Origin of the sequence: Thermomonas hydrothermalis, assembly GCF_900129205.1 — a bacterium.
GTDB lineage: Bacteria > Pseudomonadota > Gammaproteobacteria > Xanthomonadales > Xanthomonadaceae > Thermomonas > Thermomonas hydrothermalis.
In genome coordinates this window covers 84,222-137,589 of the sequence record NZ_FQUK01000001.1, presented here as the reverse complement: position 1 = coordinate 137,589, position 53,368 = coordinate 84,222, and the positions used below count along the sequence as shown (strand labels likewise).

Below are 53,368 nucleotides of genomic sequence, written 5' to 3'. Positions count from 1 at the left end.
GGATTTCCGCCACCAGCCGTGGGTCGGTCTTGGGCGTGCGCCGGCGTTTGGGCGCGCAGGATCGAGCGGCCAAGGCGGCGGGATTGCCGCCCTGTTCGCGAAGGGCCTGCTTCCACCGGTAGAGCGTGCGCCGGGACACGTCGAAGGCGTCTTGGGTGGCTTTGAGGCCGTGTGTGTCCCAGAAGCGCAGGATGTGCAGCCTTCGTTGAGCGTCTTTGGGGGTCATTGCCCAAAGATGACCCAAGGCGGCTATTCGATAGAACCCCCGGATTCGGTACCCGGCATGGTGCACTTGCATGGCGCTCCTCCTGCTTCGAAGGAGTGCCAAAGGTGTTTGAACTTATGCATGCACCCGGCCCGCCGCACCGACTCAGAACGAGCCACCCAGCATCAGGTAGAACGCCACGTTGCTGCCGCCACTCTGGCCTGCGGTGGCGGTAATGGTCGAGGTCAGATCCAACCCGCCCAGCACCTTGTTGCGCAGCCCCACCGCCAGGGTGCCGTAGGTACGGTCGAAGGCAAGCCCCGGCACCGCATACGGCAGCGTCGTCGTCATGGAGCGCGACTGCGCCCACACCTGCGCCGGCGGATCCTTGAACTCATGGTCGCCAGTCAACCGCACGAACGGCTGCACGTGGTCATTGATGGTGTAGCTGGCCTGCCAGCCGAGGCTGCCGAGCAGCGAATCGCCCTTCTGCTTGGCATAGCTCAGGGCACTGGACTCGGTGCTGTCCTCGTCATAGCCATCGACCCGGATGGTCTGCGACAGCAGGCTCAGCACCGGCCCGTGCTCCCACTTGCCATGCTTGAAGGTCCAGCCGGCGCTGGCCCCCACGCTCAGGTTGGTGCCGTCTGGCGAGCCGTGATGCACACGCACCGCCTGGCCGAGATTGACCTGACGATCAACCTTGTAGCTGAGCTTGGTCCAGCTGACCTGACCGTTGACCCACAGGCCATCGTTCGTCCAGCCGACGAAGCCACCGAGGCTGGTATCAGACTGACGGAAGCTGCCGCGATCAAAGCCGAAATCGATGTCCTGCCGGCCATACCCGGCAAAGGCACCGTACATCAGCCGGCCGCTGCGCCAGCCCACACCGAACGACCCGGTGCCCCCGGTGCCGTCGAACCCGAACGACTTGACGAAGCGCTGCTGGTCGGCGCGGATGTCCGCCCACCAGCGCATGCCATCGCCATCCTGACGCGCCAGACCGGCCACCGCGCTATCCACGCCGACCGCGCGGGCGCGACCGATGACCCCAGCCGAATGCGGCAGCACCGCGATCGAACGCGGCCCCTCGATCATCGCAATCGCCAGATCCCCGAGCGCCTTGTGCGCTGCCGAGGTGGGGTGCACGCCATCGGCGAACAGATAGGTATTGGCACCATTGGGCACCGTCGAGGCTGGGCTGCAGAACAGCGAGGAGTCCCCCGCCGGCGGCGGCTGGGTCAAGCAGGCCTTGCCGGTGACATTGGTCAGGCCATACGCATTGGGATTGGCCACCACTTCCCGCAAAAAGTGGAAGGTATCCACCGGGATCACGTGCAGGTTGGCCGTGGCCAGACCGCCATACAGACCGTTGTTGTAGGCGGTGGTCAGCGCCGTGCCGAGCGCGATGCCCTGCGCGCCACCGGCAGCAGCGGACGGGGTCAGGCCAATGTCGGGAATCGCCGGCACCAGGATGTAGCGGGCACCGGCGCTGGTCAGCGTACCGATCAGCCCCACCTGCGCGGTCACCGCCGGGGTGATGATGGCCTGCGCCGCGCTATTGCCGGCCGCCTCGGCCTGCGCCGTAGTTCCGCCGCCGAGCAGCGTGCCGACATAGGCGGTCTGATAGGCCTGGGTGGCGGCGAAAATGTCGTTCGCACCACCCAAGACCGTATACAGCGCGTTGGGATCGACCTTGTTGCCAGCCGCCAGATAGGCGTTGTACTGGCTTCTCAGCGAGGGGATATACCCCAGGCCGCCGCTGGTGTCGGTGGTGATGCGCGCCCCACCCACGGCCCAGTTGCTGCCGCTGGCCGGCGTCGGGGTGGTGGTGGTATTCCCGGTCCAGGCCGCATTGGCATTGCCACCGTAATAGCTGGCCAGGTAATGCGCCCAGACATAGCCGGGATTGGTGGTGAACTGACCGATGATGGCACCGTTCGGGCCAATCATGCTGATCAGCATCGGCCGAAAATAGCCGCCATCGGTCAGGCTGTCCCCAAAGAACACGGTCTGCGAGAACGGCGATTTCGGCGCGCTCTGGGCAAAGGCCGGGAGTGTGGCCAGGGCCAGGGCGGCAGTGAGCAGGGTCCGGCGGAATGTGCGTTTCATAGGCTTCCTCGACAGGTGAAGGAACAACAGCAGCAATCGCGCTCGCCAGTCCAGCCACGGCAATGCCAGCGGCCATACGATGGCGAATGTCTCATGTTTTCATGAAATCATAACGCTCTCACGCTGCAGCGCATCACAGTTTTAATGAGCGCATGGGCGATTGCCTGCCAGCGCCGGGCCCGAACAGGCTGGCGCCCCGACGTGGGCAGGCACATCCCAGACACGCGCAGTGAAGACGTGCTTAACCCAGAGGATTCCAGTTTTGACCAACATCCCTACCGACACCGACGCCCACGGCACCCCCAAGCCCTTCACGACCACCCCGGGCCAGCGCAAAGTGCGCAGCTTCGTGCTGCGTCAGGGCCGTTTCACACCGGCGCAGCAACGCGCACTGCAATCGTTGTGGCCACGCTATGGCCTGGACTACCAGGGCCAACCTCGCGATCTGGACACCGTGTTCGGCCGCCGCGCGCCGCGCATCCTCGAGATCGGTTTCGGCAATGGCGAGGCACTGCACCACTCCGCCCGACATGCCCCCGACTGCGATCATCTCGGCATCGAAGTGCACGCGCCCGGTGTTGGGCGGCTGCTCAATGCCCTGGCCGCTGATGACATTCACAACGTGCGTGTCTATCACCACGATGCCGTGGAAGTGCTGGAGCACGAGATCACCGACGGTGCGCTCGACGAGATCCGCATCTATTTCCCGGACCCCTGGCATAAGAAACGCCATCACAAACGCCGGCTGGTGAACCCGGCCTTCGCCGCCCTGCTGGTGCGCAAGCTGGCCGTGGGCGGGCGCCTGCATCTGGCCACCGACTGGCAGGACTACGCCGAGCAGATGTGGGACGTGCTGGACGCCACCCCGGGGCTGGTCAACCGCGCCGGCCCGCGCGGCCATGTCCCGCGTCCACCCTGGCGGCCGCAGACCCACTTCGAGGCACGCGGCCTGCGCCTGGGCCATGGCGTGTGGGATCTGTTGTACGACAGGCAGGCAGACTGAACGGGGCTTGCGTCGGTCACATGACCGGCTGACACCTCCAACACTGGCGTTGTGCAAACCTGCCTGAGGCCGATCGTAAAACGCGCTACCCTCCCCCCATCATTCATCGCTTCTGCAGACCGCGCCCGGAATGGACACCAGCCTCGCCCTCACCAACGACATGCTCTGGGTGCTGGGGCTGGTGGCGTTCGCGATGGTGATGTTCCTGTTCGAGCGCATCCGCGCCGACGTGGTCTCGCTGGTGGTGCTGGTGGTGCTGGGGCTGACCGGGCTGGTGGCCCCGGAAGACCTGTTTGGCGGGTTTTCCTCGGACGCGGTGATGAACGTGATCGCCACCATGATCCTGGGGGCCGGGCTGGACCGCACCGGCGCCCTCAACCGGCTGGCCGGCTGGCTGCTGCGGCGCGCCCAGGGCATCGAAAAACGCCTGGTACTGCTGGCTTCGCTGACCGCCGGACTGACTTCGGCAATCGTCCCCAACACCTCCGCCACCGCGCTGTTTCTGCCGGTCGCCTCGCGCCTGACCGCGCGCACCGGCATCAGTCTGTCGCGCCTGCTGATTCCGATATCGGCTGCGATCATCATGGGCGGCAGCCTGACCATGGTCGGCAACTCGCCGCTGATCCTGCTCAACGACCTGTTGCTGTCGGCCAATGCCAGCCTGCCGTCCGGCGCTGCCTCACTGACCGCACTGAAAATCTTTGCGCCGCTTCCGATCGGCCTGGCCTTGCTGGCCGCCTCATTGGCTTATTTCTACCACTTCAGCGAACGCGTCCTGCGGGAAAGCGGCGACGAAGCGGTCACCCCGGCCCGCACCCAGAGCTACTTCGCCCGTGCCTACGGCATTGAGGGCGACCTGTTTGAGCTCACCGTGACCGCCGACAGCCCGCTGGTGGGAATGAGCGTGGGCGATGCCGAGGCGCTGGTGGACATGCCGCTCCTCCTGGCCCTGCGCACCGGTGAAGAATCGCGGCTGGCGCCGCCCGCCGACAGCCGGATTTGGGTTGGCAGCGTGCTGGGCGTCATGGGGCGACGCGAAGCGATCCTCGACTTTGCGCAGAAAAACTTCCTGCGCATGAGTGCGCGCCTGCGGGTGTTCGCCGATCTGTTCAACCCGGCGCGCGCCGGGATTTCCGAGGCGGTGATCCCGCCCACATCCAACTTCATCGGCAAAACCCAGGCGCAGTTGCGCCTGCGCAAGCAGTACGGCCTGAGTCTGCTGGCGATCAACCGCGATGGCCAGGTGCTGCGCGATGACATTCGCAACCTGCCGTTGCAGGCCGGCGACATGCTGGTGTTGCACAGCATCTGGACCGATCTGGCGGACGCCGCGCGCAGCCGCGACTTCGTGGTGGTGACCGATTACCCCAAGGACGAGCAGCGTCCGCACAAGTTCCGCCTGGCCATGGCGATCTTTGCGGTTGCGATGCTGCTGGCGCTGTCCTCGCGGCTACCGACCTCGATCGCACTGATGACCGGCGTGGCCGGCATGCTGGTGACCGGCGTACTCAAGGTCGATGAAGCCTACGCCGCAATCAGTTGGCGCACGGTGTTTCTGATCGCCTGCCTGATTCCACTCGGCTGGGCGATGGACTCCAGCGGCGCGGCTGCCTGGCTTGCTGGTCACACCATCGAGCGGTTGCCGCAGGGGCTGCCGCCGTGGCTGGTCGAAACCGCGCTGGCACTGCTGACGACCGCGTTTTCGATGGTGATCGGCCATGTCGGCGCCACCATCGTGCTGGTGCCGATCGCGATCAATCTGGCGCTGGCGATGAACGGTAACCCGACCGCATTCGCCCTGATCGTAGCGCTGTCGGCATCCAACAATTTCGTCACCGCCGCCAACCCGTCGATTTCGATGATCGCAGGCCCAGCCGGCTACACCGTGCGCGACATGTGGCGTTCGGGCGGGCCGCTGAGCGCCATCTACGTCGTCATCATCGTTGCGATGGTCAACCTGCTTTACTGATCAAGCCCCCACATCCGGGGCCTACCGCTGCCCAGGCGCGTGGTTTGCGCCGCATCGACAAGGGTTTTCACGCCTCATCCGTGCCTTGGAGGGCATCCGGGCGCTCCAGCACCACCTGCCCATCACGGCAACGTACCGCCACCGCCTGCAGCGCCTGCCCGCGACAGGGGCCGGCCACGCACTCGCCACGCTCCAACTCGAAGGCGGCACCATGCACCGCACACACCAGCAGCCCCGTCTTGCTGCGCAAGAACTTGCCCGGCGCATAGTCCAGCCGGCGCCCGGCATGTGGACAGACATTGCGCCATGCGCGCACCTCGTCATGGCCGGCGCGATAGAGAATCAGCGACTCGGGCTCGCCGCCCAGCACGACTTCGCATTCACGCAACTCATCCACCGGCACTGCCTCGAGCATGGCCAGTACACCGTGTGTGTTTAACGAACTGCTCACACCTGCCCCGTCGCTTCTGTCGATACTGGGCATAGTGTGTCATGCCTCTGTCATGTTCAGGATCTCACGCTCCATGTCACTGTTTCGACATCCCATCTTCCTCCGTCTGCGCACCCTGCTGCCTGGCGCGCCGCGCCGCCCGCGCAATCCCGTGCTGCGCAGCCTGCTGGGTGTCCTGGGCGTCACCCTGTTGATCGGGCTGGTGGCAGTGGGTCTGGTGGTTGGACTCGCCATGCTGCTGGGTGGCCTGGTGCTGCGCTTGCTGATGCGCCGTGATCGCAACGTGCGCGTGCGTCGGCAGCCGCTGGAAGGCAGCTACCGGGTGGTCGGCAAGCCGCAGCTTGCACGCTGATGGATCTGATTCCCGCCGCGGCACCGCCGCGCATCCCGGTATGTCACCGCGATGGCCGCCCACTGGGCGAGTTCCCGGTGCGGCGCATCTACTGCGTGGGCCGCAACTTCGCCGACCATGCGCGCGAAATGGGCGCCACTGCGCCGGCCTCGAAGGCCGAGCGCGGTGATCCTGTGTTCTTCATGAAGCCCGCTGACGCCATCGTCACCGATGGCGTGGTGCCCTACCCGCCCGGCACGCAGGACCTGCACCACGAAGTGGAACTGGTGGTGGCACTGGGCCAGGATGCCCCTGCCGGCGTGCTGCCGGTCGAGGCGGCCAGCGCCCTGGTCTTTGGCTACGGCGTCGGGCTGGACCTGACCCGCCGCGACCTGCAGGCCGCTGCCAAGGCCAAGGGCCTGCCGTGGGACACCGGCAAGGGCTTCGACCACTCCGCGCCGGTCTCGGCGCTGCTGCCGGCGACGGACATCGGCGCACTGGCGGCGCTACCAATCACATTGGACGTCAACGGCCAGCGCCGTCAGGCTTCGACCTTGGATCAGCTGATCTGGGACGTGCCGGAGATTCTGCATGAGCTGTCGAAGCTCTATGCGCTGCGCGCGGGCGACCTGGTGTTCATGGGCACACCGGCCGGCGTGGCTGCACTGCTGCCCGGCGATACCTTCGACGCCCGGATCGGCGATGTCCTGCGCCTGCAAGGGCGGATCACCCCGCGCAACGGGTAAGCTTCCGACTTCACATCCACAGTGGAGGGCAGTCGATGGGCATGATGGGCGAGTTCAAGGAATTTGCGATGCGTGGCAACGTGATCGACCTCGCCGTGGGCGTGGTGATCGGCGGCGCGTTCGGCAAGATCGTATCGGCGCTGGTGGACAAGGTGATCATGCCGCCCATCGGCCTGCTGGTTGGTGGCGTGGATTTCTCCAAGCTGGCCATCACCCTCAAGGCCGCCAGCGTGGACGCGGCTGGCAAGGAAGTCCCGGCGGTAGTGCTGGCCTATGGCGAGTTCCTCAACGCGGTGGTCCAGTTCGTGATCGTGGCATTTGCCATCTTTCTGCTGGTCAAAGTCATCAACCGCATGCACCGCAAGCCGGAGCCCGCCCCGGCTGCGCCAGCGCCCACCCCGGAAGACATCCTGCTGCTGCGCGAAATCCGCGATGCGCTGAAAAAAAGCGCCTGACCACTCCAAGCGGCACCGACCACGGCTGACCAATCCGCCGAACAATCACTGATCGCGATTGATTTTGCGGACATGGCGTCCTGCCCTGCGCCGACCTCGACATGGACTGCCATGGCGAGGATCGACGCAGGTTGGTGTTCCCTGAAAGAAACAACTTTTGGCACGGGCCGAGCAGATGGTCCGCGTCTAGACTGCGGGAATCCGTTTGCTTCCCGGAGCGCTGACCATGCGTACCTCGCTGCTGACCGCCGCCCTGGTGCTGGCGTTCGCGTTGCCCGCACAGGCGGCCACGCCCGCCACCCGCATTCCCGACACTGCCCTGGCCCGCGCTGCGCGTCTGCAGGCCCAGGCGCTGCAGGATGACACCGGCTGGCGGGTGGTGCAGTCACTCACCACCGAGGTCGGCCCGCGGCTGGCCGGCAGCGAGGCCGATGCCCGCGCCGTGGCATGGGCCCAGGCTACGTTCAAGGCTCTGGGCTTCGACAAGATCTGGATCGAGCCGGTGACCTTCCCCAAGTGGGAGCGACGCAGCGAATCTGCCGAAGTGCTGGGTGCGCATGCACAGCCACTCCGCATCACCGCACTGGGCGGCAGCCCAGGCGGCACGGTCGAAGGCGAAGTGGTGCGTTTCGACTCGCTGGAAGCCTTGCAACAGGTGCCCCCCGGCGCGCTGGCGGGCAAGATCGCTTTCGTCGATGTGGCGATGCCACGCAGCCGCAATGGCGAAGGGTATGGCCGTGTCGGCGCCAAGGTACGCGGCGCCGGCCCGTCGGCTGCCGCACGGGCCGGAGCAATCGGCTACCTGATGCGTTCGGCCGGGACCGATTCGCACCGCAATCCGCATACCGGCATCAGCCGCTTCCAGCCGGGCCTGACCCCGATCCCGATGGCCGCCCTGGCGCTGCCAGATGCCGACCAGCTCGCCCGTCTGACCACACTCGGCCCGACCCGGGTGCGGCTGGCGCTGGACTGCGGCTGGAACGGCGAATACACCTCGTACAACGTGATCGGCGAAGTCACCGGGCGCAGCCGCCCGAACGACGTAGTGCTACTTGGCGCGCATCTGGATTCCTGGGATCTGGGCACTGGCGCCATCGACGACGGCGCTGGCGTGGCCATCACCATGGCCGCGGCCCATCTGATCGCACGCCTGCCCAAGGAACAGCGGCCGGCGCGTACGGTCCGGGTGGTGGCGTTTGCCAATGAAGAACAGGGCCTATGGGGCGGTCGTGCCTATGTCGAGGCCCACCGGGCCGAGCTCCCCCGGCACCAGATCGGCGCAGAAAGCGACCTGGGCGCCGACCGCATTTATGCCATCAGCGCCAATGTGCCGGCGTATGCCGAGGCGGCGATGACGCAGATCGCACAGGCGCTGGCACCGCTGGGCATCCGCCGCGAACCGCCCACGGAAGGGTGCGGGTCCGACCTGTCGCCGATCCACACCGCCGGGATGGCCTGTGCTGAGCTGGCCCAGGATGCCAGCCGCTACTTCGACTACCACCACACCCCGGACGACACGCTGGACAAGATCGATCCGCAGGCACTGGCACAAAACGTGGCGGCCTACGTCACCTTCACCTACCTGGCCGCCGATGCCGAAGGGGGGTTTGGCAGCACCATCGTCGCACCAGCAGCGGACAAGTGAGCCGACTGGCCGTCACTGCCGGCTGGCCCACTGCGCCAGCAGAACGGCCGTCGCAGCGGCCACGTTGAGGCTTTCCACCGCACCAGTGCCAGGGATCGACAGGCGGAGATCGCAGGCGGCTGCCAGCGCCGGTGACATCCCCTCGCCTTCGGCGCCGAGCACATAGACCAAGCGCGGCGGTAGCGTGGCGCGGAACAGATCATCCCCACCACGCACCAGCGTGGCTGCCAGCCGGAAACCAGCCGCGTGCAACTGTGCGATGGTCTCATCGTCCTGCCCAAGCCGCACCAGCGGCACGGCCTCTGCACCGCCTTCGGCCACCCGCGCCGCCGCCCCCGACAGCGCCAGCGAACTGTGTCGCGGCAGCAGCAACGCGCTGACGCCAAAATGCGCGGCGCTGCGCAGGATGGCACCCAGATTGTGGGGATTGCCCACACCATCCAGCCACAACGCACACTGCCGACCACCGGGCAGGTCGCGCAACCACTGCGACAGCTCCGGCACCGGCGCCCGCAGCACATCGGCCACCACGCCTTCGTGATGGCCGCTTGCGGCAAGCCGGTGGAGATCGTCCGCTGTCACCACGCGATAACCGATGCGATGCGCCACGCACCACTTCAGCAGCGGCTGCAGCTGTGGAATGCGCTCGGGCAGCAGGTACAGCTTGCGCAGCGCCTGTGGCCGCCGGGCAAATACCGCCAGCACCGCGTTCAGACCATAGAGCCGCACCTCATCCTGCCGATGCCCGCGCGCCGGGCGTACTGGCGCCCCCCTGATTTGCCGGTCAGCCATGCCTACCTTCCTGTGGCGTTTGCGCCTCCAGTGTATCCAGCACCCGCCCCAGCGCCTGTGGCGAGCGTGTGTAGCGCGCCAGCGCCGCGTAGAACGCCGGCACCACGAACAGCGACAGGAACGTGGAAAACGAGACGCCGGAGATGACCACGATCCCGATCGTCGCCCGACTGGCAGACCCCGGTCCAGCAAACACCACCAGTGGCACGGCTCCCGCCACAGTCGCAATGGACGTCATCAGGATCGGCCGCAGCCGCACCGAGGCTGCCTCGACGATGGCATCGTGGATGCTGCGACCCTCATCGCGCAGCTGATTGGCAAACTCCACGATCAGGATGCCGTTCTTGGCTGCCAGTCCCACCAGCATGACGATGCCGATCTGGGAGAACAGATTGACCGTGCCATGTGTCAGCCATAGCCCGAGTAGCGCTCCCAGGACACCGAGCGGCACCGTCAGCATGATCACCAGCGGATGCAGAAAGCTTTCAAACTGCGCTGCCAGCGCCAGATAAACGATCAAAAGCGCCAGCGCAAACGTCACCAGCACCTCGCCACCGGACTGCTGCAGCTCGCGCGACTCGCCCTTCCAGCTGATCTGGGCGGAATCAGGCAACACCTCGCGGGCGGTGCGCTGGGCCCAGGCCACCGCCTCGCCCAGCGGGTAGTCCGGCGCCAGCCGGGCACTCAGCGTGATCGAACGCAGCCGGTTGAAACGGTTGAGACTGCCGGGTTCGGCAACCTCCTGCAGCGTCACCAGATTCGACAGCGGCACCAGAGCGCCATTGCGTGCCCGCACCTGCAAAGTTTCCAGCGCCGCCACCGAGTCACGCCCCTTACGGTCGGCCTGCAACATCACGTCGTACTCCTCGCCGTTATCGACGAAGGTAGTCGCGCGGATGCCACCCATCATCGTCTGCAAGGCATTGCCGATCGCCGCCACCGGCACGCCAAGATCGGCGGCACGCGCCTTGTCCACGATCACCCGCATCTGCGGGCGGGTTTCCTTGTAATCAGAATCCGGGCCGAGAAAACCTGGGTTGGTTGCCATCTTGGCTAGCAGGATGTCGCGCCATTGCGCCAGCTGTTGGTAATCCGGCCCGCCCAGCACCAGCTGGAACGGCTGCCCGCGCGACCGCACCAGGCCACCGCCGGTCATGCTGCGCACACGCACCCCGGGCAAGCCCGCAAACTTCTTTTCCAACGCGCTGGCCAGCTCGGCGGTACTTTGTTCACGCCTGTCCCAGGGCTGCAGGAAGATCATGGCCCGGCCGGTATGCATTTCCTCACTGGTCCCAAAGCTGCCCGGCACCCGAGGATTGGCGCGCAGGATCGGCTTGTCCGGCCCGGTCTCGGTCGCCAGGATCGACTCCACCTTGCGCATCTGCGCCACCGTGTAATCAAAACCTGCGCCTTCCGGCCCTTCCACCATCAACTGGAACACCCCGCGATCTTCGGCCGGGGCCAGCTCGCTGGGCAGCTGCCGGAACAACCACAGCAGCGCCACCAGCGCCAGCAGCATCAACCCACCAAACAACCAAAGCCGGTGAACATGCCGATCGAGCAGACGGCGGTAACCGGCCGCCAGGTGCTGAAACCGATCATTGAGCCACTCGCTGACCCGATTGCCATGCACGGCATACGGCCCGGTGTGCGGGCGCAGTAGCTGGCTGGCCATCATCGGGGCCAGGGTCAGGGCGACGAAGGCAGAAATCGTGACCGCCGCGGCCAACGCCACCGCCAGCTCACGGAACAGGCGGCCGGTATTGCCCTGCAAAAACCCCACCGGCAAGAACACCGCCACCAGCACCACGGTGGTGGCGATCACGGCAAAGGCCACCTGCGCGCTGCCGCGCCTGGCCGCGACCAGCGCCGGCTCGCCCAGATCCACCCGGCGCTGGATGTTTTCCACCACCACGATGGCATCGTCCACCACCAGGCCGATGCTCAAGACCAGCGCCAGCAGGGTCAGCAGGTTGATCGAAAACCCGAAGGCGTACAGCGCGATGAAGGACGCCACCACGCAGACCGGCACCGTCACTGCCGGGATCAGCGCCGCCCGCACGCTGCCCAGGAACAACCAGATCACCACCAGCACCAGCACGATGGCTTCCAGCAGGGTTTCATAGACGCGCGCCACCGCAGCCGAAATGAAGGTCGTGCTGTCGTACGCGACATAGATGTCAGTGCCTGCCGGCAGCGTCGGGCGGATGCGGTCGGCCTCGTCCTTGGCCGCCTGCGCCACCTCGAGGCTGTTGGCAGTGGAGGTTTTGACGATGCCGATGCCCAGCGCCGGCTCGCCATTGCTGTGGTACCAGGAGCGGCGATCCACCGACTCCAGCGCCACCCGCGCCACATCGCCCAGACGCACCACATAGCCGTCGCTGCCCTTGCCGAGCGGCAACTGGGCGAACTGATCCGGCCGGGTATAGTCGCGCGCCACCCTCAGAATGAAATCGCGGTCGGTGGACTCGATCCGGCCAGCACCCAGCTCGACATTCTCCGCACGCAACGCATTTTCCACGTCAGCCGGCGTCAGGCCACGCGCCGCCAGCTTGTCACCATCCAACCAGACCCGCATGGCGTAACGCTGGCCACCGCCCAACCGTACCTGCGCCACGCCCGGCAGACTGGAGAAGCGGTTGACCAGATATCGCTGGGCGTAGTCGGTCATCCGCATCTGATCCATGCTGGCCGAACGCAGGTTGAACCAGATGATCGGATCGGAATCGCTCTGAACCTTGCTGATCTGCGGCGGTGTGGCCTCCGGTGGGATACGGTCGGCCACCCGGCTGACTGCATTGCGGACGTCGTTGGCAGCCGCCTCGATATCGCGGGTGGGATAGAACTCGATGCTGATCCTGGAACTGCCGTTCTGGCTGCTGGAGTCGATGGTATTGATGCCTTCGATGCCGGCCAGCGCATCCTCCAGCGGTTTGGTGATGCGCGTTTCCACCACTGCGGCCGAGGCACCGGGATAGTCCACTTGCACTGACACGACCGGCGGATCGATCGCCGGCAACTCGCGCAGGGTCAGACGCAGGAACGACATCACCCCCAGCACGATCAGCAGCAGGTTCATCACCACGGCCAGAACCGGCCGCCGGATTGAAAGCTCCGAGAGCGTCATGGCATCACGTCTTCATTGCCGCAGCAGGCTGGACGGCCCGCACCCGGGCACCCGGCCGCAACTTACCGGTGCCCTCTACCACGATCCGCTCGCCGGCACGCAGACCGTCACGCAGCATCACCCAGCCAGGAATGCGGCCACCCACGACCACCGCCACTTTCTCCACCGTGGCATCGGGTTTGACCCGCCATACGAAGGTTTCATTCCCCACCTGCTGCACCGCCAGTTCCGGCACCACCACCGCCGGCCGCACGGCACGCACCAGGGTCACCTGCATCAGCATCCCCGGCTGGAGTTGACGCTGCGGATTGGGAAACTCGCCGCGCACAGTGGCAGCGCGGGTGGCGGGATCGAGCCGCGCGGTCACCGCCATCACCCGCCCCTCGAAACGCTGCTGTGGCCAGGCGGACACCTGTCCGGTCAAGTGCTGGCCGGGGGCAAGACCGGCCAGCTCGGTTTCCGGCACCGGGAAATCGACATACACACGCGAGAGGTCATCGAGGGTGGCAATCACCGTCCCCGGAGTGACTAACGCGCCCGGACTGACCTGACGAATCCCCAGCACCCCGGAGAACGGGGCGCGAATCACCCGGTCGGCCAGATTGGCGCGGATCTGTGCGACTTGGGCGCGTACGGCATCGCGGGTGGCACGTGCGGTCTCCGCGACCGCAGCCGCCACCAGCTGCTGCTGCGCCAGCTTGGCCAGCCGCTGATATTGCGCCTCGGCATCGCGCTCCTGAGCCAGCGCCTGGGCCAGCGCAGCCTGCTGCTGGGCGCCACTCAGCGTGATCAGCGGCGCGCCCTTGGCGACCTCCTGACCGCTTTCGAAATGCACCTGCTCGACGGTTTCAGTGACCTTGGCGGTGAGCGTCACCGCCTCGCGTGCACGCACCGTGCCCAGTGCCTGCACGCGATCTTGCCAGTCACGCAGCGCCACCGTCTGCACGACGACCGCCTGCGGGCCGCCACTGCCGCGTCCGGCTGGACCGGACGCAGCCTGCCTGCCACACCCGGTCACCGTCAGCATGGCCAGACAGATCAGGGACAAACGCAAAGCACGGACGGACGGCATGAATACCCGGAAACGACGAGGAGAGGCGGCGATTCTAGCCAGCCGGCATGAGACCACGCCTGTGCCATCGGCTGGGGCCGGACATGAAAATGCCGGCTCGTCGCCGGCATTTTCACAGCATGACAGCGATGGAATACGCTGCGCTCAGCCTTCCCACTGCCCCAGGGCGGCAAGCCCATTGGCGCGGGCGCGCTCGAACACGGTCTGCTGAGCCTTGGCGTAGTTGCCCTGCATGTCCTGCGCCCACAGCTTCAGTGCCGCCTGCTGCATGGCGCGGCCATAGGAGAACGACAGCGGCCAGGGATGCGGGCCCAGCTTGTTCATGGCATTCAGATGCGCGGTGGCGGCCTCGTCGCTCTGCCCGCCGGAGAGGAACACGATGCCCGGCAGGATAGCCGGCACCGCGGTCTTCAGGCACATCAAGGTGGCCTCGGCCACTTCCTCGACGCTGGCCTGCTCTTCGCAATCCTTGCCCGGCACCACCATCGACGCCTTGAGAATGGTGCCTTCCAGCATGACGTTCTGGTTGTAGAGCGCATCGAACAGCGCGCGCAGGGTGACCTCGGTGACCTCGTAGCAGGTCTCGATGTCGTGGTCACCGTCCATCAGCACCTCCGGTTCGACCATCGGTACCAGGCCCTGCTCCTGGCACAGCGCAGCGTAACGCGCCAGCGCGTGGGCGTTGGCCTCGATACAGGTGCCGGAAGGCATGTCCTCGCCGATGGTGATGACCGCGCGCCACTTGGCGAAGCGGGCGCCCAGGGCGGCGTATTCCTTGAGCCGGTCGCGCAGGCCATCCAGCCCTTCGGTGACCACTTCGCCGGGGAAGCCGGCCAGCGGATGCGTGCCCTTGTCCACCTTGATGCCCGGAATCATGCCGTGATCCGCCATGTACTTGGCGAACGGCACGCCATCGCGGGTGGACTGGCGGATGGTCTCGTCGTACAGGATCGCCCCGGAAATGTGCTGGTTGAGGTTGGGGGTGGTCAGCAGCAGTTCGCGATAGGCGCGGCGGTTGGCCTCGGTGTTCTCGATGCCGACCGCGGCAAAGCGCTTGGCGATGGTGCCGGTGGACTCGTCGATGGCGATGATGCCCTTGCCCGGGGCGACCATGGCGCGGGCGGTTTCGGCAAGCTGTTCGATACTCATGCTGGCGGCTCGCAGACGGTGGGAAAGCGCGGATTATACCCGCCGTCTGAGCGCCACTGCCCGGCGTCAGGCTCTACAGCCCCCGCCGATCACCGCTGCCTGGCCTGGAAAAACAAACGCAGGCGGTTGCTTTTTCGATCTTTCCTTACAGATCGCCCAGCCCGGTGGCGTGACCGTCAGGCCCGACCTCGAGCAGCCGCAGGGTATTGGTGGCGCCCCGGATTTGCATGTGTTCGCCACTGGTGAAGATCACTCGATCGCCAGGCGCCAAGCGCCCCGCTTCGACCAGCTTGCGGATACTGCCACGGGCGGCCTCGCGCGGGGTCTGACCGCGGCTGTCGTAATCCATCGGAAACACGTCGCGCATCAGGGCCATGCGCCGGCGGGCACTGGCATGGTGGGAGATGGCGTAGATCGGCACCGACGAGCGAAACCGCGACAGGTAACGCGCCGTACCGCCGGACTCGGTCATGGCCACCACCGCACGCACGCCGATGTGTTCGCACAGGAACATGGTGGCCATGGCGATGGCCTGGTCGGCGCGCTCCAGCCCGCGCCGGGCTTTTTCAAAATCGGTATCGAACGCAAACTGCCGTTCGGCACCGCGACAGATCCGCGCCATCGCCTCCACTGCCTTGACTGGCCAGGCACCGGCCGCCGTCTCCTGCGACAGCATCACGGCATCGGTTCCGTCGATCACCGCGTTGGCCACGTCCAGCACTTCGGCCCGGGTGGGAATGGGGTTGTCCACCATCGACTGCAGCATCTGGGTGGCGGTGATCACCACTTTCTCGCGCGCCACCGCCTCGCGGATGATTTTTTTCTGCAACCCCGGCAGCTCGGCATCACCGATTTCCACGCCCAGATCGCCGCGCGCCACCATCACCACATCACTGGCATCAATGATCTCGCCGAGATTGGCGATCGCTTCGGCACGCTCGATCTTGGCCACCAGTGCGGCCTGACTGCCATGCGCCCGGGCCACCCGGCGCGCCTCGTGCATGTCCTCACCATCGCGACAGAACGAGACGGCGATGAAATCCACCTGCATGCCCGCCGCAATGGCGATCAACTCGCGATCGCGTTCGGTCAACGCACCCAACGACAGGCCACCGCCCAGCTTGTTCAAGCCCTTGCGGTTGGACAGCACCCCGTCAGTCAGCACCGTGGTGATGATGCGCTCCCCCTCGACCCGCTGCACCTGCAACTGCACCAGGCCGTCGTCCAGCAGCAGCACATCGCCGGGTGCCACGTCGGCCGGCAATTCCAGATAGCTCACGCCGACCTGGGTGGCATCGCCGGGGGGAGGATTGAGACTGGCGATCAGGTCGAACCGCTGACCCGCACGCAACTGCACCTTGCCATCCGCGAAGGTTTCGATCCGGATCTTCGGGCCCGGCAGGTCGGCCAGGATGCCGACCTCGTGACCGATCTTGGCCGCCATCGCACGCACCGCCTCGCCGCGCGCGACCTGTGCGGACGGATCGCCATGCGAGAAATTCAGCCGCACCACGTCGACACCCGCGCGCAGCACCGCCTCCAGCACCTCAGGCGGATCCGTGGCCGGCCCCAGGGTGGCGACGATACGGGTGTGGCGGGGTTGTTCGGGCGTAGCGACAGCAGTCATGGCGGCGCGGGATCGTCTTGCGTGAGATTGCCCTCACGCTACCACGCCATTGCACCGGCAAACGACAACTCCGCGGCCTGCAATCGACTTCAGCCGGCCCGAGCCTGCAGCGCGGCGACCGCCGGCAAGGTCTTGCCTTCCAGGAACTCCAGGAACGCACCGCCGCCGGTGGAGATGTAGCTCACCTGCTCGGCAATACCGAACTTGTCCACCGCCGCCAGGGTGTCGCCGCCGCCGGCAATCGAGAACGCCGGGGATGCCGCAATCGCACGCGCCACCGCCTCGGTGCCCGCGGCAAAGGCATCGAACTCGAATACGCCGACTGGGCCGTTCCACACCACCGTGCCGGCCTTGGCGATGATCGCCGCATACTGCGCAGCGGTGTCCGGGCCGATGTCGAGGATCATGTCGTCCGCGCCCACATCGTCCACCGCTTTGACAGTGGCGGGGGCGTCGGCAGCGAACGTCGGTGCCACCACGACGTCCACCGGCAACGGAATCTGCGCACCGCGTGCCTGTGCATCCGCCATGATCTGCTTGGCGGTATCGATCAACTCCGGCTCCACCAGCGATTTACCCACCGGCTTGCCCTGTGCTGCCAGGAAGGTGTTGGCGATGCCGCCGCCGACGATCAGCTGATCCACCTTGTTCACCAGGTTGCCCAGCAGTGCCAGCTTGGTGCTGACCTTGCTGCCGGCCACGATGGCCAGCAGCGGCCGCGCCGGATGCTCCAGCGCCTTGCCCAGCGCATCCAGCTCGGCCATCAGCAGCGGGCCGCCGCAGGCCACCGGCGCAAACCGAATCACCCCGTGGGTGGACGCCTGGGCGCGATGCGCGGTGCCGAAGGCATCCATCACGAACACATCACACAGCGCCGCGTATTTCTTGGCCAGCGCCTCGTCGTCGGCCTTCTCACCGACATTCATGCGGCAGTTTTCCAGCAGCACCAGCTCGCCGGGCGCCACCGCCACACCGTCCAGATAGTCACGCACCAGCGGCACCGGCCGCCCCAGCAGCTCGCCCAGCCGCGCTGCCACCGGGGCCAGCGAATCCGCCTGGCTCCACACGCCTTCCTTGGGCCGCCCCAGATGCGACATCACCATCACCGCCGCGCCTTTTTCCAGTGCCAGCCGCAAGGTCGGCAGCGACGCCAGGATGCGCTGCTCGGAGGTGATGCGTCCGGACTCATCGATCGGCACGTTGAGGTCCTGCCGGATCAGCACGCGCTTGCCGGCAAGGTCGAGGTCGGTCATGCGAAGAATGGACATGGCAGGGGCTTCCAGCGTGAAAGGGCGAACATTGTCGCGTCGGCCGGGCAGCGGTTCAAACCGGATGGCCCTGGCATGCCAGCTGCAAGCCACCCGCCCCCGACGCCCCCGTTGTGCTCACTCGTCGCTGGCGTCGTCTGCGTCCGGAGCCAGCACGGTATAGCCCTTGGCCTGCAAGGCGGCCAGATAGCCATCCGGGCCCAGCAGATCGGTCAGCGGCAGCACGGCAAAACTCACGCGATTGGCCGCCAGTGCGGCGCTGGCGGCGTCCAACCATTTTTTCCGCACCTGGGCGTAGGCATCGGCAAACCCTAAGCGTTTGCCGATGCCCGCTTCGGTGACCGCGTTGCGACAGGCCTCCCACCGATAGGGCGGCGGCAATGTGCGCAGCGCCGCCACGTCGCCGGTGGCCCAGGCGTTGGCGCGGGCACGCATGGCATCGAGATCGGTTTCGATCCAGGCCAGGGTGTTGTCGAAGCAGGCCTGATCGTCCAGCGTGGTACGTGACCATTCCTTGAGCAGGGATTTGATGTCTTTGACCACGATGGTGTGCTCCACCACCGTCACTTTTGGGTGGTGCTGCTTGATCGCAGCCTCGATCACGGCGGTGGAGGGATCTGTCAACGCCAGACCGTTTTTCTTGATGGCGGCAACATACAGCGCCTGCGCCGCAAACAGCGGCCGACGTTTTTCCACGCCAGCATCATTGCCCAGATAGCGCGCCTTGAGCACCTGCCAGCGCGCGTAGGTGGCAGGCGGCACCACATCGCGCAGGGTTTTGTCGTCCGGATTATCCCGTGCCGCCAGCAGCCTGGGCAGCAGCAGCAGGCCGCGGAAGATGCCGACATCGGCATCCAATCGCACGCCGGGCGGGCGGATCACTTCCTGGGCATTGGCCAGTACCCGCTGCACCTGTGCGGTCTGCCACTGCATCCGCGCAGGCAACGGGGTGAGCGTGCCGAGGATGTACAGCTCATGGCTGCCGCTGCGAACCAGCCACAGGCCCGGCCCCGGCTGTTCGCCCTGGACCACCACGGGGGCTTCGGTACGAATGCCATCGCTGGCAGGCGCCTGCTGGGCACAGACCGGCAGGCAAGCCGACAGCAACAGCACCCCCACCATCACCCCTGACATCCATCGTTTATGCATTCACACACTCCTTGGCTCCGCCCGGATCACAGGCGTCGTGATGTTGATGACTGACACGCGACTGTGCAGCCAAGTTCCCGATTTTTTAGTGTGCGCTGTGATGACCGGGCTCGACCCACTGCCATCGATCAGCACTGGCTCAACTACTGGCACAGGCCGGCGCCAAGATCGTGATGTCAACCACGCTCAGGTTCGACCGCGAGCGCGCGCTGGTCGCACCGGCGCGGGCGTGGCTGGCGATGCCGCGGCTTCTGCGATCCGCCAGAGATAAAACGCGGCATAGCTGCGATAAGGCGCCCATCCCTGGCCACGCTCGGCCAGGGCGCGTGCGCTCGGCAAGGCCGGCAGACCGTCCAGCACCTGCACTCCTTTGCGGATCCCCAGATCGTCCGTCGGCAGCACGTCGGGGCGACCCAGACGAAACATCAGCATCATCTCCACCGTCCAGCGACCGATGCCACGGATAGGCACCAGCGCAGCGATGATGGCGGCATCGTCCATGCCGGCCATCTTGCGCAAGGAGGGAATGGCACCGGCCTCCTCGTGCCGGGCCAGGTCGCGCAGGGCCAGCAGCTTGTTGCCCGAGACGCCGCAGCCGCGCAGGGTGGCATCGTCCACGCGGGCCAGGGTGTCGGCGTGCAGACGATCACTGCCAATGGCGGCTTCCACCCGGGCGACGATGGTGGCGGCCGCCTTGCCGCTGAGTTGTTGGTAGAGGATGGCACGCGCCAGCGCATCGACCGGATCGAACGGCGCCTGCCAGTGCGACTTGGCCGGGATTGGCCCAAGCCGGCGCATCCATGCCGCCAGCCGGCGATCGCGCCGGCACAGATGGGCAAAGGCCTGTTCGACATCGAATCCGCGCGGATACCGGGGCATGGCGTCTTGCTCAATCGCGCAGACGGTCGGCGCCATGCAGCAGCCAACCGAGGATGAGCAGGCTACCACCAACCGGTGCCAGCACGGTCGGCGCCCCGAGCAAAGCCGCAGCGGTTAGACTCCCGGCAAACAGCAGAACACCGGCCAACAGCATCGTCAGCGCCCAGAGGCCAAGCAAACGCGGCTCCCATGGCGCCAGCGACGACAGCGCCACACCATGGACTACCGCAAAGGCAGCAGCCAGCAGCAGACGCTCACGCGCCGCAGGGTGCGCCGCATGCATGGCATAGGCCGATACCGCCACCGCCAGCGCGGCCAGCAGGCTGCCGGCCGCCGCCAGAACGCGCCGCCAGCGCACCCGCATGGGAGGGACTGAATGCATGCGAGGATTGTGCATCGCAGACGCTGCCTGTGCACAGACGTACACCCCAAACGACAGACGCCGCCCGAAGGCGGCGTCTGCGTGAGGATCCGGGATACCTGGATTACTTGATCGGCCAGTACACGTCGAACTTGCCGTCGGCAGTGAACGCGGCCGCCACACCCGCCTTGTAATCCTCGTAGGCGCGATCCTTGATGTCGTAGCCGTGGGTGGCCGCCCAGGCACGCAGGGCATTGCGCACGTTGTCGAGCTCGGCCATGTAGCCGGTGTAGGACGCCATCACCGCACGGCCCGCCGGGACCTGCTCATACTTCACCGGGCCCTGCAGCGTGATCTTGCCCACCGGGCCACCATCCTTGCGGCGCACCACCTGGGCGACGTCGAAGGTGTAGGTCTCACGACCCAGATCGGTGGTGATGATGCGCACCGGACCCACGGCCTCCAGCCCGTTCGCTTCGATCACGCGCTTGATCCACTCGCTATTGGCGTTGATCGACGACTGAATCTGGGCGTTGCCGCGCTCGACCGCGCCGGCGCTCACGTACAGCACGTCTTCCGCCGGGCGATCGACCACCTGCGGGGTGGACATCTTGCTGCCGTTGGCCGCGTAATCGACGTTCGGGATCGACGCCAGCATGGTGGTCAGACGCGCCAGCCCCAGCTTCATGTCGTCACCCACGTGGCGCGCCACGTACAGGCCGGCATAGCGGCCCAGCAGGTTCCAGCCGTAATCGACGAAGTAAGTCTGGGTGATCTCGACGTTGCGGTTATTGCGCCCCGTCGGCTTGAGATAGAAGGCCGTGCGCTTGTTCTTGCCGCGCTCGATATTGTCGATGTCGATGACGATCTTTTCGCGCGGAACGCTCTCGACGATTTTGTAGCTACCTTTACCGATCCGCTCATTCTTGGACGCATAGTCCAGACGCGCGCCGACACCCTCCTCCGGGCCGGACAGGGTCAGCTGCATGCTCGGGTCACGCAACACCAGCGGGTTCCAGTCCTTGAAGCGACGGAAGCTGTTAAGCGTGTCGAACACAATGGTCAGCTTGCGGTTGGTCTCGGCCTTCTCCACCAGAAAGCGGGAAGACGGCAGCAGCAGGCCCACCACCAGATACAGGGTGAACACGATCAGCAGGGAAATCAGGATCTCGAGCAGGCGAGTCATTCGGGAATCTCCGGAGAGGGCCTTGGCGGCCACGCGGCCACACAGACATGGGATGGTAGCAAACCGGGCGCGTCAGGGGCGAGGGCGACACCACAAATCCGCGACGCCTGGCACTTTTTTCGCCCGGATCAGACCAGATGCAGCTCGAACGCCTTGAGTACCGCCCGGGTGCGGTCGCGCACCCCCAGTTTGCTGAGGATGTTGGAAACGTGATTCTTGATGGTGCCCTCGGCCACCCCCAGCGAGTTGGCGATTTCCTTGTTGGAAAAGCCCGACGCCATCAGCCGCAGAATTTCCGTCTCGCGCTCGGTCAGCGGGTCGGGCTGGTCGAGGCTGACGAACTCGTTGCGCATGTGCTCCAGCCCCGACAGCAGCCGCTGAGTCACCGCCGGCTGCACCAGTGAGCCCCCCGCAGCGACAGTCTGGATGGCATCCACCAGCTGTTCCAGCGAGACATCTTTTAGAAGATAGCCGCGGGCACCGGCCTTGATGCCAGCCAGCACCAGCGCGTCGTCGTCGAAGGTGGTCAGGATGATGGTGGGCGGCAGTGCCCCGGCCTTCCCCAGCGCCTGCAACGCTTCCAGCCCGGACAGCACCGGCATACGCATATCCATCAGCACCACATCGGGGCGAACCTGGGGAATCTGCTCCACCGCCTGACGGCCATCGCAGGCCTCGGCCACGACGTCGATGCCGTCCGCCAGCGACAGCAGCGAACGGATGCCCTGGCGCACCAGGGTCTGGTCATCCACCAGAAATACCCGGATCGGTCGGGACGGATTGGCGTGCATGCAACAACTCCTTGGGACAAGCGACGGCGGCATTGGGCGCCACCGGCAGGGTCATGGTCAACGTCAGGCCCTGGCCTGGCCGGGTCTGGATGGCAAGCTCGCCGCCGTACATGTGCAGGCGCTCACCCAGACCGCGCAGGCCGTTCCCGGCGATGATGCGCTCGCTACCGCGGCCATCATCGCGCACCTGCAGCACCACCCGCAGACCGTCGCGCCAGGCCTTGAGCCAGAGATTGGCCGCACCGGAATGCCGCACCGCGTTGGTGATGGCTTCCTGTGCACAGCGCAGCAGCACATGGGCCCGCTCAGGGTCGTCCACGGTCAACGGCGTTTCGATATCCATGTGAATGTGCAAGGTCGGCACGTTCTCGCCCAGCGGCCGCAACGCTGCCCCCAGATCGATCGCCCCCCCTTCGCGCAACTGGCTGACCGCCTCACGCACATCGGTCAGCAGCAGTCGCGCCAGCGTATGCGCCTGCTGCACGTGCTCGCGGGCGCGCCCTTCCGTCAGGTGGCCGGCCACTTCCAGATTGAGGCTGAGCGCGGTCAGGTGGTGGCCCAGCAGATCATGCAGTTCACGCGAAATGCGGGTGCGCTCGTTGACGCGCGCGCTGTCGGCCAGCAAGGCGCGGGTGGCGCGCAGCTCGGCATTGACCCGACGCTGCTCCTCGCGGGCATTGGCCTGCTGCAGGGCGATCAGGCTGACCACGAACACGAAGCCGGAAAAACCTGCATACAGCATCGACTGCATCAGTGCCTCCAGCAACGGGAAGCCCAGCCAGCGCACGAATACCGGCGCCACGGCCAGCTGACTGACCAGCAGCCAGATCACCCCCCAGCGCAGCGGCAACAGCCAGGGCAGCACGCAGGCCGCCACCATCAGCAACACGCTGCCCAGCCCGGAGCCGTGGTAATAGCTCACCCCCAGGGCAGCCAGCGTCAGCAGCACCAGCAGCAGGTAATCGGACAGATGCCGCCGCCACCGCCCCAGATCACGGGTCAGCCAGGCATAGACCGCCCCAAAGGCCAGATACGCCACCCAGCCCTGCCAGGGCAGCGGATGCAGCGCCAGTTCCTCCGCACCAGCACCGGGCAGACGCGGCCCCATCCAGGAGTACAGCAGCGGCAGGCCGACCATGGCCCAGGTGAACAGGCCGGCAGCACGCAGCAGGCGGGTATGCGGAATCCGGGCAAGCATGCCGCCTTATAACCCGTCCGCGCCCGATCTGCGTGGCCCCAAGGTCATGGCCGGCGAGCGCCGGCCCATGCAATAATCCAGTCTGATCCCGGACCGGCGCGCCCAGGCACGCCGCCCGCAGCAGTCAATGGAGCCTGCAGGAATGACGATCGCCATCCGCGACGTGCGCGAGCACGAGCTGGATTCCGTCCTGGCCCTCAACAATGCCGCCGGCCCGGCCATCCTTCCGCTGGATGCTGCGCGCCTGCGCCGCCTCTACGAGAATGCCGAATACTTCCGCGTCGCCGAGCGTGGTGGCGCCCTGGCCGGCTTTCTGATCGGCTTCGGTGCCCAGGCGCAACACGACAGCGTCAACTTCGCCTGGTTCCGCGAACGCTACCCCGATTTCTTTTATATCGACCGCGTTGCGGTGGCCAGCCGCCGGCGCGGCGGCGGTGTCGGCCGCGCCCTGTATGCCGACGTGCAAAGCTATGCCGAGCTGCGCTACCCGCAGCTGGCCTGCGAAGTGTTCCTGCAGCCGGAGACCGACCATGCCCTGCTGTTTCATGGCAGCTTCGGTTTCCGCGAAGTCGGCCAGAACGTGATGACCGAGCACGGCATCCGCGCCGCGATGCTGATGAAACCGCTGTGCAGCTACGCCTGGGTTCGGGACACCTATGGCGGCATGCTGCCCGACCTGCCCTGGCTGCAGCGGCCCTATGCCCATCTGGCCGCCCCGCCCGCCCGTCTGCGCGAGGCGCACGCATGACTCTGGCCGCTGGTTACACCCAGGCCGGGGAGCTCAAGTTCGGCCAGGTCGGGATCGCCAACCTGCGCATTCGTGAGCTCGACGTGGCCCGGCTGACCCAGGAAATGCGCGAGCGCGTCCAGCGCGCTCCGAAACTGTTCGAGCGCGCCGCCGTGGTGCTGGACTTCGGCGAACTGCGCCAGCCGCCGACCGTGGCGCAGGCACAAGCCCTGCTGGACGGCCTGCGTGACGCCGGCGTACTGCCGGTGGCGCTGGCCTATGGCACCCGCGAGATCGATGCCCTGGCGCGGGCGCTGGGCCTGCCGCTGCTGGCCAAGTTCCGCGCCCAGTACGAGCCGCCGGCGGCGGCAGACACAGCACCGACGCCAGCACCGCCGCCCGAGGCACCCCGTCCGGCTGCCGCCCCGCCCGCCCCTCGCCCCGATTCCCGCCCCGGCCTGATCCACACCGCACCGGTGCGCTCCGGCCAGCAGGTCTATGCCGAGCAATGCGACCTGACCGTGCTGGGTGCGGTCGGCGCTGGCGCCGAGGTGATGGCCGATGGCAGCATTCACATCTATGGGGCTCTGCGTGGCCGCGCTCTGGCCGGCGCACAGGGCAACACCGACGCCCGTATCTTCTGCCGTGAGTTCGATGCCGAACTGGTGGCGGTGGCGGGTCATTACATCGTGCTGGAAGACATCCCGGCCGAGCTGCACAACAAACCCGTGCAGATCTGGCTGGACAACGGACAACTGCGGCTGGCCGCACTCGGCTGACGCCGCCCACACATCAGGGAGATGCCCACTTGGCTGAGATCATCGTAGTTACTTCCGGCAAGGGCGGCGTGGGTAAGACCACGACCAGCGCCAGCCTCGCCACCGGCCTTGCCCGCCGTGGCAAAAAAGTCGCCGTCATCGACTTTGACGTCGGCCTGCGCAACCTGGACCTGATCATGGGGTGCGAGCGTCGCGTCGTGTACGACTTCGTCAACGTGATTCACGGCGAAGCCACGCTGAAGCAGGCCCTGATCCGCGACAAGCGCTTTGACAACCTCTACGTGCTGGCCGCCAGCCAGACCCGTGACAAGGACGCCCTGAGCAAGGACGGGGTGGAAAAGGTGCTCAAGGACCTGGCGGCCGACGGCTTCGAATACATCATCTGCGACAGCCCGGCCGGCATCGAAAAAGGCGCTTACCTGGCCATGTATTTCGCCGACCGCGCCATCGTGGTGGTGAACCCGGAAGTCTCCTCGGTGCGCGACTCCGACCGCGTGCTGGGCCTGCTGGCGTCCAAGACCCATCGCGCCGAACGCAACGATGGCGAAGTCACCGCCCACCTGCTGCTGACCCGCTACAGCCCGGCGCGGGTGGAACAGGGCGAGATGCTCTCGATCGCCGACGTCGAAGAGGTGCTGGGCCTCAAGACCATCGGCGTGATTCCCGAATCCGGCGACGTGCTCAATGCCTCCAACAAGGGCGAGCCGGTGATTCTGGACCCCGAGTCCATCGCAGGCCAGGCCTACGACGACGCGGTGGCACGCCTGCTCGGCGAAAACCGGCCGATGCGCTTCACCACGGTGGAGAAGAAAGGCTTCTTCAGCAAACTCTTCGGGGGGTGAGGCATGTCTATCTTCGACTTCCTCAAACCCAAGAAGAACACCGCGCAGACCGCCAAAAACCGGCTGCAGATCATCATCGCGCAGGAACGTAGCTCCGCCAACGCGCCGGATTACCTGCCGCTGATGCGGCGGGAGATCCTGGAAGTGATTCGCAAGTACGTGGCGGTGGACACCGACGCGGTGAAGGTCGACCTGATCAAGGACGACGGCCACGACGTGCTGGACATTTCGGTGTCGCTGCCGGATCGCGCCGGCACACCCCCAGCGGACGGCTGACTCACACCGCCGGGCGTTGCCCGGCCTGCTGCCGTCATGCCGTCCCGCGCTATCCACCCGACATCCCACGCCGATGCCGAACCTGGCCTCGGCGTACTGCGCCTGGCCGACATCGGGCTGGACGCGCCACGCGCCCTGCTGGCGCGTTTTGGCCTGACCCTGGTGGAGGTGGCCCCGGACGCCCCGATCCCAGGCAGCTACTGGGGCGCACCGGAGGCCGGCATCATCGGCACCACCGTGTATGCCCGCGCCGACACCCCGGTGCACTCCCTGCTGCACGAAGCGGGCCATCTGATCGTCCTGCCGCCGGACAAACGCGCCAGCGTGCATACCGATGCCACCGACTCGGTGATCGAAGAAGACGCGGTCTGCGTCCTCCAGGGCCTGCTGGCCGACGTCCTGCCCGGCGTCGGCCGCCATCGCCTGTGGGCCGACATGGATGCCTGGGGGTACACCTTCCGGCTCGGCTCGGCACGCGCCTACGTCGAGCAGGACGCCGAACACGCCTGGGACTGGCTGCGCCAGCATGGGCTGGTGGATGCCGCCGGCACGCTGGTCTTGCCGGAGTAACCACCGCAACCTCCGGCCGTGCGCCAGCGCCAGCATCATCCGCTGTGAACACGGCAGGTGACCGCCCCTGCGATTACCATTCCCTCCATCCCCGCCTGGCAGCCGCGCCCATGGAGACCGATCTCACCCCGCAACCGGCCGCAACCGCCTGCGCGCTGCCCGCGCACTACTACACCGACCCGTCGATGCCCGCGCGTGATCGCCGTGCGGTGTTCGATCGCAGTTGGCAACTGGTGACCCATGTCAGCCGGCTGGCGCAACCAGGCGACCATGTGGTCGCCGATTTGGCCGGGCTGCCGGTGCTGGCCGTACGCGACGAAGCCGGCCAGATCCATGTCCTGCACAACGTCTGCCGACACCGCGCCGGCCCCATCGCGCAATGCGACGGGCATGGTGCACGGCATCTGCGCTGCCGCTACCACGGCTGGACCTACACCCTCGACGGCCGCTTGCGCGCAGCGCCGGAAATGCGCGATGCCGCAGGCTTCGACATGGCCACGGTCAGGCTGCCGGCGCTGGCGGTTCGGGTCTGGCAGGGGCTGGTGTTTGCGGCGGTGGATGCCGATCTGGCCCCTCCGTTCGATGCCATGGTCGAGGGCATCGCCGAACGGCTCGGCGCAGGCCATGCGCTGGAACGCTACGGCCAGCACCACCGGGTCAGCTACGACATCGACTGCAACTGGAAGGTGTATGTCGATAACTATCTGGAGGGCTACCACGTGCCCTTCGTGCACCCGGGGCTGAACCAGCTGCTCGACTACCGCAGCTATCGCACCGAGCTGTCGCGCTGGCATTCGCTGCAATGGAGCCCGCTGGAGAGCGCCCCGTCGCTGTACGGCAACGGCGATGCGCTCTATTACTGGCTGTGGCCCAATACCATGCTCAACATCCTGCCGGGCCGCCTGCAGACCAATACCGTGATCCCGCTGGGTGTGGGGCGCTGCCGGGTGGTGTTCGACAGCTACTACGCCGAAGGCGATGACGCCCGACGCGACGCCGATGTGGCCTTCAGTGACCAGGTGCAGCACGAGGACATCGGTATCTGCGAAGACGTGCAGCGTGGGCTGGCGTCAGGCAGTTATGTGCCGGGCCGGCTCAATCCGTTGCGCGAAACCGGCGTACACCATTTCCACGAACTGCTGCGCGCGGCCTATCGCGCGGACACCGCGCCGTGACGACGCCGCGACCGCTGGGTGTGTGGGCGGCGACCGCCCTGGTGATCGGCAGCATGATCGGCAGCGGCGTCTTTCTGCTGCCCGCCACCCTGGCCCCGTATGGCGCGGCCAGCCTGCTGGGCTGGGCGGTGTCCCTGACCGGCGCCCTGCTGCTGGCGGCCACGTTCAGCCGACTGGCGGTGCGCTGGCCGCACACCGGCGGGCCATATGCCTATACCCGCGAGGCGTTCGGCGAAGCCCCCGGGTTTGCCATCGCCTGGAGCTATTGGGTGTCGATCTGGTCTGGCATGGCGGCGATCTCGGTGGCATTCGCCGGCAGTCTGGGCGCGCTGTTTCCATCACTGACCGCCACGCCGAGACGGGCCGCAGTCTGCGCACTGGCTGCGCTGTGGACGTGCACCCTGATCAATCTTGCCGGCCTGCGTGAAGCGGGGCGGGCGCAGGTGCTGCTGACCGCCCTCAAGCTCCTGCCATTGCTGCTGTTTGGGCTGGTAGCGCTGTGGTGGGTCGGCCCCGACCGCTACGTGCCGTTCAATCCCAGCGGGCAGTCGCTACCGCAGGTGATCCACACCACCGTCATCCTGACCATGTGGGCGCTGTGCGGGCTGGAGGTGGCCACCGTGCCGGCGGGCGCGATCCGCGATCCGGCCCGCACCATCCCGCGCGCCACCGTGCTGGGCACGCTGCTGGCCGGTCTCGCCACGTTGCTGGCTTGTACGGTGGTGATCGGGCTGGTCCCGGGCGATGTGCTGAAAGCGTCCGGCGCACCGATGGCCGAGGCCGCCACCCACACCTGGGGGCCTGCGGCAGGCAAGGCGATGGCGGCCCTGGCGGCGGTGTCGATCCTGGGGGCGATCAACGGCTGGGTGCTGGTGTGTGCGCAGGTGTCACTGGCCGCCGCCCGCGATGGCGTCTTCCCGTCGGTCTTTGCCCGCTGCGATCCGCGCGGCACCCCGGTCATCGGCGTTCTGGTGGGCAGCAGCCTGGCCACCGGGCTAGTGATCGCCAGCTACAGCCGCACACTGGTGGCGCTGTTTACCTTCATCCTGCTGATCTCCACCTCGGCCATCCTGCTGCCCTATGCCGCCAGCAGCGCCGCCTGGCTGCGCCGCGGCAACGGCGGCGGGCGCAGCGTGGCGGCACTGGCCCTGCTCTACAGCCTGTATGCGCTGGCTGGGGCGGGTATGGAGGCATTGGCGTGGGGTGCCGTGCTGCTGCTGGCCGGTGTCCCGGTGTACTTGTGGCAGCAACGCCAGCGGGCGAAACGACAGCCCTGAGCACGGCACGGCTACGGCTACAGGTCGGTCGGCTCCAATGCCGCCGGCTGGCTGGCCGTGCGCACCGCCCGATGCCCGGCCTGGCGTTGCCAGACCCACATGGCCGCACCTGCCACCACAAACCCCGCCGATCCCAGCGCCAGGTGCAGACCGCTGTCGCCAAGCCACGGCGCAAGCACGCCGGCGATCAGGACATTCACCAGCAGCCCGACAAACGCCTGCAAGGACGACGCGCTACCGCGCTGGTGCGGGTACAGATCCAGGATGGCGAGGGTGATGACCGGGAACACCAGACCAATCCCACACGCCAGCAGGCTGACCGGCAATACCGCCCACGGCACCGCGGGTGTAGCCACCCGCAGGTGATAGACCAGGGCCCAGCATGCCGCCAGCCCGCAGCAGGCAAACCCCAGTGCCCCCAGGCGCCGACCATCGATCCGCCCTGCGGCGCGTCCGGACAGCCACGCCCCCAGCATCATTCCGCCGATCATCGGCAGGAAAAACCAGCCGAAGCTGCGGGTGTCCAGACGCAGTATCTGCAAGACGAAGGCGGGCGCCGAGGCGATATACATAAACAGCGCACCAAACAGCAGCGCCGCCGCCAGCGCCAACCGCAGAAAGTGCGGATTGCGGGCGATCCGTCCGTAGCCATGCAGCAATGCCCGCGGCTGGACGGCCCGACGCGCCGCGGCGGGGTGGGTTTCCGGCAGCGCGCGCCAGACCGCCAGCCACAGCGCCAGCGCAAACCCCATCAGCCACCAGAAGATGGCCGGCCAACGCTGCCAGTCCAGCAGCCAGCCACCCAACACCGGCGCCAGCGCCGGAGCAATGCCGAAGATCATCGTGACCTGACTCATCAGCCGTTGCGCCGCCGGGCCATGCAAGACGTCACGGATCACCGCCCGTCCGACGATCAGCCCGACCCCGGCACTCATGCCCTGCACGGCGCGGAATGCCAAAAGCTGCGGCAGCGTGGTGGCCAGTGCACAACCGGCCGAGGCCAGCGCAAACACGGCCAGCCCGGCCAGGATCACCCGCCGGCGCCCCAGCGCATCCGATAACGGGCCATGCACCAGGCTCATCGCGGCATAGGCCAGCAGATAGACGCTCAAAGTCTGCTGCATCGCCACCGCGTCGGCGCCAAACTGGGCCCCGATCTGCGGAAACGCCGGGAACAGCGTGTCGATGGAAAACGGGCCAAACATCGCCAGCCCGCCCAGTAACAGGGTCAGGCGACGGGGCGGAGGTAGGTGAGACGACGACATCACGCCAGTGTACGGCCTGCCCCCTCGGCGGGTCGGGCACGTATAATCGCCAGCACACGGAGGGAGAAGCGCGCGCGGGGTTTCCGCCGCACTGCCGAAGGCGCAACCGCCCGGAATCGCTCAGGCCCAACACCGCCGTGTGACCACACTCTGGAGAGATCGGCCAGCCTTTAGGTTTGCCGGCGCCGAAGGGGCAAAAAGTTGCGTGGGTCCCCCTCCCCGTCCACGCACTTCCAAACTCTCAGGCAGAAGGACAGAGCGGGCATCCCTTTTCCGCGCAGTCGCGCCCCGGATGCCGCCATGACCCAGCCTTCGCTTCGCTCGCTCGAACACCACGACGCCTTCCTCGAACGCCATATCGGCCCCAACGACAGCGAGATCGCGCACATGCTGCGCGTGCTCGGCTTCGACTCGCTGGAAGCCTTCACCGATGCCATCGTGCCGGCTTCGATCCGCAACCAGTCGCCGCTGGCACTGCCGGAGGCGGTGAGCGAAGTCGAGGCACTGCAAAAGATCCGTGCCATCGCGCAGAAAAACCGCGTGTTCCGCAGCTTCATCGGCCAGGGCTACTACGGCACCCACACCCCCAGCGTGATCCTGCGCAACATTCTCGAGAACCCGGCCTGGTACACCGCCTACACGCCGTATCAGGCCGAGATCTCGCAGGGCCGGATGGAAGCACTGATCAACTTCCAGACCATGGTGGCCGACCTCACCGGGATGGAAATCGCCAACGCCTCGCTGCTCGATGAGGCCACCGCCGCCGCCGAGGCGATGACGTTGGCCAAGCGCAGTGCGAAATCGAAGTCCGACACCTTCCTGGTGATCGGTGATACCCACCCGCAGACCATCGAAGTGCTGCAGACCCGCGCCGCGCCACTGGGCCTGAAGGTGAACGTGGTGCGCGGCACCGACGCAGTCCATGCCGCCATCGCTGCAGGTGATTACTTCGGCGTCCTGGCGCAGTACCCGGCATCGAGCGGCTGGATCGCCGACTGGGAAAAAGACGCCGAGGCCATCCATGCGCACAACGCCCTGTTCGTGGTCGCCACCGACCTGCTGGCACTGACCCTGCTGAAATCGCCGGGCGAAATGGGGGCCGATATCGTGATCGGCAGCAGCCAGCGCTTTGGCGTACCAATGGGTTTCGGCGGCCCGCACGCGGCGTTTTTAGCCTGCCGGGATGCCTTCAAACGCTCGATGCCAGGCCGCCTGATCGGCGTGTCCGTCGATGCCGATGGCAACCCGGCCTACCGGCTCACCCTGCAAACCCGCGAGCAGCACATCCGCCGCGAGAAAGCCACCTCCAACATCTGCACCGCGCAGGTGCTGCTGGCGGTGATGGCGTCCATGTACGCCGTGTATCACGGCCCGGATGGCCTCAAGCGCATCGCCCAGCGGGTGGCACGCTACACCGCCATCCTGGCGGCCGGCCTGCGCCAGCTTGGATACACCCTGGTGCACGACACCGCCTTCGACACGCTCTGCATCGACGCCGGCACCCAGGCAGAAGCCATCCTGGCGCGCGCACAGCGCCTGCAGGCCAATCTGCGCGTGCGGCAGAACGGCTCGATCTGCGTTTCGCTGGATGAGACCACCACCCGCGCCGATCTCGATCTGCTGTGGCGCATCTTCGGTGGTGAAGATGCCGTGCTGCCCGACATCGACGCCCTCGATGCCAGCGCCCCCTCGCTGATCCCGACGACGCTGCTGCGAACCAGCCGCTATCTCACCCATCCGGTGTTCAACACCTACCACAGCGAGCACGAGATGCTGCGCTACATGCGCAGCCTGGCCGACAAGGATCTGGCGCTGGACCGCACCATGATCCCGCTGGGCAGCTGCACCATGAAGCTCAATGCCACCAGCGAGATGCTCCCGATCACCTGGCCGGAGTTCACCCAGATCCATCCGCTGGCGCCCGCCGACCAGGTTCAGGGCTACTTTGAGCTGATCCGCAGCCTGGAAGCCATGCTGGTGGAGATCACCGGCTACGACGCCGTCAGCCTGCAACCCAACTCCGGCGCCCAGGGCGAATATGCCGGCCTGATGGCCATCCGCGCCTACCACGCATCCCGCGGCGAGGGCCATCGCAACATCTGCCTGATCCCGGAATCCGCACACGGCACCAACCCGGCCTCGGCGCAAATGGCCGGCATGAAGGTGGTGGTCACCAAGTGCGACGCCAACGGCAACGTGGACATTGAGGACATCCGCGCGCAGGCCGAGAAGCACTCGGCCAATCTGGCCGCGCTGATGATCACCTACCCGTCCACCCACGGCGTGTTCGAGGAAGACGTGGTGCGCATCTGTGAGATCGTGCACGCGCACGGCGGCCAGGTGTACACCGATGGCGCCAACCTCAACGCCCTGGTCGGGCTGGCCAAACCCGGCAAGTGGGGCTCGGACGTCTCCCATCTGAATCTGCACAAGACCTTCTGCATCCCGCATGGCGGCGGAGGCCCCGGCGTCGGCCCGGTGGCGGTGAAAGCACACCTGGCGCCGTTTTTGCCCAAGGCGTTTGGCGAAGGCGGACTGCGCACGCCCGGTACCGGCCAGGGCGCCCTGGTGTCGGCCGCCAGCTTCGGCAGCGCCTCGATCCTGCCGATCAGCTGGATGTACATCACCATGATGGGCCGCGAGGGTCTGCGCAAGGCGACGCAAGTGGCGATGCTCAATGCCAACTACATTGCCCGCCGCCTGGCCCCCTACTACCGCACTCTTTACACCGGCCGCAACGGACTGGTGGCGCACGAATGCATCCTCGACCTGCGACCGCTGGAGAAGCTGTCTGGCATCAGCGCCGAAGACGTGGCCAAGCGCCTGATCGACTTCGGCTTCCATGCCCCCACCTTGAGCTTCCCGGTGTCCGGCACGTTGATGGTGGAACCCACCGAATCCGAATCGCTGCATGAGCTCGATCGCTTCATCGATGCCATGATCCAGATCCGCGCCGAGATCCAGGACGTGATCGACGGCAAGCTGGACCGCGCCGACAACCCGCTCAAGCACGCTCCGCACACCGCCATGCGGGTTGGCGCCAGCGAATGGACGCACGCCTATCCGCGCGAGCTGGCAGCATTCCCGTTGCCCAGCCTCAAGCAGAGCAAGTACTGGCCACCCGTGGCGCGGGTGGACAATGTGTATGGCGACAAGAACGTGTTCTGCGCCTGCATCCCGGTGGATGCCTACAAGGACTGACCAGGCGCATCCCGTTCGCCCCCCCCGGCAGCCCCGCTTCATGCGGGGCTGCTGCGTTTTTCAGCCACAACGAGCATCAAATCGAAGCCGCTGGCCGGCATCCAATCGCTGATCTGCAATCGCGCGCAGGCGTACTCATGCCACGTCCAGACACACACCCGTCCCGATGCGGGCGCCCCTGCCCGGGACGGCCGCGGTTTGGCCTCGCCTTAGCCAGCAACCGCCTCACAGCAAATGCCGCATCACCGCGACGTAGTGGCAGACGCTGCCGGCAATCACAAAGCCGTGCCAGATCGCATGCGACCAGCGCCAGTGCGGCCGCAGGTAGAAGACCGTGCCCAGCGTGTAGGCCACGCCGCCGGCCAGCAACCAAGCGAGCGTGGCCCGGTCCAGCGCATGCAGCATGGGTTTGATCGCCACCACCACCAGCCACCCCATGCCAATGTAGATCAACGTCGAAAGCCGCCGAAACCGACCGGTATAGAACAGCTTGAACACCACGCCGGCCAGCGCCAGCGTCCAGATGGTGGCAAACAACCACCAGCCGGTGGGGCCGCGCAGCCCGACCAGGGTGAACGGCGTGTAGGTGCCGGCGATCAGCAGGTAGATCGCGCAGTGGTCGAACACCTTCAGCCGCCCCTTGGCGCGTGGGTGGCTGATCGCGTGGTAGAGGGTTGAGGCGGTGTAGAGCAGCAGCATGGCCACTGCGAATACGACGGCACCGGTCAGTTTCCAGCCATCCCCCTGCAAGGCCACCAGGGTGACCAGCACCGCCCCCGCAGCCAGCGCAGCCGCTGCCCCCACGCCATGGGTCAGGGCATTGACCAGTTCTTCCAGATACGGATGGGGGGTGCGGGAATCGTGCGTTGCGTGCTGCATGGATACAGGATATCCGTCACAGTCACCGGCTGCGTCCGCGCACTGACAGGCCGGGCATTGCAAATGTGAACCTGAGTCGCATTTTTTTGCCTACCAATAGGGGTAGATTCAAACGCATCCAGCCACTGCGATGGAGGCCGCCATGACGCTTTCCGGCATTTCTGCATCCGGCATGCAAGTCGCCGCCCGGCAGCAGGAGGTCGCGGCCACCAACACGGCCAACCGGCAGACCGACGGGTTTCAGCGCCGCGCCTTGGTGCAGTCAGAAGCTCCCGGCGGTGGCGTGCAGGCGCAGGTCGTCACCACCCAGGCCGACAACAGCGGCCTGTCGGCGGTGATCGCCGACACGCTCGACGCCCGCAGCGCGGTCTACGCCTTTGCTGCCAATGCCGCCGTCCTGCGCGCCCACAGGGCCACCGTGGGCAGTCTGTTCGACGCATTTGCGTAAGCGTCCGCCCGGCGTGGGAATCTCCGCACAGGTCGGAGATTCCCGCCGGCTTCAGCCGTGTTCAGACCTTGCCGAGCACCGGTTAACCGGCGCTCGTGCCGGGATCAGGCAAACGGATCGCGCAGCACCATGGTGTGCTCACGATCAGGCCCGGTGCTGACGATACTGATCGGGCAGCCCGCCAGTTCCTCCAGCGCACGCAGATAGGCGCGCGCAGCGGCCGGCAGCTTGTCCCATTCGGTGACGCCGTGCGTGCTTTCACTCCAGCCGGGAAACTCCAGATACACCGGCGTGCATTCTTCCCATCCCTGGGCGTCCAGCGGGGCGTACTCGGTGCGCTTGCCGCGGTATTCGTAAGCGATGCACACCTTCAGCTTCTCCATGCCGTCCAGCACGTCGAGCTTGGTGATGCACAGACCGCTGATGCCATTGATCGCCACCGCACGCTTGAGCGCGACGATATCCATCCAGCCGCAGCGGCGCGGGCGGCCAGTCGATGCCCCATATTCGGCACCGCGTTCGCGAATGGTCTGGCCCAACGCGTCATTGAGCTCGGTCGGGAACGGGCCGCCGCCCACGCGGGTGGCGTAGGCCTTGGCAATCCCCAGCACGTAGTCGATGGCATCAGCCCCGACCCCGGCACCGGCCAGCGCACCGCCGATGGTGGTGTTGGAGCTGGTGACGTAGGGATACGTGCCGTGGTCGATGTCCAGCAGCGCCCCCTGCGCCCCTTCGAACAGGATGCGCCGACCCTGCCTGCGCAGCTCGTGGCAGATGCCCGCCACGTCGGACTTCATCGGCTCGACATACTCGCCAAAGGCCAGGGCCTCGGCATAGACGGCCTCGAAATCCACCGCCGCCACGCCCAGGTATTTGGTCAGCACGAAGTTGTGGTAGTCCAGCGCCGCGCGCAGCTTGTCGGCCAGCTGGTCGGGGTAATGCAGGTCGGCGATACGGATGCCGCGCCGCGCCACTTTGTCCTCGTAGGCTGGGCCGATGCCACGGCCGGTGGTGCCGATGGCCTTGCCGCCAGCGGCCTTCTCGCGGGCCTGATCGAGCGCGATGTGGTAGGGCATGATCAGCGGCGCCGCCGGAGAAATCTTCAAGCGCGAGCGCACTTCCACGCCAGCGGCCTCCAGTTCCTCGATCTCCTTGCGCAGCGCGGCCGGCGAAATCACCACGCCATTGCCGATCAGGCACAGCGCGCCGTCGCGCAGGATGCCGGAGGGAATCAGGTGCAGCACCGTCTTCCGGCCATTGATCACCAGGGTATGGCCGGCATTGTGCCCCCCCTGAAACCGCACGACTGCGCCGATGTCCTCGGTCAACAGATCGACGATCTTGCCCTTGCCTTCATCGCCCCACTGGGCGCCCAACACCACGACCGACTGGCCCATGGCCTGATACTCCTGCTACGTGCGGCCATCGGGGCCGCGGGATGGATGCGCCGGCACATTCACCGCCATTCGGCGGGCAGCCATCGGGGCCACCCGCGGCAGGCGAACGCGCCAGACACGGAAAAAGCCGAGGCATGCCCCGGCTTTCGCGCATTCTACCCGCATCCAGCCGGGCCGGCGCGCCGGCCTCACTCCAGCAGGGTTCGCCGCCGCCGCGCCAGCAATTCCCGATCCAGCTGCAACAGGTAGCGGAACAGTTTGCGCTGGGCGGCCGCGCTCAGCTCCACGAACTCGCAGCCGGCCTGGGTGAGATCCGGCCTCAGGTGGCTGCGCGCCAGCACATGCCGCACCAACAGATTGACTTCGACCTCGCCCAGCTCGGGCAGGTCAAGACGGCAGCCGCGCAGCAGATCCCCCACCGTCAGCCGGATCACCGATTTGGTCGTCAGCACCGCCAGACCGCCGCCCCCAATGTCGCGGATGGTGGCATCCACCTCGCACGCCCCCTCATCCACCGGCAGCCGGCAGATCAGGGTGCCCAATGGCGGCTCGCGCCGGATGAACTCGCGCCGCTGCAGATACAACATCCGTTCCGGCAGTGGCAGCCGGAACGCCGGCCGATCCTCGAAGATCTCCGGGCGCGCCGGCCCGCAGGAAAACCGCAGGGCGGCACGGTCCAGACTGCCCGAAAAACGCAGCAGCGGGGCGGCAAGCCAAGCCTGCTGGACCGCCGGGCTGGCTGGCACGTCAATCAGGAATCCGCCGGCATCGGCCTTCAGCAGAATGGTCGGAAGCGCCGTGGCGGTATCGTCCGGCCGCACGATCAGGGCGCTGCGCTCGGCCGCCAGCCGCTGCAGATGGTGGCGGATCTCGCCCGCATCATGGACGTAGAACCGGTCGTAGTAGCCTTCCAGGTCGGCCACGTCGGAATTCGGAGGGGCGGGCAAGTCACTCATCGTGCCTAGATTAACGGCTGCAACAGGCGATGGCTTGATCATCATCTGTATCACTCTTTCCCCGACACCGGCTCGGCCGCATCCCCTGCCGGCACCCCGACATTGCTCACGGCTGCCTCGTACACCCGGCGATCCAGCAGACCGGTCTCGCGCGCCACCAGCACCGGCACCAGGACCTGGCCGGTGACGTTGGTCATGGTCCGCATCATGTCCAGCACCCGGTCGATGGCATAGAGGTACCCGATGGTCTCCAACGGCAGCCCGGCCGCGGAGAGCACCACGGTGGCCATGATCACCGCCGTGCCCGGCACCCCGGCGGTGCCGAAGCTGCCCAGCACCGAGGCCAGGGCGATGATCAGATACTGCGTCAGCGACAGCTCGATACCGGCGTATTGCGAGATGAACACCGCCGCCAGTGCCGGATAGATGGCACCGCAGCCGTCCATCTTGATGGTCGCCCCCAGCGGCACCGCAAACCCGGCATAGTCCCGATCCACCCCCAGGTTGTGGGTGGCACTGCGCAGCGAAACCGGCAATGCGGCGAAGCTGCTGGACGCCACAAACGCCACCTCCATCGCAGGCGCAGCGCCACGGAAGAACTTCAGCGGATTCAGGCCATGTGCCAGCAGCAAGCCGCTGTACACCACCACGATATGGAAGGCGCAAGCCAGGTACAGCGCCACCACGAAGCTCAACAGCGGGCGCAGTTGCTCGAAACCATAGCCACCGACCAGCGCAGCAATCAGGCCGAACGTGCCCAGCGGGGTGAACTCCAGCACGTAGCGGGTGACCTGGATCATCAGCACGCTGGCTTCGCCCACCAGCGTGCGCACGCCGGCGACCTTGTCGCCCAGCTTGACCATCGCGAAGCCGACCAGGCCGGCGAAGAAGATCACCTGCAACACCGTACCACTGCGCGGCACCAGCACCTTGGTGCCATCGGCCAGCTTGGCGGTGGCCGCACCGCCCAGTGCCTGGAATGGATTTGAGGGCACCAGGTTCAGCAGCATGTCCAGTGGGCCCGGCACGGTTCGCGGAACGTAGTCGGAGGCCACCACCAGATGCCCGACGCCCGCCCCCGGCTGGATCAGCCAGCCGAACAGCAAGCCCACGCCCACCGCCAGTACCGCCGTCAGGGCAAACCACAGGAAAGTACGACCGGCCAGCGCGGCAATCGATTTCTGTCCACTCAGCGACGCCACGGCGTTGATCACCGCGAAGAACACCAGCGGCACGGCGATCATCGAGATCAGGGTGACGTAGAGATCGCCGATGGGGCCAAACCACACCTCGGCGTCCTTGCCGAACGCCCAGCCAGCCAGCGTGCCCAGCACGAACCCGAGCAATACGCGCTTCCAGAACTTGATGCGAAACCACCAGTCGAACATGCGAACCATCCGGACATCGGGCAGGCCGCCACGATACCTGACCTTGGCCGACCAAGGCAGTTGAAATCTGCGCCGCCATGCAATCGTCATCCCAACCCGTGATAATGGCGAGATGAACAATCCGCATACCCCCGTCCGTCTGCTGCCGCTCGCCTATGGCCTGCTGTTGGCCGCCTGTGCCGGCACTCCGCCCACCCCTCCCGTCCCGCCGCCCTCGATGGCCGTGCACGTGGACGTGCCCGCCATCGCCCGCCCGCAGGGTGAAACCCCGGCCTGGTGGTATCGCGACGGCGCCGCCCAGGCGGCTGAGCGCGGCGCCATGCAGGGCCGCGCCCGCAACGTGATCGTCTTTCTCGGCGACGGCATGAGCATTGCCACGGTGACCGCCGCACGCATCCTGGAAGGTCAGCGCAAGGGCGGCAGCGGCGAGGAAAACCGGCTGGCCTGGGAGGGCTTCCCCGCCACCGGCCTCAGCAAGACCTACAACACCAACTCACAGACGCCAGACTCAGCCGGCACCATGAGCGCCATCGCCACCGGCGCCAAGACCCGGATCGGCGTGCTCAGCATCGGCCAGGACGCCGCACGCGGGGACTGCAAGGCCGCCTTGGCCACGCCGCTGCTGACCCTATGGGAACTGGCCGCTTCCGCCGGCATGGCCACCGGCGTGGTCACCACCACCCGGGTCACTCACGCCACCCCGGCGGCCACCTACAGCCACAGCGCCGACCGCAACTGGGAGAGCGATGCCGACCTGCCACCCGAAGCGCAGGCCGAGGGCTGCATCGACATTGCCCGGCAGATGATCGAAACCCCCTACGGCCGCGGCCCGGACGTGCTGATGGGCGGCGGCCGCAGCAACCTGATGCCGGTCAGTCAGCGCGACCCCGAATACGACGACAAGGTCGGTGCCCGGCTGGACGGCCGCGACCTGATCGCCGAATGGCAGCAGCGCCATCCGGGCGGCGTGTATGTCTGGAACGCGGCGCAACTGCGTGCGGCAGCGGATGACCGGCCGCTGCTGGGACTGTTCGAACCCGACCACATGCACTTCGAGCACGACCGCCCGCACGACCGCGCTGGCGAGCCCTCATTGGCGGAGATGACCCGCGCCGCCATCACCCGGCTGGCGCGTAACCCCAATGGATATGTCCTGCTGGTGGAAGGTGGCCGCATCGATCATGCCCACCACGCCGGCAACGCCTACCGCGCGCTGGACGAGACCATCGCCTTCTCCGACGCGGTTCGGGTGGCCACCGAGATGACCTCATCGCAGGACACGCTGATCCTGGTCACCGCCGATCATGCGCACACGCTCAGCTTTGCCGGCTATCCGGCGCGCGGCAACCCGGTGCTGGGCAAAGTCCGGGGCGGCAGCGGCGAGGACAGCGACCCGCACCAGCTGGCGCGGGACGCCACCGGGCTGCCCTACACCACCCTGAGCTACGCCAACGGCCCAGGCTACGTCGGCGCCAGCGCCCGCCAGCCGGAAGGCCCCAAGCGCTTCGAACACAACGCCGAGGACGTCCGCGCCGCCCGCAATGGCCGCCCGGACCTCACCAACGTCGACACCGAAGACCCCGATTACATGCAGGAAGCCCTCGTCCCGACCCGGGCAGAAACCCACGGCGGCGACGATGTCGGCATCTGGGCACGCGGCCCTGGTAGCAGCGCGGTGCGCGGCTCGCTGGAGCAGAACGCGATCTACCACATCCTGCTGCAGGCCACCCCGCGCCTGCGTCAGGCGCTGTGCGCGAAGGGGCTGTGCGACGGCAACGGCGTACCGGTGACGCTGCCCACCCCCGGCGCCTTTGCCACGCCGCCTGCGCCCGCCCGCTGAGCCCGCTGCTCACGCCGTTCCGTCAGACCATTCAGAACGGCTTGGCCAGCACCAGCCAGACCACCATCACCAGCAGCGGCAGCGGCAGTTCGTTGAACCAGCGCAAGGCGTTGGCAGAAGGCAGTGGCCGACCGTTGCCGTTGCCTTTGAGCAAGCGCCCGGTGACCACGAAATGCACCAGCAGCAGGGCGACCAGCGCCAGCTTGGCGTGCAACCAGCCGCCGCTGATGTGGAAGTGCAGCCACAGTGCCAGCCCCAGCACGAAGGCGATGCCAAACATCACGTGGCCAAAGCGGTACAGCCGGCGCCCCATCAGCAGCAGGCGCTCGCGCACGGCAGGCGCATCGCCCACTTCGGCCAGATTGACCAGGATCCGCGGCAGATAGAACACCGCCGCCATCCAGGCGATGACAAACACCAGGTGGAACGTCTTGGTGAGCAGATAGGCCATGTGAAGTCCCGGGTTGTGAGTACACGATCCGCCAGGCCAAAACGGCCGGGCCGGCACCCTAGAATGCCACGATGACCAAGCTCTACGACCGCGCCTACTTCGACCGCTGGTATCGCCGCGCCGGCATCGGCCACGCAGCGCGGCTGGCGCGCAAGGTGGCGCTGGCGGTGGCCACCGCCGAATACCATCTCGAACGCCCAATCCGCACCGTGCTGGACATCGGCTGCGGCGAAGGCGCCTGGCGTGCGCCGCTGCTGAAACTTCGCCCACAGGCGCACTACCTTGGCTTTGACAGCAGCCACTACGCGGTGACCCGTTACGGTCGCACGCGCAACCTGCACCTGGCCCGCTTCGGCGATTTCGCCCAGCTGCGCCCCTGTCCGCCGGTGGACCTGCTGGTGTGCAGTGATGTGCTGCACTACCTCGACACCCGTGAACTCGATCGCGGCCTGCCCGCCCTGGCCGACCTGTGCGGCGGCGTGGCCTTCATCGAAGTGTTCACCTCCGCGGATGCCATCGAAGGCGACCGGCACGGGTTCAAGGCGCGCAGCCCGGCGTTTTACCGCCGCCGGCTGCACGCGATCGGGCTACGCCCACTCGGCTCGCACTGCTGGCTCTCGCCGCGACTGACCGACCAGGCGGCCGCCCTCGAACTGCCCGACGTCTAAGCCCGAGGATGGCCTGACAGGCCGGACATTCAGCGGCAGCGAAACAACGCCATCGGCGTGTCGATGTAACTGCGAACCCGGGCATACCCGCTGCTGCGGCCATAGCCGATTCCGAACTCGCGCGGCGTCTCCCGTAGCGGGCGCCCCCGATGCTCGTCCGGGTGACGCGGCACCTTGCGGCGTTCGGGGCTGGCAGACACGGGTGTGGTGTGGTGCATGTTCATAGGAACCTCCATTGTTAGTGTGTTGGTACACTACAACACCATATGCACGCCAACACGTGCCATTCGTCATAACGACCTCTGTCAGGGGTTCCCCGTCCGGTTGCAGCATGCCGCGCTGCAAAGGCGGTATGCTGCAGTGCCGCAAATCGGGCGTCACGGTAAGACCCACCATGCTTTACCACCTGCATGAACTCTGGCGGGCAAGCCTTGCCCCGTATGTCTACTGGGCCGAAGCCAGCGCAAAGATGTACGCCGCGCAGGACAGCTGGCTGGCCGCCCTGCCGGGCGCGCACCGCATGGCCGCCGGCTTCGAGCTGCTGTACCGGTTGGGCAAGGACTACGAAAAACCGGCCTTTGGCATTCACCAAATCGAGGTCGAAGGCGTACCCGTGCCGGTGGTGGAGCGGGTCGCGCTGGAAAAGCCGTTCTGCCAACTGCTGCGCTTCAAGCGTTACCATGACCAGGCCGACGGCCTGGCGCGGATGAAGGACGACCCCACCGTACTGGTGGTGGCCCCGCTGTCCGGCCATCACGCCACACTGCTGCGCGACACCGTGCGCACGCTACTGGCCGACCACAAGGTCTACATCACCGACTGGACCGACGCGCGCATGGTGCCGGCCGCCCAAGGCCCCTTCACCCTCGACGACTACATCGGCTACGTGCAGGACTTCATCCGCCATATCGGCACCGATGACCTGCATGTGATCAGCGTCTGCCAGCCCACCGTGCCGGTGCTGGCGGCCGTCTCGCTGATGGCCGCGCGTGGCGAACCGGTGCCGCGCTCGCTGACCATGATGGGCGGCCCCATCGACACCCGGCAGTCGCCGACCGCGGTCAACAACCTGGCCACCCGGCAGCTACTGTGGTGGTTCGAACACAACCTGATCCACACCGTGCCGGCCCACTACCCCGGTGCTGGCCGCCGCGTGTATCCCGGCTTTCTGCAACACCTGGGCTTTGTGGCGATGAACCCGGAACGCCACCTGATGTCGCACTGGGACTTCTACCAGAACCTGGTCAAGGGCGATCTGGAAGATGCGCAGGCACACCGCCGGTTCTACGACGAATACAACGCAGTGCTGGACATGCCGGCGGAGTACTACCTGGACACCATCCGCATCGTGTTTCAGGAGCACCTGCTGCCACGCGGACTGTGGGATGTGGCCGGCGAGCGTGTCGATCCCGCAAAGATCCGCAACAGCGCACTGCTGACCATCGAAGGCGCGCTGGACGATATCTCCGGCCAGGGCCAGACCCGCGCCGCGCACGCCCTGTGCACCGGCATTCCCGAGGCCAATCGCCAGCATCTGACCGTCGAAGGCGCCGGACACTACGGCATCTTCAGCGGCCGTCGCTGGCGCACCCAGGTCTATCCGCAGGTGCGTGCCTTCATCGCCGCCCATCGCGGCACGGCAACAGCTGCACCCGCCGCAACGACGACGCAAAGCAAGCCCACACGCAAGCGCTGAGGTCGCCATCCGCCGCGCTATGCTGGGCATCTGCCCACCGGAGCCCGACGATGCGCGCCACCTTGCTTGCCACCGCCCTGCTCGCCCTGCTGACCTGCGACCTGCACGCCACAGAGGGCGCAGTCCCCCCCAAGCGTAAGTCGGCGCAGGAGATCATCGACGCCGCACCGGCCAGCGCCTGGCGCGAGCTCGACCCGGACAACACCCTCTACATGGAGCTGCCCGCCGGGCGTGTGGTGATCGAGCTGGCCCCGACGTTTGCGCCGGAACACGTGGCCAATATCCGCGCCCTGGCCCGGGGCAGGTTCTGGGACGGGCTGTCCATCTATCGCGCACAAGACAACTTCGTGGTCCAGTTTGGTGACCCCGACGCCGATGATCCGGCCAAGGCCAAGCCGTTTCCGCCTGGTGCACGCCCGCACCTGCCGGCCGAGTTCACCCGCAGCGACCAGGGCGTGCGCTTTGACCGCCTGCCGGACGTGGACGGCTGGGCACCACAGGTCGGCTTCGTGGACGGCTTTCCCGCCGCACGCGACCCCAACACCGGCAAGGTCTGGCTGGCCCACTGCTACGGCATGGTCGGTGCCGGCCGCAACACGCCGCCAGACAGCAGCACCGGTGCCGAGCTGTATGTGGTCATCGGCCAGGCACCGCGTGCCCTCGATCATCAACTCACCGTCGTCGGCCGCGTGGTGCAGGGCATGGAACTTCTGAGCACGATCCCGCGCGGGCCGGCCCCGATGGGCTTCTACACCGACCCGGCGCAGCGCACGCCGATCACCTCGATCAGACTGGCCCGCGATGTCCCCGAGGCGCAGCGCACCCGGCTGCAACTGCTGCGCACCGACAGCCAGGCGTTCATCGACGCCACCGAGGCACGCCGCAACCGGGTGGACGATTTCTACACCCAGCCCGCCGGCCACATCGACCTGTGCAACGTCCCGTTGCCGGTGCGCACCCTTCCTGCGGGGAAGTGAGCCACACGCGCTGACGAAACAGGCGGCCCTTTGGCCGCCTGCTTCGTTACAACACAGATCGCGGGAACGTTTTAGAACTCGCGGCTGACCCGGATCCCCAGCGTGCGCGGTTGCGCGATCACCGTATACGGCTCATGCCCGCAGGTCAGGGTGGCGCACTCGGCGAAGCGGGTCATCTGCGCCCGGGTGTTGAAGGCGTTCTTCAGGAACAGGTCGATCGACCAACTGTCCTTGCGCCAACCCGCCGCCAGGTCCACCAGGGTGTAAGCATCCAGGTACCCCATCAGCGCCGTTTCGGCCGTCCGCAAATCGACCCGGCGCCGACCCGCGTGCGACAGCGACGCCTGCCAGTAAGCCTCTCCCGGCCCGAGGTCGAAGGTATAGCGTGCGATCAGGCTGCCCTTGAAGCGCGGCGTGATGGGCAACTGGGTTCCGGCCGGCGCCTGTGGCCCGCTGACCACATTGCCATTGGGATCCAGCGTCCCGGCCGGGCAGACCGTCTCGGGTCTGCCATCCGGGCGCAACCAGCCGCAGTAATTGGCCGACAGCTTGGCGTCGTACCAGGCGAAACTGCCGCTGATCTGCAGGCTGTAGGTCGCCGCCCACACCAGATCGGTTTCCAGACCGTTGATGCGTGCCTGGTTGGCGTTGCGGATCTCGGTCAAACCATTCTGGCCGAGATAGGAGAACTGGAAGTCCTTCCAGTCCTCGCGGAACACCGCGCCATTGAAGACCAGGGTGCCATCGGCCCAGGAGGTCTTCCAGCCGGCTTCGTAGTTGGTCAGGAAGTCGGACTTATATGGGGGCAGCGTGCCGCGGCGGTTGATGCCGCCGGGCCGGTACCCTTCCGACCAGGTCGCATACAGCAGCTTGCTGTCGCTCAGCTTCCAGGTCAGGTTGGCGCGATAGATGGCATCGCTTTCCTTGACGCCCTTGTCGAACACCAGACAGGGCGCCCCTTTGTACGACTGCCAGTTGGATGGCGCACCGTACTTGGCATAGCAGGCAGCCTCGCCGTAACGATCGGCCGGTGGCGTGCTGGATTGCGAGGAGTACCCGTTGGCGAAACCGAAGAAGCCCTTGAGGGTGTTGTGGGCGCGGAACCAGCGCCCGCCGACGTTCATTTCCAGACGGTCGGTCAGGTCATAGCTGAGCTGACCGAACAGGGCGTGGTCGGTGTCAGTACGATCCTGCCGGGTCAGCCAGATGGTGTCCGGCCAACCGCTGACCGACAGCACACTGGCCAGCCCGTCGATCTGATAGTTCTGCAGAATGGCGTGGCTTTGCGTCTGCCAGAACAGCCCCGCCACCAGCCGCAGCCGGTTGTCCTGCGGCGAGGCGACGCGCAGCTCGTGGCTGGTGCGCTTGTAGCCGTCCTTGGCGCTGATGTGCTGGGCCGGATTGATCAGGTTGCCGCTATCGTCATAGAAATAGGCGCCATAGCCCGCCAGCGCGTCATACCAGTAGCCGTAGTCGCTGTAGTCGGCCGCAGAATCGACGTCGCGCTTGAGGTGCGAGAACACGTAGGTCAGGTCGAAGTTGCCGACTTTGCCCTCCACCGTCATCGCCGCCTGATACCAGCGATCGTCCGAGAACTCCGGGTTGAAATGCTTGACCGCGGTGCGGCCAAAGCTGCTGTCATAGCCGGCACTGGCACTGCCCACCAGCGGGTCGATGCCGGCACTGCCGTGCGCCTTCATCTTCTGGGCGATCAGCTGCGGCGTGATGGTCCAGCGGTCGGCGATGTTGAAGCGGGCCGAAGCACGCACGCCAGCGGTGTCAGCCGTGTTGTAGTTGTTCTTGGCAAACGCCGCATTGCTGGCAACGATGCCGGAGGTGGGATAGGTGCGGGTGCCGAGCAGGTTGTCCACCCAGCCGGCATCATGCTTCTGCCAGCCCACCAGCCGCACCGCTGCGGTGTTGTTGTTGACCGGCAGATTGACGAAGCCCTCCAGCACATGACCAAACCCGCCACCGTCGATGGCGTTGGCCTCCACCGAGAAGCCGGCGGCATAGCCGGACGGATCCGGCTTTTTGGTGATGATGCGCACCGTACCCGCCTGCGAACTGGCGCCATACAGCGTGCCCTGCGGGCCGGCCAGCGCTTCCACCCGGTCGATGTCGTACATGTGGATGTCGAGCGAGCCCTGGATGGTGGTGATCGGCTGCTCGTCCAAATACATGCCCACGCTCGGCTGCGACCCGGAATGGTTGCCGTCACCCCCGCTGGCCACGCCACGCATGTACACCTGCACGAAGCCCGGCCCGGAGAACACGCCGCCGCCGGCGGTGCCATAGCTGAGGCTGGGGATCAGGTTGGCGTAGTCCCGGAAACTGAGCACGTTCTGCTGTTCGAGCTGAGTGCTGCCCAGCACCTGCAGGCTGATCGGCACCTTTTGCAGGTTTTCCTCGCGTTTTTGCGCCGTCACCGTCACCGTCTCGAGGGTGCGCGCGTCTTTGTTTTTTTCTTTTTCAGGCGCCTGCTGGCCTGCATCCTGCGCCCAGGCAGGCATGGCAAAGGCCAGCGCCACCGCCGCGGCCAGTGGAATCCTGCGAAACATCTGTCCCCGCCCTGCGCGGCGCACTCGTTGCCCGGTCATCTGGTCACTCCCCTCTGGTCTGATTGATCCCCAATGCCTGCACGGCATTGCTGTCACATTTACCCCTGTTGCGGCCGCATTTCAATGCGTGCCAGCAGATCGGTCAACGGCGGCACCGCTGGATAGGCCGTCAGCACTGGCCCCAGGGCCTGCTTCAGCGGCTCCAGCCAAGGCTCGAAGCGCCGCCATTGCGCCACCCCCTCGCGGTAGATCGGCCGACGGACCTGCTCGGAGCTGGCAGTGCGGACCGCACGCGGGTTTTCGTAGAAGCGCAGGCAGCGCGGGTCGAACGGCAGGGCGCAGTAATCCAGCAGGGCGCGGATCTGGGTTTCGGGATCCTCCACCATGTCTTCGTGGAAGACGCGATGGATCCGGCCGGGCAGCACGGCATCGAAGTGCGCCATCAGCGCCACGTAGTCGGCGTAGTAATGACCAAGATCCTCAAGGTCGTAGCTAAACGCCTGGCCGCGGGCGAAGTGCTGCTTGAAGTTGGAAAAACAACAGGCCAGCGGGTGGCGGCGCGCATCGATGATCTTGGCGTTGGGCAAAATCAGGTGGATCAGGCCGACATGCGCGAAGTTGTTGGGCATCTTGTCGATGAACAGCGGCCGCCCTTCGCGCCGGTGCACCTGCGCCCGGCGCAGGTAATCCTGGCCCAGCGCAGCCAGCTCCGCAGGGTCCAGCGCCGCCAGTACGTCGTGGTAGGAGGTGGTTTCCGGGCTGCCGCTGCGCTCACGCAACTCGCGGGTGATGGCAATCAGTGACGGCAGCTCCATGGTGCCTTCCACCATCGGATGGCTGGCCAGGATCTGTTCGATCAACGTCGAGCCGGCACGCGGCATGCCCACCACGAAGATCGGATCAGGTGCCGGACAGCCGCTGCCTGCCCGCGCCGCGAAAAACTCACGGGTGTAGGTGCGGATCGCGCGCCGGGTGCGCTCGCGCGCCAACGCTGCGTCATACGGCACCTGACGGCGGCGCAACGCATTGCCACGGGCGTAATGGGAAAACGCCTCCGCGTCCTGACCGGCGTCTTCCAGCGCCTTGCCGAGGGCGAACTCGAAATGCAGTCGAGCGTCGTCATCCAGATCGGGGCGCGCCAGCTGGGAGCGCATGGCGGCGATGTCATCCGCGCCGAATCGCACGGTCTTGAGGTTGGCCAGGCTCCACCAGGCACTGCCGAAGTCCGGTTTGAGCGCGATCGCGCGCCGATAGGCGGCAATGGCCTCCGGCGTGCGACCAGCCGTCTTGAGCGCATGTCCATAGCCCAGCCAGACCTGCCACTGCCCTGGCAGCCGAGCGAGTACCCGCGCATAGGCCTCGATCGCGCCGTCGAAATCGCCCAGCTTGCCCAGGATCACCGCCCGCAGATTGTGCAGCGACTGATTGTCGGGATCGCGCTCCAGCAACCGATCGACTTCAACCAACGCCTCGTCGTGCCGGTTGGCACGGTTGAGCATGGCCGCATAGTTCTGCCGGGCCGCATCGAAACTCGGCGCGCGTGCCAGCGCCTGCGCCAACAGTTCGATGGCCTCCTCGTTGTGACCCAGCCGCGCCCCAAGTTCGGCCAGCATGCGCAGGGCGGCCACATCCGAGGGGAAGCGCGCCAACCGCGCCCGCAGGCGGGTTTCGGCCTCTGGCAGATCGCCGCGCACCAGGGCGTCGGCGGCCGCCATCAGCGCCGGATCGCGCACGCTGTGGTGGACGTGCTGCACATAGGCGGCATCGGCGGCCTCGCGCTGGCCCTGGTCATACAGCAGGTCAGCCAGCGCCAGCCAGGCGCCAGGCAGCGCCGGTTGCAAGGCCACCGCCCGTTCCATGCAAGGCAGCGCCTGCGTCGGTTGCGCCAGTGCCAGCCGCGCCCGCCCCAGCGCCAGCCAGGTTGCGGCTGATCTCGGCTGCGCTGCCGCCAGCGCCGCCAGCCGCGCCTCGGCCGCCTGGGCCTGCCCCAGTGCCAGCTCGGCCATCCCCAGCACCAGCTCGGCACCGGGATGCCCCGGCGCCACCCGCAGGATTTCCACCGCCTGTTCGGCGGCCAACGCCGGATCGCTGTCCAGCAGCCGCAACGCATGCTCCAACGCGGTGCCGATGCCGGCCTGCGGTGCGGTCGTACTCATGGTGCGCCTCCCATGGGCAGGCGGCCTGCTGATTCCTGCTGCATCCCTTTTCCCCCAGACATGACGTCCGGCATGTTGCCATGTCAAACCGGGATCGCCCATTGTTGTGCCTGGTTGCGTCGATCCGGGGATCCCATGCACTGCTGCCGTCGGGCCACTGCCGCCCTTATCGTCCTGCTCGGATGCCTGCCCTGGCTGGCTCAGGCCGCACCAGCGCCCGCCTCCACCTGTCCGACCATTCCGCTGGCTGCCGCCAATGCCGCTGCGGTACGCGCGCCCAGTGCCCCGGATGCCTGGGGCGGGCCGCGCCCGGCCAACGCCGCCACTCTGTCCGACCGCGTCGTGGCGTATTCGATCGACGCCGAACTGGATCCGGTCAAACACACCGTGCGCGGCAAGCAGCAGCTGACCTGGCGCAACCGCAGCGCGCAGCCGGTGTGCAGCGTGTACATGCACCTGTACCTCAACGCCTTCGAGGGCCCTGGTAGCACCTTCATGACCGAGCAGCGGGCCAGCGAGCAGGGCTTCCGCAGCAATGTGCCCACCAAAGACGGCGAATACGGCTACATCCGCCTGGACAAGGTGGTGCAGGGCGGCCAGCCCGCGAAGTGGACCTTCGTGCAGCCGGATGGCGGCCCGAAGACCGACCGCAGCGTGATCCGCATCGACCTGCCGCAGCCGGTGGCGCCGGGTGGGAGCACCACGCTGGACATCGACTTCTTCGACCAGCTGCCGCGGGTGGTCGCCCGCACCGGCTACTACGGCAGCTTCCATCTGGTCGGGCAGTGGTTCCCCAAGATCGGCGTGCTGGAACTGCCAGGCGAGCGTGGCGCCACCACGCCACGCTGGAACGCCCACGAGTTCCACCTGCACAGCGAGTTCTACGCCGACTACGGCCGCTACGACGTGCGCATCACCGTACCGAAGGGCTACACCGTCGGCGCCACCGGCCAGCTGGTCGGCACGCCGATAGAGCGTGACGGAAAGGTCACGCACCGGTACATGCAGGACGACGTGCACGACTTCGCCTGGACCGCCGACAAGCGCTACGCCAAGCCGCTGGTGAAAACCTGGAACGGCCCGCTGGGCCCGGTCGAGGTCAAGGTGCTCTACAACCCGGAATATGAAAGCAACGCCGAGCCGGTGCTGCAGGCCACCATCGACTCGCTGGACTACTTCTCCAAGACCCTTGGCCCGTATCCGTACAAAACCGCGACCGCGGTGGTGCCACCCTATGGCGCGCAGGAAGCCGGCGGGATGGAGTACCCCACCTTCTTCACCGCCGACAGCACCGATACGGTCACTCCGGGCAGCCTGCAGCGCTACATGCTGGATTTCGTCACCATCCACGAGTTCGGCCATGGCTACTTCTACGGCATCCTCGGCTCGAACGAGTTCGAAGAACCCATGCTCGACGAGGGTATGAACGAGTACTGGGACCAGCGCATGATGACCGCGCGCGGCCAGAATCTCGTGCTGACAACGCCGTGGCTGCGGTGGTTCGGGATCGGCACCCGGATCACCCCATTCGACATGGAGCGCCTGGGTGCCAGCCTCACCGACCCAGCCGACCCGCTCGGCGCAAACTCCTGGGATCGGCTGTCCAGCGCAAGCTACGGAACGGTGTACTCACGCACCGCCACCGCCATGCGCCAGATCGAAGCCCTGGTTGGCACGCCGGCCATGGCGCGGGCGATGAAGCTCTACTATGAACGCTGGAAGTTCCGCCACCCGTCCATCGCCGATCTGCGCCAGGCGCTCGCCGAAGGCACCGGCAAGCCCGACCTGGTCAACGCCGCCTTCGATGCCTACGTCTATGGCACCGGCCGCACCGATGACCGCATCACCCAACTGACCAGCGCGGAAGTGCTCCCGCGCCCGGGGTATCACACCTATCAGGGCCGACAGGTGCTGGTCAGCAGCCAGGCCATCGAAAAAGCCATCGAGCGCTATCGCACGCGCTGGACGCAGCAGCATCCCAATGCCAAACCCTGGCAGGGGCCGTTCCCCTATCGCACCGTGGTGGTGGTCCGGCGCGATGCCGTGAAACCACCGCAGACACTGCGCATCCATTTCGCCGACGGCCGCCATCGCGACCTGCCGGTCACCGCGCAGGGCAGCTGGCAGCGCTTTACGCTGGTGACCCCGGCCAAGGCGGTGTCGGCCCAGCTCGATCCGGATGACCGCATCCGCATGGATGCCAACCCGCTCAACAATGGCCGCACCCTGACCGCACAGCCGCAGGCCGCACGGCGCTGGTTCAGCGAACTGACCGCGCTGCTGCATTCGCTGTTCGTCCTGTTGGCCACCCTCTGAACGAGGCACCCCCGATGTCCTATCCCCAACGCCCGCTTCGCGCATCGACCGCGGTGGCCCGCGCCCTGACCGCCGCATGGCAATGGCGCCTGTTGCTGCTGTGGATTCTGCTCCCTCTACTGTGCGTGCTGGTGGCCGCTTTGCCCGCCTGGGTCTGGCTGTCATCGCTGCTGGATCATTCGCCCCAGGCCACGGCCATCGCCACCGGCAAGGCGCCGATGCTGTTGCTCGCCGCATTGACCGCGCCGGACGCCCCACTGGCGCTGCTGAACACGAATATCCGGGTGGCCGCCGGGCTGATGCTGCTGCTCTCGCCACTGCTCACTGCGGCCACCGTGACCGCCTTGCGTAGCCCGTCCGCCCCTGGGTTCGGCGATCTCCTGCGCGGCGCGCTGGCCGACTATGGCCCGATGCTGCGCCTGCTGCTGTGGTCGCTTTTGCCACTGGGGCTGGCGCTGGGGCTGGGTGCCGCCGCACTCGGGTTCAATGACCGCCTGCACGAGCACGCAATCCTGGCCACCGAGGTGGCGCGTGGCGAACGCCTCGCGCTGGGCCTGATGGCGGTGCTGCTGGTGCTGGCGCATGCCAGCATCGAGGCCGGCCGTGGCTGGCTGGCCGCCGATGCTCGCCTACGCTCGGCACTCAAGGCCTGGTGGCGTGGCCTTGGGTTGCTGTGGCGCCGCCCGCTGGCGGTACTGGGCACCTACCTGCTGCCCACCCTGGTCAGCCTGCTGCTGGCCGCGCTGCTGCTGGCCCTGCGTGGCCGACTGACACCGAGTGGCGGCGGCCTGTTGCTGATGTTCCTGCTGGGTCTGGCCATCGCTGGCAGCTTGGCCTGGGGCAAGGTGGCCCGTCTGCACGCACTGCGTGCACTAGCCCTCGACCACCACGCCCACCGCTGACGTCCGCCCCCGCACTCAGGCTAGAATGCCCCCCATTCGCCTTGGGGAGGGCATGGACATGGCCTTTTTCGATTTTTTCAAGCGCAAACGGACAAACGACACCCCCGCGACCACGCCGAGACCGCCGACCCCAACAACGCCGGTCGCGGATCACACTGACGCCGATGCGCAGGCCATGGCCGACGCGCACGACGGACCGGACCGCCGGGAACGCCACTGTCGCAATGCCAAGCCAGGCACCCGCATCCTGGTGGTCGATGACTCCCCGACCATCGTTGCCCTGCTCAAGCGCATGCTGCAGCAGAACCACTACGAGGTGCTGGTGGCCTACGACGGCGAAACCGGGCTGGAGATTGCCCGCCGCGAGGTGCCGGATCTGATCTTCCTGGACATCGTCCTGCCGGGCATTGACGGTTTCAGCGCATTGCGCACCTTGCGCCGTGATCCAAAGACCAAGGACGTGCCCATCATCATGATGAGCGGAAACGCCCAGGCCACCGAGCAGTTCTACGTGCAGCGCATCGGCGCCGATGACTTCATGAAGAAGCCGTTCTCGCGCCCGGAGGTGTTCAGTCGCATCGAACAGCTGTTGGACGATACCGGCATGCCGCGCCATATCGTGCGTACACCTGCCCGGCCGGCTTCGATCACCCCGGCCTGACACAGGCGCGCCCGGCATCGCCGGGCGCTGTGGTGTCACTTCGTTGCGGTCACTGCGGGATCACATCCACGCGCACCCGGATCCAATCCCCGGGGTGGTAATCCATGCGCCGGGTGTAACGTCGGCCGTTGTATTCATAGGTGACATCGTAGGCACGCACCACGCCGTCACCGCGGTCACGACGATATCCGTATCCGTCACGCACCGGCTCCGGATCGCACACCGTCACCGTGCCTAACCGGGACTGGTCGCGATTTTGCCGCGACTGCTCGTAGATCTCGCGACCAGCCATCCCGCCCACCATCGACCCGACTGCAGTGGCCGCGATCCGACCGCTGCCGCCACCAATGTGACTGCCTAACACCGCCCCGACGACACCGCCCGCGATCGTGGCCAGGGTACTGCCCGCACGGTCGCGGCGGTCCCTGCCCACACCAGCGCCGT

The 53,368-nt window shown here is 66.7% G+C and carries 47 protein-coding genes and 1 riboswitch (1 of these 48 running past the window's edge); of the genes, 22 read left to right on the top strand and 25 right to left on the bottom strand.

The annotated features are described in order from the left end of the window. Together BUA29_RS00635 and BUA29_RS00630 are read right to left on the bottom strand one after the other, a co-directional pair. A partial coding sequence (locus BUA29_RS00635; protein WP_218587139.1) for a helix-turn-helix domain-containing protein occupies positions 1-226 on the bottom strand: 226 nt, incomplete at its 3' end. A gap of 144 nt (positions 227-370) precedes the next feature. Then, positions 371-2,317: an autotransporter domain-containing protein gene (locus tag BUA29_RS00630; protein WP_072754695.1), complete on the bottom strand. Its 1,947-nt coding sequence runs from the start codon at positions 2,315-2,317 to the stop codon at positions 371-373. Between the two features lie 262 nt (positions 2,318-2,579). Between BUA29_RS00630 and trmB the strand changes: the two genes are divergently transcribed. Both trmB and BUA29_RS00620 read left to right on the top strand, forming a co-directional pair. Continuing rightward, complete coding sequence (trmB, locus tag BUA29_RS00625) at positions 2,580-3,320, top strand: tRNA (guanosine(46)-N7)-methyltransferase TrmB (protein ID WP_072754694.1); 741 nt, start codon at positions 2,580-2,582, stop codon at positions 3,318-3,320. A 130-nt stretch (positions 3,321-3,450) separates the two neighbouring features. Beyond that, entirely contained in the window at positions 3,451-5,289 is a 1,839-nt protein-coding gene (locus BUA29_RS00620) for an SLC13 family permease (protein WP_072754693.1), read from the top strand. A 67-nt stretch (positions 5,290-5,356) separates the two neighbouring features. Here BUA29_RS00620 and BUA29_RS00615 read toward each other — a convergent pair whose 3' ends face one another. Further along, positions 5,357-5,704: a Rieske (2Fe-2S) protein gene (locus tag BUA29_RS00615; RefSeq protein ID WP_143148751.1), complete on the bottom strand. Its 348-nt coding sequence runs from the start codon at positions 5,702-5,704 to the stop codon at positions 5,357-5,359. Between the two features lie 109 nt (positions 5,705-5,813). On the opposite strand from BUA29_RS00615, the gene BUA29_RS00610 reads away from it, so the two are divergent. From BUA29_RS00610 to BUA29_RS00595, 4 genes are all read left to right on the top strand, one after another. Beyond that, positions 5,814-6,092, top strand: a complete 279-nt coding sequence (locus tag BUA29_RS00610; RefSeq protein ID WP_072754691.1) for a hypothetical protein — start codon at positions 5,814-5,816, stop codon at positions 6,090-6,092. After that, positions 6,092-6,817, top strand: coding sequence for a fumarylacetoacetate hydrolase family protein (locus tag BUA29_RS00605; protein ID WP_072754690.1), 726 nt, complete (start codon positions 6,092-6,094; stop codon positions 6,815-6,817). The genes BUA29_RS00610 and BUA29_RS00605 overlap by 1 nt, the downstream gene beginning before the upstream one ends. 35 nt (positions 6,818-6,852) lie before the next feature. Continuing rightward, positions 6,853-7,272, top strand: a complete 420-nt coding sequence (gene mscL, locus BUA29_RS00600) for a large-conductance mechanosensitive channel protein MscL (RefSeq protein WP_072754689.1) — start codon at positions 6,853-6,855, stop codon at positions 7,270-7,272. Between the two features lie 226 nt (positions 7,273-7,498). Continuing rightward, positions 7,499-8,917, top strand: a complete 1,419-nt coding sequence (locus tag BUA29_RS00595; RefSeq protein WP_072754688.1) for a M20/M25/M40 family metallo-hydrolase — start codon at positions 7,499-7,501, stop codon at positions 8,915-8,917. A 12-nt stretch (positions 8,918-8,929) separates the two neighbouring features. On the opposite strand, the gene BUA29_RS00590 is transcribed toward BUA29_RS00595, so the two are convergent. The 12 genes from BUA29_RS00590 to BUA29_RS00535 all read right to left on the bottom strand — a co-directional run bounded on the left by BUA29_RS00590 (position 8,930) and on the right by BUA29_RS00535 (position 23,516). Further along, positions 8,930-9,709, bottom strand: coding sequence for a TrmH family RNA methyltransferase (locus BUA29_RS00590; protein ID WP_072754687.1), 780 nt, complete (start codon positions 9,707-9,709; stop codon positions 8,930-8,932). Further along, positions 9,702-12,836 carry an efflux RND transporter permease subunit gene (locus tag BUA29_RS00585; protein ID WP_072754686.1) on the bottom strand — a complete coding sequence of 1,045 codons (3,135 nt, stop codon included), beginning with the start codon at positions 12,834-12,836 and terminating at the stop codon, positions 9,702-9,704. The genes BUA29_RS00590 and BUA29_RS00585 overlap by 8 nt, the downstream gene beginning before the upstream one ends. A 4-nt stretch (positions 12,837-12,840) precedes the next feature. Beyond that, a complete protein-coding gene (locus tag BUA29_RS00580) occupies positions 12,841-13,908 on the bottom strand; it encodes an efflux RND transporter periplasmic adaptor subunit (RefSeq protein ID WP_072754685.1) in 1,068 nt (355 codons plus the stop codon). Between the two features lie 144 nt (positions 13,909-14,052). Then, positions 14,053-15,057: a class I fructose-bisphosphate aldolase gene (locus BUA29_RS00575; RefSeq protein ID WP_072754684.1), complete on the bottom strand. Its 1,005-nt coding sequence runs from the start codon at positions 15,055-15,057 to the stop codon at positions 14,053-14,055. A gap of 145 nt (positions 15,058-15,202) precedes the next feature. After that, the gene (gene pyk / locus BUA29_RS00570) at positions 15,203-16,684 is read right to left on the bottom strand and encodes a pyruvate kinase (RefSeq protein ID WP_072754683.1); all 1,482 of its coding nucleotides are present in this window, start codon (positions 16,682-16,684) and stop codon (positions 15,203-15,205) included. A gap of 89 nt (positions 16,685-16,773) precedes the next feature. Continuing rightward, on the bottom strand, positions 16,774-17,952 hold the full coding sequence (locus tag BUA29_RS00565; protein WP_072754682.1) for a phosphoglycerate kinase: 1,179 nt from the start codon (positions 17,950-17,952) through the stop codon (positions 16,774-16,776). 117 nt (positions 17,953-18,069) lie between these two features. Beyond that, complete coding sequence (locus tag BUA29_RS00560) at positions 18,070-19,101, bottom strand: TraB/GumN family protein (RefSeq protein WP_072754681.1); 1,032 nt, start codon at positions 19,099-19,101, stop codon at positions 18,070-18,072. 186 nt (positions 19,102-19,287) lie between these two features. Then, the gene (locus tag BUA29_RS00555) at positions 19,288-19,980 is read right to left on the bottom strand and encodes a DNA-3-methyladenine glycosylase family protein (protein WP_072754711.1); all 693 of its coding nucleotides are present in this window, start codon (positions 19,978-19,980) and stop codon (positions 19,288-19,290) included. A 10-nt stretch (positions 19,981-19,990) separates the two neighbouring features. Continuing rightward, entirely contained in the window at positions 19,991-20,362 is a 372-nt protein-coding gene (locus BUA29_RS00550) for a DUF423 domain-containing protein (protein ID WP_072754680.1), read from the bottom strand. Between the two features lie 103 nt (positions 20,363-20,465). Then, positions 20,466-21,527 (bottom strand): GyrI-like domain-containing protein, encoded by a 1,062-nt coding sequence (locus BUA29_RS00545; protein ID WP_072754679.1) that lies wholly within the window; start codon positions 21,525-21,527, stop codon positions 20,466-20,468. A 128-nt stretch (positions 21,528-21,655) separates the two neighbouring features. Further along, on the bottom strand, positions 21,656-22,318 hold the full coding sequence (locus BUA29_RS00540; protein WP_072754678.1) for a response regulator: 663 nt from the start codon (positions 22,316-22,318) through the stop codon (positions 21,656-21,658). Then, the gene (locus BUA29_RS00535) at positions 22,272-23,516 is read right to left on the bottom strand and encodes a sensor histidine kinase (protein WP_072754677.1); all 1,245 of its coding nucleotides are present in this window, start codon (positions 23,514-23,516) and stop codon (positions 22,272-22,274) included. Before BUA29_RS00535 ends, BUA29_RS00540 begins: the two co-directional genes overlap by 47 nt. 142 nt (positions 23,517-23,658) lie before the next feature. Here BUA29_RS00535 and BUA29_RS00530 point away from each other — a divergent pair, with 142 nt between their 5' ends. The 7 genes from BUA29_RS00530 to BUA29_RS00500 all read left to right on the top strand — a co-directional run bounded on the left by BUA29_RS00530 (position 23,659) and on the right by BUA29_RS00500 (position 29,162). Beyond that, positions 23,659-24,264 carry a GNAT family N-acetyltransferase gene (locus tag BUA29_RS00530; RefSeq protein ID WP_072754676.1) on the top strand — a complete coding sequence of 202 codons (606 nt, stop codon included), beginning with the start codon at positions 23,659-23,661 and terminating at the stop codon, positions 24,262-24,264. After that, positions 24,261-25,022, top strand: a complete 762-nt coding sequence (gene minC, locus BUA29_RS00525) for a septum site-determining protein MinC (protein WP_072754675.1) — start codon at positions 24,261-24,263, stop codon at positions 25,020-25,022. The genes BUA29_RS00530 and minC overlap by 4 nt, the downstream gene beginning before the upstream one ends. Positions 25,023-25,051: 29 nt before the next feature. Continuing rightward, on the top strand, positions 25,052-25,864 hold the full coding sequence (gene minD / locus BUA29_RS00520; RefSeq protein WP_072754674.1) for a septum site-determining protein MinD: 813 nt from the start codon (positions 25,052-25,054) through the stop codon (positions 25,862-25,864). Between the two features lie 3 nt (positions 25,865-25,867). Then, entirely contained in the window at positions 25,868-26,140 is a 273-nt protein-coding gene (gene minE / locus BUA29_RS00515) for a cell division topological specificity factor MinE (protein ID WP_072754673.1), read from the top strand. A 36-nt stretch (positions 26,141-26,176) separates the two neighbouring features. Continuing rightward, complete coding sequence (locus BUA29_RS00510) at positions 26,177-26,710, top strand: hypothetical protein (protein ID WP_072754672.1); 534 nt, start codon at positions 26,177-26,179, stop codon at positions 26,708-26,710. 110 nt (positions 26,711-26,820) lie between these two features. After that, positions 26,821-27,885, top strand: a complete 1,065-nt coding sequence (locus tag BUA29_RS00505; protein WP_072754671.1) for an aromatic ring-hydroxylating oxygenase subunit alpha — start codon at positions 26,821-26,823, stop codon at positions 27,883-27,885. After that, positions 27,882-29,162 (top strand): amino acid permease, encoded by a 1,281-nt coding sequence (locus BUA29_RS00500; RefSeq protein ID WP_245770467.1) that lies wholly within the window; start codon positions 27,882-27,884, stop codon positions 29,160-29,162. The genes BUA29_RS00505 and BUA29_RS00500 overlap by 4 nt, the downstream gene beginning before the upstream one ends. 17 nt (positions 29,163-29,179) lie before the next feature. Here BUA29_RS00500 and BUA29_RS00495 read toward each other — a convergent pair whose 3' ends face one another. Further along, positions 29,180-30,427, bottom strand: a complete 1,248-nt coding sequence (locus tag BUA29_RS00495) for a multidrug effflux MFS transporter (protein ID WP_072754670.1) — start codon at positions 30,425-30,427, stop codon at positions 29,180-29,182. Positions 30,428-30,567: 140 nt separating this feature from the next. Then, a riboswitch (glycine riboswitch) is annotated at positions 30,568-30,694 on the top strand. 33 nt (positions 30,695-30,727) lie between these two features. Between BUA29_RS00495 and gcvP the strand changes: the two genes are divergently transcribed. Next, a complete protein-coding gene (gene gcvP / locus BUA29_RS00490) occupies positions 30,728-33,628 on the top strand; it encodes an aminomethyl-transferring glycine dehydrogenase (protein WP_072754669.1) in 2,901 nt (966 codons plus the stop codon). Between the two features lie 225 nt (positions 33,629-33,853). Here gcvP and trhA read toward each other — a convergent pair whose 3' ends face one another. After that, positions 33,854-34,507 carry a PAQR family membrane homeostasis protein TrhA gene (gene trhA / locus BUA29_RS00485; protein ID WP_072754668.1) on the bottom strand — a complete coding sequence of 218 codons (654 nt, stop codon included), beginning with the start codon at positions 34,505-34,507 and terminating at the stop codon, positions 33,854-33,856. Positions 34,508-34,649: 142 nt separating this feature from the next. On the opposite strand from trhA, the gene BUA29_RS00480 reads away from it, so the two are divergent. Beyond that, complete coding sequence (locus BUA29_RS00480) at positions 34,650-34,955, top strand: hypothetical protein (protein WP_072754709.1); 306 nt, start codon at positions 34,650-34,652, stop codon at positions 34,953-34,955. A 104-nt stretch (positions 34,956-35,059) separates the two neighbouring features. Here BUA29_RS00480 and BUA29_RS00475 read toward each other — a convergent pair whose 3' ends face one another. The 3 genes from BUA29_RS00475 to BUA29_RS00465 all read right to left on the bottom strand — a co-directional run bounded on the left by BUA29_RS00475 (position 35,060) and on the right by BUA29_RS00465 (position 38,705). Then, positions 35,060-36,352, bottom strand: coding sequence for an adenylosuccinate synthase (locus BUA29_RS00475; protein WP_072754667.1), 1,293 nt, complete (start codon positions 36,350-36,352; stop codon positions 35,060-35,062). A gap of 188 nt (positions 36,353-36,540) precedes the next feature. Beyond that, entirely contained in the window at positions 36,541-37,308 is a 768-nt protein-coding gene (locus BUA29_RS00470; RefSeq protein ID WP_178137875.1) for a flagellar brake protein, read from the bottom strand. 50 nt (positions 37,309-37,358) lie between these two features. Then, positions 37,359-38,705, bottom strand: a complete 1,347-nt coding sequence (locus tag BUA29_RS00465) for a dicarboxylate/amino acid:cation symporter (RefSeq protein ID WP_072754708.1) — start codon at positions 38,703-38,705, stop codon at positions 37,359-37,361. Positions 38,706-38,808: 103 nt separating this feature from the next. Here BUA29_RS00465 and BUA29_RS00460 point away from each other — a divergent pair, with 103 nt between their 5' ends. Next, a complete protein-coding gene (locus tag BUA29_RS00460) occupies positions 38,809-40,536 on the top strand; it encodes an alkaline phosphatase (RefSeq protein WP_072754665.1) in 1,728 nt (575 codons plus the stop codon). Positions 40,537-40,567: 31 nt separating this feature from the next. Here BUA29_RS00460 and BUA29_RS00455 read toward each other — a convergent pair whose 3' ends face one another. Further along, the gene (locus BUA29_RS00455) at positions 40,568-40,987 is read right to left on the bottom strand and encodes a CopD family protein (protein ID WP_072754664.1); all 420 of its coding nucleotides are present in this window, start codon (positions 40,985-40,987) and stop codon (positions 40,568-40,570) included. Positions 40,988-41,058: 71 nt separating this feature from the next. Between BUA29_RS00455 and BUA29_RS00450 the strand changes: the two genes are divergently transcribed. After that, positions 41,059-41,655 (top strand): class I SAM-dependent DNA methyltransferase, encoded by a 597-nt coding sequence (locus tag BUA29_RS00450; RefSeq protein WP_072754663.1) that lies wholly within the window; start codon positions 41,059-41,061, stop codon positions 41,653-41,655. A gap of 29 nt (positions 41,656-41,684) precedes the next feature. On the opposite strand, the gene BUA29_RS00445 is transcribed toward BUA29_RS00450, so the two are convergent. Then, positions 41,685-41,879 carry a hypothetical protein gene (locus tag BUA29_RS00445; protein ID WP_072754662.1) on the bottom strand — a complete coding sequence of 65 codons (195 nt, stop codon included), beginning with the start codon at positions 41,877-41,879 and terminating at the stop codon, positions 41,685-41,687. Positions 41,880-42,049: 170 nt separating this feature from the next. Here BUA29_RS00445 and BUA29_RS00440 point away from each other — a divergent pair, with 170 nt between their 5' ends. Further along, positions 42,050-43,351, top strand: a complete 1,302-nt coding sequence (locus BUA29_RS00440; RefSeq protein ID WP_072754707.1) for a polyhydroxyalkanoate depolymerase — start codon at positions 42,050-42,052, stop codon at positions 43,349-43,351. A 50-nt stretch (positions 43,352-43,401) separates the two neighbouring features. Beyond that, the gene (locus BUA29_RS00435) at positions 43,402-44,328 is read left to right on the top strand and encodes a peptidylprolyl isomerase (RefSeq protein WP_072754661.1); all 927 of its coding nucleotides are present in this window, start codon (positions 43,402-43,404) and stop codon (positions 44,326-44,328) included. A gap of 71 nt (positions 44,329-44,399) precedes the next feature. Here the strand turns inward: BUA29_RS00435 and BUA29_RS00430 are convergent, their stop codons facing one another. Together BUA29_RS00430 and BUA29_RS00425 are read right to left on the bottom strand one after the other, a co-directional pair. Then, positions 44,400-46,928: a TonB-dependent receptor gene (locus tag BUA29_RS00430; RefSeq protein ID WP_084602272.1), complete on the bottom strand. Its 2,529-nt coding sequence runs from the start codon at positions 46,926-46,928 to the stop codon at positions 44,400-44,402. A gap of 59 nt (positions 46,929-46,987) precedes the next feature. Then, the gene (locus BUA29_RS00425) at positions 46,988-49,045 is read right to left on the bottom strand and encodes a tetratricopeptide repeat-containing sulfotransferase family protein (RefSeq protein WP_072754659.1); all 2,058 of its coding nucleotides are present in this window, start codon (positions 49,043-49,045) and stop codon (positions 46,988-46,990) included. Positions 49,046-49,180: 135 nt separating this feature from the next. Between BUA29_RS00425 and BUA29_RS00420 the strand changes: the two genes are divergently transcribed. From BUA29_RS00420 to BUA29_RS00410, 3 genes are read left to right on the top strand one after another with little or no spacing between them, the layout of a single operon-like run. Further along, positions 49,181-51,361 carry a M1 family metallopeptidase gene (locus BUA29_RS00420; RefSeq protein ID WP_072754658.1) on the top strand — a complete coding sequence of 727 codons (2,181 nt, stop codon included), beginning with the start codon at positions 49,181-49,183 and terminating at the stop codon, positions 51,359-51,361. A gap of 14 nt (positions 51,362-51,375) precedes the next feature. Continuing rightward, on the top strand, positions 51,376-52,263 hold the full coding sequence (locus BUA29_RS00415) for a hypothetical protein (protein ID WP_072754657.1): 888 nt from the start codon (positions 51,376-51,378) through the stop codon (positions 52,261-52,263). Positions 52,264-52,321: 58 nt separating this feature from the next. Next, positions 52,322-52,924, top strand: coding sequence for a response regulator (locus BUA29_RS00410; protein ID WP_425443757.1), 603 nt, complete (start codon positions 52,322-52,324; stop codon positions 52,922-52,924). A gap of 49 nt (positions 52,925-52,973) precedes the next feature. On the opposite strand, the gene BUA29_RS00405 is transcribed toward BUA29_RS00410, so the two are convergent. Next, on the bottom strand, positions 52,974-53,368 hold the 3' portion of the coding sequence (locus BUA29_RS00405; protein WP_245770466.1) for a glycine zipper 2TM domain-containing protein. The gene runs 244 nt beyond the window's last position; the window shows 395 of its 639 coding nt (coding positions 245-639); its start codon lies beyond the right edge, outside the window — the gene reads right to left on this strand; the stop codon is at positions 52,974-52,976.

Bases quoted from the DNA above. Each gene is read 5' to 3' on its own strand.
- BUA29_RS00630 (WP_072754695.1), bottom strand. From the start codon at position 2,317: ATGAAACGCACATTCCGCCGGACCCTGCTCACTGCCGCCCTGGCCCTG.
- BUA29_RS00620 (WP_072754693.1), top strand. From the start codon at position 3,451: ATGGACACCAGCCTCGCCCTCACCAACGACATGCTCTGGGTGCTGGGG.
- BUA29_RS00615 (WP_143148751.1), bottom strand. From the start codon at position 5,704: ATGCTCGAGGCAGTGCCGGTGGATGAGTTGCGTGAATGCGAAGTCGTG.
- BUA29_RS00610 (WP_072754691.1), top strand. From the start codon at position 5,814: ATGTCACTGTTTCGACATCCCATCTTCCTCCGTCTGCGCACCCTGCTG.
- BUA29_RS00605 (WP_072754690.1), top strand. From the start codon at position 6,092: ATGGATCTGATTCCCGCCGCGGCACCGCCGCGCATCCCGGTATGTCAC.
- mscL (WP_072754689.1), top strand. From the start codon at position 6,853: ATGGGCATGATGGGCGAGTTCAAGGAATTTGCGATGCGTGGCAACGTG.
- BUA29_RS00595 (WP_072754688.1), top strand. From the start codon at position 7,499: ATGCGTACCTCGCTGCTGACCGCCGCCCTGGTGCTGGCGTTCGCGTTG.
- BUA29_RS00590 (WP_072754687.1), bottom strand. From the start codon at position 9,709: ATGGCTGACCGGCAAATCAGGGGGGCGCCAGTACGCCCGGCGCGCGGG.
- BUA29_RS00585 (WP_072754686.1), bottom strand. From the start codon at position 12,836: ATGACGCTCTCGGAGCTTTCAATCCGGCGGCCGGTTCTGGCCGTGGTG.
- BUA29_RS00580 (WP_072754685.1), bottom strand. From the start codon at position 13,908: ATGCCGTCCGTCCGTGCTTTGCGTTTGTCCCTGATCTGTCTGGCCATG.
- BUA29_RS00575 (WP_072754684.1), bottom strand. From the start codon at position 15,057: ATGAGTATCGAACAGCTTGCCGAAACCGCCCGCGCCATGGTCGCCCCG.
- pyk (WP_072754683.1), bottom strand. From the start codon at position 16,684: ATGACTGCTGTCGCTACGCCCGAACAACCCCGCCACACCCGTATCGTC.
- BUA29_RS00565 (WP_072754682.1), bottom strand. From the start codon at position 17,952: ATGTCCATTCTTCGCATGACCGACCTCGACCTTGCCGGCAAGCGCGTG.
- BUA29_RS00560 (WP_072754681.1), bottom strand. From the start codon at position 19,101: ATGCATAAACGATGGATGTCAGGGGTGATGGTGGGGGTGCTGTTGCTG.
- BUA29_RS00555 (WP_072754711.1), bottom strand. From the start codon at position 19,980: ATGCCCCGGTATCCGCGCGGATTCGATGTCGAACAGGCCTTTGCCCAT.
- BUA29_RS00550 (WP_072754680.1), bottom strand. From the start codon at position 20,362: ATGCATTCAGTCCCTCCCATGCGGGTGCGCTGGCGGCGCGTTCTGGCG.
- BUA29_RS00545 (WP_072754679.1), bottom strand. From the start codon at position 21,527: ATGACTCGCCTGCTCGAGATCCTGATTTCCCTGCTGATCGTGTTCACC.
- BUA29_RS00540 (WP_072754678.1), bottom strand. From the start codon at position 22,318: ATGCACGCCAATCCGTCCCGACCGATCCGGGTATTTCTGGTGGATGAC.
- BUA29_RS00535 (WP_072754677.1), bottom strand. From the start codon at position 23,516: ATGCTTGCCCGGATTCCGCATACCCGCCTGCTGCGTGCTGCCGGCCTG.
- BUA29_RS00530 (WP_072754676.1), top strand. From the start codon at position 23,659: ATGACGATCGCCATCCGCGACGTGCGCGAGCACGAGCTGGATTCCGTC.
- minC (WP_072754675.1), top strand. From the start codon at position 24,261: ATGACTCTGGCCGCTGGTTACACCCAGGCCGGGGAGCTCAAGTTCGGC.
- minE (WP_072754673.1), top strand. From the start codon at position 25,868: ATGTCTATCTTCGACTTCCTCAAACCCAAGAAGAACACCGCGCAGACC.
- BUA29_RS00510 (WP_072754672.1), top strand. From the start codon at position 26,177: ATGCCGTCCCGCGCTATCCACCCGACATCCCACGCCGATGCCGAACCT.
- BUA29_RS00505 (WP_072754671.1), top strand. From the start codon at position 26,821: ATGGAGACCGATCTCACCCCGCAACCGGCCGCAACCGCCTGCGCGCTG.
- BUA29_RS00495 (WP_072754670.1), bottom strand. From the start codon at position 30,427: ATGTCGTCGTCTCACCTACCTCCGCCCCGTCGCCTGACCCTGTTACTG.
- gcvP (WP_072754669.1), top strand. From the start codon at position 30,728: ATGACCCAGCCTTCGCTTCGCTCGCTCGAACACCACGACGCCTTCCTC.
- trhA (WP_072754668.1), bottom strand. From the start codon at position 34,507: ATGCAGCACGCAACGCACGATTCCCGCACCCCCCATCCGTATCTGGAA.
- BUA29_RS00480 (WP_072754709.1), top strand. From the start codon at position 34,650: ATGACGCTTTCCGGCATTTCTGCATCCGGCATGCAAGTCGCCGCCCGG.
- BUA29_RS00475 (WP_072754667.1), bottom strand. From the start codon at position 36,352: ATGGGCCAGTCGGTCGTGGTGTTGGGCGCCCAGTGGGGCGATGAAGGC.
- BUA29_RS00470 (WP_178137875.1), bottom strand. From the start codon at position 37,308: ATGAGTGACTTGCCCGCCCCTCCGAATTCCGACGTGGCCGACCTGGAA.
- BUA29_RS00465 (WP_072754708.1), bottom strand. From the start codon at position 38,705: ATGGTTCGCATGTTCGACTGGTGGTTTCGCATCAAGTTCTGGAAGCGC.
- BUA29_RS00460 (WP_072754665.1), top strand. From the start codon at position 38,809: ATGAACAATCCGCATACCCCCGTCCGTCTGCTGCCGCTCGCCTATGGC.
- BUA29_RS00455 (WP_072754664.1), bottom strand. From the start codon at position 40,987: ATGGCCTATCTGCTCACCAAGACGTTCCACCTGGTGTTTGTCATCGCC.
- BUA29_RS00450 (WP_072754663.1), top strand. From the start codon at position 41,059: ATGACCAAGCTCTACGACCGCGCCTACTTCGACCGCTGGTATCGCCGC.
- BUA29_RS00445 (WP_072754662.1), bottom strand. From the start codon at position 41,879: ATGAACATGCACCACACCACACCCGTGTCTGCCAGCCCCGAACGCCGC.
- BUA29_RS00440 (WP_072754707.1), top strand. From the start codon at position 42,050: ATGCTTTACCACCTGCATGAACTCTGGCGGGCAAGCCTTGCCCCGTAT.
- BUA29_RS00435 (WP_072754661.1), top strand. From the start codon at position 43,402: ATGCGCGCCACCTTGCTTGCCACCGCCCTGCTCGCCCTGCTGACCTGC.
- BUA29_RS00430 (WP_084602272.1), bottom strand. From the start codon at position 46,928: ATGACCGGGCAACGAGTGCGCCGCGCAGGGCGGGGACAGATGTTTCGC.
- BUA29_RS00425 (WP_072754659.1), bottom strand. From the start codon at position 49,045: ATGAGTACGACCGCACCGCAGGCCGGCATCGGCACCGCGTTGGAGCAT.
- BUA29_RS00420 (WP_072754658.1), top strand. From the start codon at position 49,181: ATGCACTGCTGCCGTCGGGCCACTGCCGCCCTTATCGTCCTGCTCGGA.
- BUA29_RS00415 (WP_072754657.1), top strand. From the start codon at position 51,376: ATGTCCTATCCCCAACGCCCGCTTCGCGCATCGACCGCGGTGGCCCGC.
- BUA29_RS00410 (WP_425443757.1), top strand. From the start codon at position 52,322: ATGGCCTTTTTCGATTTTTTCAAGCGCAAACGGACAAACGACACCCCC.